At 49.6% G+C, this 56,513-nt stretch carries 56 protein-coding genes, 2 tRNA genes and 1 pseudogene (1 of these 59 running past the window's edge); 35 read left to right on the top strand and 24 right to left on the bottom strand.

Annotation, left to right across the window (positions count from 1 at the left end; translation table 11 throughout):
- On the top strand, nt 1-418 hold the end of the coding sequence (locus BUB59_RS10485) for a hypothetical protein (RefSeq protein ID WP_073229665.1). Its footprint begins 956 nt before the window's first position; the window shows 418 of its 1,374 coding nt (coding positions 957-1,374); its start codon lies beyond the left edge, outside the window; its stop codon occupies nt 416-418.
- Nucleotides 419-540: 122 nt separating this feature from the next.
- On the opposite strand, the gene purM is transcribed toward BUB59_RS10485, so the two are convergent.
- From purM to BUB59_RS10470, 3 genes are read right to left on the bottom strand one after another with little or no spacing between them, the layout of a single operon-like run.
- A complete protein-coding gene (gene purM, locus BUB59_RS10480) occupies nt 541-1,566 on the bottom strand; it encodes a phosphoribosylformylglycinamidine cyclo-ligase (protein ID WP_073229663.1) in 1,026 nt (341 codons plus the stop codon).
- A 44-nt stretch (nt 1,567-1,610) separates the two neighbouring features.
- Entirely contained in the window at nt 1,611-2,411 is an 801-nt protein-coding gene (locus tag BUB59_RS10475) for a cyclic nucleotide-binding domain-containing protein (protein WP_073229661.1), read from the bottom strand.
- 10 nt (nt 2,412-2,421) lie between these two features.
- Nucleotides 2,422-3,618, bottom strand: a complete 1,197-nt coding sequence (locus BUB59_RS10470) for an ABC transporter substrate-binding protein (protein WP_073229659.1) — start codon at nt 3,616-3,618, stop codon at nt 2,422-2,424.
- 128 nt (nt 3,619-3,746) lie between these two features.
- Here BUB59_RS10470 and BUB59_RS10465 point away from each other — a divergent pair, with 128 nt between their 5' ends.
- The gene (locus BUB59_RS10465; RefSeq protein WP_073229657.1) at nt 3,747-4,658 is read left to right on the top strand and encodes a hypothetical protein; all 912 of its coding nucleotides are present in this window, start codon (nt 3,747-3,749) and stop codon (nt 4,656-4,658) included.
- 76 nt (nt 4,659-4,734) lie between these two features.
- Here the strand turns inward: BUB59_RS10465 and BUB59_RS10460 are convergent, their stop codons facing one another.
- A complete protein-coding gene (locus BUB59_RS10460; protein ID WP_073229655.1) occupies nt 4,735-5,448 on the bottom strand; it encodes an NYN domain-containing protein in 714 nt (237 codons plus the stop codon).
- 99 nt (nt 5,449-5,547) lie between these two features.
- Nucleotides 5,548-6,486, bottom strand: coding sequence for a tetratricopeptide repeat protein (locus BUB59_RS10455; RefSeq protein WP_234980024.1), 939 nt, complete (start codon nt 6,484-6,486; stop codon nt 5,548-5,550).
- A gap of 773 nt (nt 6,487-7,259) precedes the next feature.
- Between BUB59_RS10455 and BUB59_RS10450 the strand changes: the two genes are divergently transcribed.
- Nucleotides 7,260-7,472 (top strand): hypothetical protein, encoded by a 213-nt coding sequence (locus BUB59_RS10450; protein WP_073229653.1) that lies wholly within the window; start codon nt 7,260-7,262, stop codon nt 7,470-7,472.
- 83 nt (nt 7,473-7,555) lie between these two features.
- Here BUB59_RS10450 and BUB59_RS10445 read toward each other — a convergent pair whose 3' ends face one another.
- The 4 genes and pseudogenes from BUB59_RS10445 to BUB59_RS10430 all read right to left on the bottom strand — a co-directional run bounded on the left by BUB59_RS10445 (nt 7,556) and on the right by BUB59_RS10430 (nt 11,018).
- Nucleotides 7,556-9,343 (bottom strand): penicillin-binding protein activator, encoded by a 1,788-nt coding sequence (locus tag BUB59_RS10445; protein ID WP_073229651.1) that lies wholly within the window; start codon nt 9,341-9,343, stop codon nt 7,556-7,558.
- A 4-nt stretch (nt 9,344-9,347) separates the two neighbouring features.
- Entirely contained in the window at nt 9,348-9,662 is a 315-nt protein-coding gene (locus tag BUB59_RS10440) for a DNA polymerase III subunit beta (protein WP_073229649.1), read from the bottom strand.
- 435 nt (nt 9,663-10,097) lie between these two features.
- Nucleotides 10,098-10,652: pseudogene (locus tag BUB59_RS15830) on the bottom strand (patatin-like phospholipase family protein); the annotation flags it as partial.
- Nucleotides 10,653-10,730: 78 nt separating this feature from the next.
- Nucleotides 10,731-11,018 carry a hypothetical protein gene (locus BUB59_RS10430; protein ID WP_143160342.1) on the bottom strand — a complete coding sequence of 96 codons (288 nt, stop codon included), beginning with the start codon at nt 11,016-11,018 and terminating at the stop codon, nt 10,731-10,733.
- A gap of 65 nt (nt 11,019-11,083) precedes the next feature.
- Here BUB59_RS10430 and BUB59_RS10425 point away from each other — a divergent pair, with 65 nt between their 5' ends.
- The 3 genes from BUB59_RS10425 to BUB59_RS10415 are packed head-to-tail and all read left to right on the top strand — an operon-like array spanning nt 11,084 to nt 13,151.
- Nucleotides 11,084-11,623: a ribonuclease domain-containing protein gene (locus tag BUB59_RS10425; protein WP_083540282.1), complete on the top strand. Its 540-nt coding sequence runs from the start codon at nt 11,084-11,086 to the stop codon at nt 11,621-11,623.
- Nucleotides 11,624-11,641: 18 nt separating this feature from the next.
- Nucleotides 11,642-12,565 (top strand): lysophospholipid acyltransferase family protein, encoded by a 924-nt coding sequence (locus tag BUB59_RS10420; protein ID WP_234980023.1) that lies wholly within the window; start codon nt 11,642-11,644, stop codon nt 12,563-12,565.
- Entirely contained in the window at nt 12,558-13,151 is a 594-nt protein-coding gene (locus tag BUB59_RS10415) for a hypothetical protein (RefSeq protein WP_073229642.1), read from the top strand. The genes BUB59_RS10420 and BUB59_RS10415 overlap by 8 nt, the downstream gene beginning before the upstream one ends.
- On the opposite strand, the gene BUB59_RS10410 is transcribed toward BUB59_RS10415, so the two are convergent.
- Both BUB59_RS10410 and BUB59_RS10405 read right to left on the bottom strand, forming a co-directional pair.
- A complete protein-coding gene (locus BUB59_RS10410) occupies nt 13,123-13,803 on the bottom strand; it encodes a hypothetical protein (protein ID WP_073229639.1) in 681 nt (226 codons plus the stop codon). The genes BUB59_RS10415 and BUB59_RS10410 overlap by 29 nt on opposite strands.
- Before the next feature lie 404 nt (nt 13,804-14,207).
- On the bottom strand, nt 14,208-14,606 hold the full coding sequence (locus BUB59_RS10405; protein WP_073229637.1) for a pyridoxamine 5'-phosphate oxidase family protein: 399 nt from the start codon (nt 14,604-14,606) through the stop codon (nt 14,208-14,210).
- 290 nt (nt 14,607-14,896) lie between these two features.
- On the opposite strand from BUB59_RS10405, the gene BUB59_RS10400 reads away from it, so the two are divergent.
- From BUB59_RS10400 to BUB59_RS10370, 7 genes are all read left to right on the top strand, one after another.
- A complete protein-coding gene (locus BUB59_RS10400) occupies nt 14,897-15,388 on the top strand; it encodes a GNAT family N-acetyltransferase (protein ID WP_073229634.1) in 492 nt (163 codons plus the stop codon).
- Between the two features lie 46 nt (nt 15,389-15,434).
- Complete coding sequence (locus BUB59_RS10395) at nt 15,435-16,025, top strand: hypothetical protein (RefSeq protein ID WP_073229631.1); 591 nt, start codon at nt 15,435-15,437, stop codon at nt 16,023-16,025.
- Between the two features lie 130 nt (nt 16,026-16,155).
- A complete protein-coding gene (locus BUB59_RS10390; protein ID WP_073229628.1) occupies nt 16,156-16,980 on the top strand; it encodes a MerR family transcriptional regulator in 825 nt (274 codons plus the stop codon).
- Nucleotides 16,981-17,063: 83 nt separating this feature from the next.
- Nucleotides 17,064-18,098 carry a hypothetical protein gene (locus tag BUB59_RS10385; protein WP_073229625.1) on the top strand — a complete coding sequence of 345 codons (1,035 nt, stop codon included), beginning with the start codon at nt 17,064-17,066 and terminating at the stop codon, nt 18,096-18,098.
- Nucleotides 18,099-18,219: 121 nt separating this feature from the next.
- Entirely contained in the window at nt 18,220-18,552 is a 333-nt protein-coding gene (gene queD, locus BUB59_RS10380) for a 6-carboxytetrahydropterin synthase QueD (protein WP_073229623.1), read from the top strand.
- Nucleotides 18,553-18,619: 67 nt separating this feature from the next.
- Nucleotides 18,620-19,291, top strand: coding sequence for a 7-carboxy-7-deazaguanine synthase QueE (locus BUB59_RS10375; protein ID WP_073229714.1), 672 nt, complete (start codon nt 18,620-18,622; stop codon nt 19,289-19,291).
- Nucleotides 19,292-19,393: 102 nt separating this feature from the next.
- The gene (locus BUB59_RS10370; RefSeq protein WP_073229620.1) at nt 19,394-19,777 is read left to right on the top strand and encodes a VOC family protein; all 384 of its coding nucleotides are present in this window, start codon (nt 19,394-19,396) and stop codon (nt 19,775-19,777) included.
- A gap of 177 nt (nt 19,778-19,954) precedes the next feature.
- On the opposite strand, the gene BUB59_RS10365 is transcribed toward BUB59_RS10370, so the two are convergent.
- The 4 genes from BUB59_RS10365 to BUB59_RS10350 form a co-directional block, all read right to left on the bottom strand.
- Nucleotides 19,955-20,644: a YkgJ family cysteine cluster protein gene (locus tag BUB59_RS10365; RefSeq protein ID WP_073229618.1), complete on the bottom strand. Its 690-nt coding sequence runs from the start codon at nt 20,642-20,644 to the stop codon at nt 19,955-19,957.
- Between the two features lie 292 nt (nt 20,645-20,936).
- Nucleotides 20,937-21,581: a hypothetical protein gene (locus BUB59_RS10360; RefSeq protein ID WP_073229616.1), complete on the bottom strand. Its 645-nt coding sequence runs from the start codon at nt 21,579-21,581 to the stop codon at nt 20,937-20,939.
- A 17-nt stretch (nt 21,582-21,598) separates the two neighbouring features.
- Entirely contained in the window at nt 21,599-22,102 is a 504-nt protein-coding gene (locus BUB59_RS10355) for an O-acetyl-ADP-ribose deacetylase (protein WP_073229613.1), read from the bottom strand.
- A 10-nt stretch (nt 22,103-22,112) separates the two neighbouring features.
- Nucleotides 22,113-22,697, bottom strand: a complete 585-nt coding sequence (locus BUB59_RS10350; protein WP_143160341.1) for a hypothetical protein — start codon at nt 22,695-22,697, stop codon at nt 22,113-22,115.
- A gap of 156 nt (nt 22,698-22,853) precedes the next feature.
- On the opposite strand from BUB59_RS10350, the gene BUB59_RS10345 reads away from it, so the two are divergent.
- From BUB59_RS10345 to BUB59_RS10305, 9 genes are all read left to right on the top strand, one after another.
- Entirely contained in the window at nt 22,854-23,501 is a 648-nt protein-coding gene (locus tag BUB59_RS10345; RefSeq protein WP_083540281.1) for a 16S rRNA (guanine(527)-N(7))-methyltransferase RsmG, read from the top strand.
- Nucleotides 23,498-24,283, top strand: coding sequence for a ParA family protein (locus BUB59_RS10340; RefSeq protein WP_073229608.1), 786 nt, complete (start codon nt 23,498-23,500; stop codon nt 24,281-24,283). Before BUB59_RS10345 ends, BUB59_RS10340 begins: the two co-directional genes overlap by 4 nt.
- A 168-nt stretch (nt 24,284-24,451) precedes the next feature.
- The gene (locus BUB59_RS10335) at nt 24,452-25,462 is read left to right on the top strand and encodes a ParB/RepB/Spo0J family partition protein (RefSeq protein WP_073229606.1); all 1,011 of its coding nucleotides are present in this window, start codon (nt 24,452-24,454) and stop codon (nt 25,460-25,462) included.
- A gap of 15 nt (nt 25,463-25,477) precedes the next feature.
- Nucleotides 25,478-26,278: a M23 family metallopeptidase gene (locus BUB59_RS10330; protein WP_073229605.1), complete on the top strand. Its 801-nt coding sequence runs from the start codon at nt 25,478-25,480 to the stop codon at nt 26,276-26,278.
- A 13-nt stretch (nt 26,279-26,291) separates the two neighbouring features.
- Entirely contained in the window at nt 26,292-26,693 is a 402-nt protein-coding gene (locus BUB59_RS10325; RefSeq protein ID WP_073229603.1) for a bactofilin family protein, read from the top strand.
- A gap of 354 nt (nt 26,694-27,047) precedes the next feature.
- The gene (locus tag BUB59_RS10320) at nt 27,048-27,791 is read left to right on the top strand and encodes a metallophosphoesterase family protein (RefSeq protein ID WP_073229602.1); all 744 of its coding nucleotides are present in this window, start codon (nt 27,048-27,050) and stop codon (nt 27,789-27,791) included.
- A 45-nt stretch (nt 27,792-27,836) separates the two neighbouring features.
- Nucleotides 27,837-27,909: transfer RNA gene (locus BUB59_RS10315), tRNA-Met, on the top strand.
- 20 nt (nt 27,910-27,929) lie between these two features.
- Nucleotides 27,930-28,388 (top strand): hypothetical protein, encoded by a 459-nt coding sequence (locus tag BUB59_RS10310; RefSeq protein WP_073229599.1) that lies wholly within the window; start codon nt 27,930-27,932, stop codon nt 28,386-28,388.
- Between the two features lie 92 nt (nt 28,389-28,480).
- Entirely contained in the window at nt 28,481-30,070 is a 1,590-nt protein-coding gene (locus tag BUB59_RS10305) for a DUF3943 domain-containing protein (RefSeq protein WP_073229597.1), read from the top strand.
- Here BUB59_RS10305 and BUB59_RS10300 read toward each other — a convergent pair.
- Nucleotides 30,042-31,589, bottom strand: a complete 1,548-nt coding sequence (locus BUB59_RS10300; protein WP_073229595.1) for a histidine-type phosphatase — start codon at nt 31,587-31,589, stop codon at nt 30,042-30,044. The two genes, BUB59_RS10305 and BUB59_RS10300, sit on opposite strands and share 29 nt — an antisense overlap.
- 57 nt (nt 31,590-31,646) lie before the next feature.
- Here BUB59_RS10300 and BUB59_RS10295 point away from each other — a divergent pair, with 57 nt between their 5' ends.
- Nucleotides 31,647-32,552 (top strand): DUF4421 family protein, encoded by a 906-nt coding sequence (locus BUB59_RS10295; RefSeq protein ID WP_073229592.1) that lies wholly within the window; start codon nt 31,647-31,649, stop codon nt 32,550-32,552.
- On the opposite strand, the gene BUB59_RS10290 is transcribed toward BUB59_RS10295, so the two are convergent.
- The gene (locus BUB59_RS10290) at nt 32,549-33,925 is read right to left on the bottom strand and encodes an ATP-binding protein (RefSeq protein WP_073229589.1); all 1,377 of its coding nucleotides are present in this window, start codon (nt 33,923-33,925) and stop codon (nt 32,549-32,551) included. The genes BUB59_RS10295 and BUB59_RS10290 overlap by 4 nt on opposite strands.
- Before the next feature lie 217 nt (nt 33,926-34,142).
- Between BUB59_RS10290 and secA the strand changes: the two genes are divergently transcribed.
- The 3 genes from secA to BUB59_RS10275 all read left to right on the top strand — a co-directional run bounded on the left by secA (nt 34,143) and on the right by BUB59_RS10275 (nt 39,164).
- On the top strand, nt 34,143-37,097 hold the full coding sequence (secA, locus tag BUB59_RS10285; RefSeq protein ID WP_073229586.1) for a preprotein translocase subunit SecA: 2,955 nt from the start codon (nt 34,143-34,145) through the stop codon (nt 37,095-37,097).
- A gap of 3 nt (nt 37,098-37,100) precedes the next feature.
- Nucleotides 37,101-37,733, top strand: a complete 633-nt coding sequence (gene tmk / locus BUB59_RS10280; RefSeq protein ID WP_073229584.1) for a dTMP kinase — start codon at nt 37,101-37,103, stop codon at nt 37,731-37,733.
- Nucleotides 37,734-37,847: 114 nt separating this feature from the next.
- Nucleotides 37,848-39,164: a fibrobacter succinogenes major paralogous domain-containing protein gene (locus tag BUB59_RS10275; protein WP_143160340.1), complete on the top strand. Its 1,317-nt coding sequence runs from the start codon at nt 37,848-37,850 to the stop codon at nt 39,162-39,164.
- Between the two features lie 3 nt (nt 39,165-39,167).
- On the opposite strand, the gene BUB59_RS10270 is transcribed toward BUB59_RS10275, so the two are convergent.
- Nucleotides 39,168-39,914: an NYN domain-containing protein gene (locus BUB59_RS10270; protein ID WP_073229712.1), complete on the bottom strand. Its 747-nt coding sequence runs from the start codon at nt 39,912-39,914 to the stop codon at nt 39,168-39,170.
- A 30-nt stretch (nt 39,915-39,944) separates the two neighbouring features.
- Nucleotides 39,945-40,880, bottom strand: a complete 936-nt coding sequence (locus BUB59_RS10265; protein WP_073229577.1) for a DMT family transporter — start codon at nt 40,878-40,880, stop codon at nt 39,945-39,947.
- Nucleotides 40,881-40,937: 57 nt separating this feature from the next.
- Here BUB59_RS10265 and BUB59_RS15015 point away from each other — a divergent pair, with 57 nt between their 5' ends.
- Both BUB59_RS15015 and BUB59_RS10255 read left to right on the top strand, forming a co-directional pair.
- The gene (locus BUB59_RS15015) at nt 40,938-41,591 is read left to right on the top strand and encodes a flavodoxin family protein (RefSeq protein WP_143160339.1); all 654 of its coding nucleotides are present in this window, start codon (nt 40,938-40,940) and stop codon (nt 41,589-41,591) included.
- Between the two features lie 87 nt (nt 41,592-41,678).
- Entirely contained in the window at nt 41,679-42,755 is a 1,077-nt protein-coding gene (locus tag BUB59_RS10255) for a macro domain-containing protein (protein ID WP_073229574.1), read from the top strand.
- Nucleotides 42,756-42,902: 147 nt separating this feature from the next.
- Here BUB59_RS10255 and BUB59_RS10250 read toward each other — a convergent pair.
- A tRNA-Leu gene (locus BUB59_RS10250) sits at nt 42,903-42,982 on the bottom strand.
- Nucleotides 42,983-43,061: 79 nt separating this feature from the next.
- Between BUB59_RS10250 and BUB59_RS10245 the strand changes: the two genes are divergently transcribed.
- Nucleotides 43,062-43,964, top strand: a complete 903-nt coding sequence (locus BUB59_RS10245) for an SGNH/GDSL hydrolase family protein (protein WP_143160338.1) — start codon at nt 43,062-43,064, stop codon at nt 43,962-43,964.
- Nucleotides 43,965-43,971: 7 nt separating this feature from the next.
- Here BUB59_RS10245 and BUB59_RS10240 read toward each other — a convergent pair whose 3' ends face one another.
- Both BUB59_RS10240 and BUB59_RS10235 read right to left on the bottom strand, forming a co-directional pair.
- Nucleotides 43,972-44,217: a TIGR03905 family TSCPD domain-containing protein gene (locus BUB59_RS10240; RefSeq protein ID WP_073229569.1), complete on the bottom strand. Its 246-nt coding sequence runs from the start codon at nt 44,215-44,217 to the stop codon at nt 43,972-43,974.
- Between the two features lies 1 nt (nt 44,218).
- Nucleotides 44,219-47,254, bottom strand: coding sequence for an ATP-binding protein (locus BUB59_RS10235; protein WP_073229566.1), 3,036 nt, complete (start codon nt 47,252-47,254; stop codon nt 44,219-44,221).
- A 370-nt stretch (nt 47,255-47,624) separates the two neighbouring features.
- Here BUB59_RS10235 and BUB59_RS10230 point away from each other — a divergent pair, with 370 nt between their 5' ends.
- Complete coding sequence (locus BUB59_RS10230) at nt 47,625-48,344, top strand: GNAT family N-acetyltransferase (protein ID WP_073229564.1); 720 nt, start codon at nt 47,625-47,627, stop codon at nt 48,342-48,344.
- A gap of 323 nt (nt 48,345-48,667) precedes the next feature.
- On the opposite strand, the gene pepT is transcribed toward BUB59_RS10230, so the two are convergent.
- Nucleotides 48,668-49,942 carry a peptidase T gene (pepT, locus tag BUB59_RS10225; protein ID WP_073229561.1) on the bottom strand — a complete coding sequence of 425 codons (1,275 nt, stop codon included), beginning with the start codon at nt 49,940-49,942 and terminating at the stop codon, nt 48,668-48,670.
- A gap of 137 nt (nt 49,943-50,079) precedes the next feature.
- Here pepT and BUB59_RS10220 point away from each other — a divergent pair, with 137 nt between their 5' ends.
- The 3 genes from BUB59_RS10220 to BUB59_RS10210 all read left to right on the top strand — a co-directional run bounded on the left by BUB59_RS10220 (nt 50,080) and on the right by BUB59_RS10210 (nt 52,671).
- On the top strand, nt 50,080-51,552 hold the full coding sequence (locus tag BUB59_RS10220) for a glucuronyl esterase domain-containing protein (RefSeq protein ID WP_143160337.1): 1,473 nt from the start codon (nt 50,080-50,082) through the stop codon (nt 51,550-51,552).
- Nucleotides 51,553-51,639: 87 nt separating this feature from the next.
- Nucleotides 51,640-52,104, top strand: coding sequence for a very short patch repair endonuclease (locus BUB59_RS10215; protein ID WP_073229554.1), 465 nt, complete (start codon nt 51,640-51,642; stop codon nt 52,102-52,104).
- A 27-nt stretch (nt 52,105-52,131) separates the two neighbouring features.
- On the top strand, nt 52,132-52,671 hold the full coding sequence (locus BUB59_RS10210; protein ID WP_073229551.1) for a low molecular weight protein-tyrosine-phosphatase: 540 nt from the start codon (nt 52,132-52,134) through the stop codon (nt 52,669-52,671).
- Here BUB59_RS10210 and BUB59_RS10205 read toward each other — a convergent pair.
- Nucleotides 52,657-53,910, bottom strand: a complete 1,254-nt coding sequence (locus tag BUB59_RS10205) for a Na+/H+ antiporter NhaC family protein (protein ID WP_073229549.1) — start codon at nt 53,908-53,910, stop codon at nt 52,657-52,659. The genes BUB59_RS10210 and BUB59_RS10205 overlap by 15 nt on opposite strands.
- 59 nt (nt 53,911-53,969) lie before the next feature.
- Between BUB59_RS10205 and BUB59_RS10200 the strand changes: the two genes are divergently transcribed.
- Nucleotides 53,970-55,349, top strand: coding sequence for a metallophosphoesterase (locus BUB59_RS10200; RefSeq protein WP_073229548.1), 1,380 nt, complete (start codon nt 53,970-53,972; stop codon nt 55,347-55,349).
- A gap of 108 nt (nt 55,350-55,457) precedes the next feature.
- Nucleotides 55,458-56,195 (top strand): sigma-70 family RNA polymerase sigma factor, encoded by a 738-nt coding sequence (locus BUB59_RS10195; protein WP_073229546.1) that lies wholly within the window; start codon nt 55,458-55,460, stop codon nt 56,193-56,195.
- The last annotated feature ends 318 nt before the right edge of the window (nt 56,196-56,513 follow it).

Genomic DNA, 56,513 nt, shown 5'->3' with positions numbered 1-56,513 from the left:
GGAAACATCCAAGCTCGCCGCAACGAACAAGTACGGCATGGCTCTGGGCGAATGCAAGGATGTTGACATCGGCGGCCTTGCAAAGAGAAACTCCATCGCCGATATGGCCATCACCGACTCCGCAGACACGTTGAACTACGCCGAGGAGCTGAAAGATCCCACCGCAACCTTGATTACAGAAGGCGCCACCACCCAGGTCATGATTCCCAATGTAATGGATGCCTGCGATGTCGTAGCCACCATCAATGTTTCAATGAACAAAAACACCATTCTCATTGAATACGGAGAAATCCTGGCCACGGCCAACTGCGTTTGCGTCAAGGATCACTGGTTTGACATCAGTTCCCTCGGAGCAGACAATCTCGCCCAGGCACACTACGTCAAGTTCCAAAATCAAACCTACGTTCTGACCCGCTAAACCAGCGTTCACATCAACAAGAACTCTCTCTTACAAACAAAATAAGGACTGCCTTAACAAAGGTAGTCCTTAATTTTATTATCCGCCGAGTGGCGGGGAACAGCCCCGCCCTTTGCAACTCATTAGTCCTTGAACTTGACGGTCTTGGAGCCGGCGACGACTTCGCCAACCTGCACCCACTTTTCGCCCTTGGCTTCCAGGTGAGCAACGACTTCAGCCTTGTCAGCCGGATCGATGAAGATCAACATACCCATGCCCATGTTGAAGGTAGAGTACATTTCGTCCTTCTCGACCTGGCCTTCCTTCTGGATGAGCTTGAAGATCGGGGACGGATCCCAGGAGGTACGGTCGATGACAACGTCAACATTGTCCGGGAGGATACGAGGAATGTTGCCCTGGTAGCCAGAACCGGTAATGTGAGCCAGGCCCTGAATGATCTTCTTGTTGCAGAGATCGATGAGGCTGGGGTAGTAGCTACGATGCGGCATGGTGAGAGCTTCGCCGATGGTCATGTTGGTGCCTTCCAGCGGAGTGTCGACCTTGTAGCCGGCAACGTCGAAGAGAACCTTACGAGCGAGAGAGTAGCCGTTGGTGTGCAGACCGGTAGAAGGCAGGCCCAGGATGATGGTACCCGGCTTGATCTTCTTGCCGTCGATGATGTTTTCGCGTTCCACAACACCCACGATGGTGCCGGAAATATCGTAGTCGCCCGGACCGTAGAAGCCCGGCATTTCTGCAGTTTCACCGCCGATGAGGACGAGACCGTTTTCGCGGCAAGCCTTAGCCATACCTGCGACCAGCTGGTCCATGACACCCGGTTCCAGACGGCCGGTAGCCACGTAGTCCAGGAAGAACAGCGGACGAGCACCCTGTACGAGAATATCGTCGCAGCAGTGGTTCACGATGTCCTGACCAGGCAGGGTGTGGGTACCCATTTCGATATCGACCTTCAGCTTGGTGCCAACGCCGTCAACGGAGCTGACCAGCACGGGGTCCTTCATGCCCAGGTGGTTCAGAGTGAACAGGCCACCGAAGTTGCCAACGTCACCGAGAACGCCTTCGTTGAAAGTGGTACGTACGGACTTCTTGACACCGACCATTGCTTCGTCGGCGCGAGCCAGGGATACACCTGCGTCTGCGTAGTTCATCGTTTTATCCTTTGCCCTAGGTTCGGGCAGGGTTATTGCCCAGCTTAGTGCTGAGCGCTTTGTTTTTCATCAATATTTCTGAGCGCATCCAGAATGAGGCTGGTAGTATCAGTCATCTGGTTGATATTCACGATTTCAGGCATCAAGTGAGTATCAAGCTTGTAAAGTGTTTCGTCACCCCAGGAGAGCATCTTCTCGAAAGCGTCCGGACCTGCCAGTTTGCCACACTTGGCGCAGCAGATACGACCATCCTGGAAGGCAATGAAGCCCTTCTCGCCGTTGCATTCGAAAATGACGGTGCCAGTGACGCGGCTCTTTTCCATGGTCTGAGCAAAATCGATAAAGGGAAGCACCTTTCCGGAAGCCAGCAGGGACAGACGTTCGAATTCATCGAAGGCCTTGTTCTTGGCGCGGAGACGGTCAGCCACCACCTTGTACAGGTAAACCATGATGTTGGGGTTCTTGTCCAGGAACTTCACGAATTCATCGCGAGGGATGACAAGCACGGTACAGCCATCTTCGGCAGCAATCACCGTATTGCTGGTCTCCTCGTTACAGATGATGGACATTTCACCAAAGCAGGCGCCGGCTTCAACTGCAGCCAGCGTGTTGTAATGCCCATCAGGCAGAATCTGACCGCAAATGAAGGCGCGGCCACTCTGAAGCACGCAGAAGGAATCACCAATGCTTCCGCCATTGATGATTACGTCCCCAGCATCGTATTCACGAATCTGGGCGTTCAAAAGCAAATAGTCAGCACAATCACGGGGCACCTGCTGTAAGAACGGGGTACCCAGCTCGTAATTCGCTGCAATCCAGTCACCAATACCTGTATGTGGTTTCATATCGTAAATATTAGAAAATGTTGTGGTACCATGTGTAGGGCAAATATTCGCTTTGAGCCTTATTCGGCCCCTTCTCGGAAGGGGACTGGACTGGAGGTGTTAGTCCAGGCAAACTTTTTACATCCCCGCCGGAGCTATCCGCCAGTAATTGAAAATCCGCAAGGAATAAATCCCTCAAATTCCAGATCAATTCCATAGGTCTCGCCACGGCGCTTTCAAAGAAATCGTTTCCACCGCCGGGTCCCTTACGTCCATCGTTCTGGAACACCTTCTTGTTCTTGAAAGCCTTGATATGGGCGGCACGAGGTTCTGCCGCCAGAATTTCCTCGGGAGTGCCGAACATTCCAGGATTAACCCACATGTCCGCGGAGTCTGCGAGAGCGATTACATCCTCGATGGTCAGGCGGAGCTCGCGGGTAGTGTCTGAAGCCCACAGGTAGCAGCCACCGGCTTTCTTGATAAGGTCCGCGGTATAGCTGCGGCCACCGGGAGCATACCACACGCCACCGTAGCTCATCCCCGCAAGAACTTTACGACCTTCGCAAGGTGAAGCTGCGAGCGAGTCATACTTAAACTCTCTCTCAATGGAATCCGACAGCGCTTCCTTGCCGAACAGATCGCCATAAAGACTCAACCAGCTGGCCTTATCAGCCACGGAAGTTTCCTGCCATTCGGAGGTAAGCATCACGGGGATGCCCAGCTTTTCCATGCGGTCGTAATCGTCCTGAGAGCCGCCTGTAGCAAAAGTCATGACTAGGTCCGGCTTTAAAGCGATTAGCTTCTCGTAATCTACGTTCATTCCGTCGGGGCTCACCTCCACCAGCTGGCCTGCGGTGGCCTTCGCGTAAAGTGAGGAGTCCGCAATGTACTTGCCGGCGCCTACAGCCACGATGCGGTCCTCTACACCAAGGCGCAGCATGTAGCCGATCTGTGCCGACGACAGTACCGCCACCCTCTTAAGCGGAGTGCGTAAAACCATGGCACCGGAAAGTTCGGCCGGCAAATTTTTCCCTGCGTTAAATGCAGCGGAATCCCGCAGCACGAAAAGTTTCTTCAGGGTGTCCGCCCCGACAATGGAACGAATTCCCGCCACACGTTCCCCGCCGGCGGAATCCACCCAGAACAGCTGGCTATGGGTATCCCATACGTTCTCCTTTATTACAGGCTTTTCTTCCCTGCAGGCCGTAAAAAGGAGGGCAAGAGCCAAAAGAGCCCCAATTTTTCCACAAATACTCAACACCTGGATGCCTCGAAACACTCGTAAATCGTTGATTTTTAACGTGTTATGAAAAAAATTCCCTACACAAGTCCAAAACTTAATGTATTTTTTTCACTATGAAAACAAAGATAACCTCTTTTTTGAAAGCTGCCGTCCTCAGTGTACTGGCACTTTCCACTGTTTCCCTCGCCGAGGAAGACAACGGTTTTTATGAAAAGGACCACGTCCGTGGTTTCCTTTCCTTTGGCGCTGACTACCGCCTGATGACAGACGAGTTCGCTTCCTACGTGAACAAGACCGCCTTCTACGAAGGTACCCGTCAGTTCGCCGAAGCAGGCAGCGAAGAAGCCCAGACTTACCAGGCTGACAAATCCATCTCAAAGGGTTACAGCAAGTTTGATGACTACTACCTGGGTCTCCACGTAAACATCGGTGCCCAGTACAAGCAGTTCCTCACCTGGATGGACATCAACTTCATGCCCACACAGGTTTCCGAACGTCCCGGCAAGACCTATAACTCAAGCCCCGTGGCAGCAGCTGATGCGGACGAAGACGCCGCCAGCAGTACCGTCATGAAGTTCCCCCTCTACGACGTGAAGTGGTTCTCCTACGGCGCAGACTGGATGTTCGGCTGGAAGCTCTTTGGCGAACATACCTTCATTAACGTCATTCCCGCTGCTGGTATCGGTTTCAACCTGATCAACTTCCACCTGGCAGCTGACTACACTGTCAGCGACGGCTCCAACTCTGCAGATACTCGCGACCGCTACTACAGCACCTTCGCCAGCACCTTTGCAGCAGAAGTCGAAGTCCGCCTGGAACTGGATCCCATTGCAATCGGCCTTTATGCAGGTTACCGCTACATCCGTTACAACGAACTGGATGTGGAAGGCGTTCTGCTTGCTGATGACCTCAATGGCAGCCGCACCTACGATACCGATAACGACGGCGACACCTTCTGCATCGGTCTCCGCGTTACCTGGATTTTCCAGAGCGACTGGCAGAAGAAGCAGCACGATAAGCTTTAATCGAAGTTTAAAGTACGTTTGAAGATCCCGCCTTATGAGGCGGGATTTTTTTTACGCCTGGTTTTATACAAGACGATTACGCCTGCTGGGCCCTGGGCACAAACTGACTGCGGATCTTGGAAACGGTCTCCCGCCACATAGGGTCCCGCCTACGATCGAAGGCACGGCCCTTCTGGAAGAAGAATCCACGGGGAGGCAAGTCCGACTTGGGGTCCATATCCATCACCTTCTCCATGGCCACATAGTGGGCGCAGGTATCCCGCAGGCCAGAATCCGTCTTCCAGCGGACAGCATTCTTCCCCTTGGTGTAGACGAAGTCCCAGCCCAGAAGAACCGTAGGCACACCCATCATGCGAAGCCTATCGGGAAGGGGAGCGTACTGGCCCTGGGTACTGAGAAGCACCACAATGTCCATCTTGTGATAGGAGGCGATCAGGAGGGCATCTTCCATCAGGCCCAGGTTGGGGCCCATCATGCCGTTGTCCTCGGTCATGTTGCTGTAGTGGACCTGGAAGCCGGCAGTGCAAAGCTCGTGTTCCAGCTTAAGCACCCCGCTTACGGCGCTGCCATAAATGTGGGGATTGCGATGGGGATGGTAATAATGACACTCCATCTCCACGCGCCTGTTACCATCGGAAAAGACCTTGCACAGGTGCATCTCCAGCCAGTTCTTGAGTCCCCTGAAATCCACGTTAGAGTGGTATCTGTGATGAACCTTGTAATATTCGTTGACTTTCTTTAGCGTGTAGCCGTCCAGAAAGAATCCAATCCGTAATGCTTTTTGAAGCATACATCCTCCGTGTTGAGTGTATACCTATAACACGTTGTGATGTACCCGTTTGTACGAACTTTTTTTGATAAATTATTTTAACAGAGGACCTGGACGCCTTTAAATAAGGTCGCGCTTGTTCAAGTCATCCATGAGGGAACCGGGCATCCACTTTTCAAGGGCCCTGTAGGAAGGATCGTCCAGTTTGTTTTTCCAGGCGCTGGATTTTTCCTGGTTGCCTGCGTCGTGATAAATGCGGATCAAGTTCAGCACCGCACACCAGTAGCGAATAGACTTGCCAGTGCGTTTCTCGTAGCTTGCAGCGCTGGATTCATAGAGGGATGCGGCATCATTGTAACGCTTCATGCGGTAGAGCATGTCGGCCTTCATCTGGAGAAGGACCGGATGGCTGGGGGCCTTGGACAGCCCGCGGTCGCAAAGCTTGACGCCCATGGCATAATCTTCCTTGTCGTAATACATCCATACAAGCGGTGTCAGGAACAGCGGCCAGAAGCGGGTGGATTTCTGGGAGGCTTCGTCCAGAGTCTTGAGGTATGCGGCACGATTGTCGGACTTGAAAGGAACCCAGCTGAAACTCTGGTCGATGTAATAGGCGTAAATGGCGTAGAAGGCCTTGGCGTCCAGCTCGTCGGATTCCTCGAACATCTTGGCGGCAGAGCGTGTCGTCATGGCGCCTTTGACAGAGTGGCCCGTTTCCGTCTGGACGTAGCCGAATTCAAACTTGCGGAGGGCTTCCCACAGGCCTTCCGCCTTGCAGGATTCCAGCTGCTTCCCGGCCTTGATGAGAGCGGTAGTATCACCCTTGTCGTCGTACATGCTGATGCGAACCACGTTTTCCAGCACACAGCCTGCACCGTCATTTGCCTTGCGGAACTCCTTGGCGGCCTCCATAGCCTCGCCATACTTCAGGGACATAGTCAGGGAGGTGACCTTGTTCCACAGAGCCATCTGGCTGTCGGACAAGGCCAGAGTCGCCTTCACGTCATCAGCAAAAGCAAAAGTCAAGGTCATGAGGAGGAGGGCAAGAGCTCTTTTCATGGCACGCAATTTAGAAAATTTCCACCCTTTCAGTAGACGTGAATTGTCCAGGCCGATTGTTGATAAGTTGTGTTTAAAATTACTTTTAAACAGTTTATTCACAAACGACGGCTTTTTTCAGTGAATAACAGCACCCTCCCAAATGCCTGTTTTTTATTCCAAAATAGAATAGATCCTGCATACATGCGCGGTAGGGAAGGGCGCAGTCTTTCGAAAAGGATAACTTATTGTATTTCAAAGGGTTAAAAGGACATTTTATTTCGTTTGTACTAAAAAATCACGAAATTTTTCAATCTGCAGGACATATACACTTTTCTTACTTTTCTGATTATTCCGGAGCGGCGGAGCCGCCAGTCCGGAAAAATGGGAGCCATCATTCCGGACCTGTGGAGCCACCTGTTTATAGCTCATTTGTTTGGTCAAATACAGTATGTTGGGACCGCGCGGGATTTTATAAGCCTATTCGCGCGAGCCGCCTGCCTACAATCAGTTTAAAGGCACACGCAATGCTTTGAATGACCAACATCTAGTTTTATCCTGCCATAAGCTTTCCTTGCTAATAGCTATGGCTCTCTTTCTCCGGAACACTGGCTCTCTGACACCGGACTGATGGCTCAAAGTATTCCGGAATAATCACTTTTCCATTATTTTCGGGAAATTAGGCTTAAAAAATCTATACTATCATCAAGGATTTAACAACGTATCAACAATTCACACACCATTGTGTTTAGTTTTGTTGACATTCGGGCAACAGAATTCTAAACGGAGGTCTTATGAAACTGCTCCATAGAACATCCGCACTATCGTTCTACATGATCCACACCGGTTTCCAGAATTTCAAGACCAGGATCGCAGAAGAACTGAGCGCCACCAGCGGCGTAAACCTGGACGACATTGTGGACGACGATACGCTCCACGTACTGTACAGAAACGGCGAGTCCCCGGAATTTGTCGCCGCCTCCATCGGCTGCGGCTACGAAGACTAGCCCATAGAGATTCCTAGAAACAAAGAGCCCCGCGACGTACTAGCCGCGGGGTCTCTTCTATACTCAAGCCTGCAAAATGCAGATTACTTCTTGTCGGTCTTTTCCGGGCAGCCGTCCAGAACTTCGAACTTGCCCTTGGTGACAGTCACGATCTTGGTGTTCACGTTGGCGCCACGCTTGAACTTGATGTCGCCGTACACACCCTTGAACTGGTCGGAGTTGTTCAAGGTCTTGGTCAGGCTCATGTCAGAGTTCATGGACTTGAAGATGATGTTTGCCGCATCGTAGCTCAGGCCGCTAACCTTGTCATCAGCAGGTTCTGCGCCCCAGCGTTCCTTGAAGCTCTTGGAGAATGCCTTGAATGTATCCTTGTCACCCATGTCCAGAGCAGGCACACTGAAGTAGGCGCCTTCCACCAGGTTCTTACCAGTTACCAGCAGGTCGCGACCGTACCAGCCGGAGGTTCCCAGAAGGGTACCGGAGATCTGGTAGAATGCGGACTGGCTAGCCATGAGGCCAGCTTCGCTGGGATTCGTGGAGGCAATCAGGAGGCCCGGGAATTCCACGTCGCTTTCCTTCTTGTTGAACTTGGAGTTGGGAGCGTTCAAGTCGGAAGCGCCACGCTTCATGTTCAGGCGGCGGTTCAGCTGCTTAAAGCGAACGTCGCGAAGCATTTCAAATTCGGTCTTGTAATCCGGATGGCCTTCTTCGTAGTTGCGGAAAGCAACCACGTCGCCGCCACGGCGGTTCACAGCCTGAGTAAAGCTGCGGGACACGGAAGCACCGTAGTCACCCAAAGGGCTCATGATGCCGAACTCACGAATGTTCAGGCACTTGGTTGCAAAGTCCGCGATGCTCTGGGCCAGGTAGTCCATGGTCACGTTGACCTGGAAGATATTGGGACCCATCTTGGCGATACCGTCATCGGTAGCGGTGGGAGTGAGCATGGGGATATACTGATGGTTGGTGCCAAGCCAGGCAGCGACAGCGGCAGCAGGACCACTCATGATGGGACCCACGATTGCAATCACGCTATCCTGGTGGATCGCCTGCTGGGTACGAAGCAGTGCCTGGGAAGCGTCGGCGCGGGAGTCAGCAGTACGGATGTTGACCTTGCCCTTGAGACCGGACTGTTCGTATGCCAGGAGAACGCCCTGAATAGCTTCGGCACCGAATTCGGCGAAGTCGCCAGAAAGGGGAGCGAGAACCAGGATGGTAGGAGTGCCAGCACTCATGCCTTCCAGAGATTCAAGACCGCGCTTTGCGGTTTCTGCCAGTTCGGAAGATTCGTTGCTAGCCACCTTCTTGTACCAGTAGCGAGCGCCACGGAAACGCTTGGCGTTCTGGCATTCGCGGCCAATCTGCAGCTGAATCCAGCCAATGACTTCCTTGTCCACCGGATACTTCTCGATGAGGGACTGGAGCTGGTCTGCATTCAGAAGAGATGCAGCCAGGACCTTGATCACCACATCCTTGGTGCGGGAACGGGCGGCAGGATTCTTGGAGTAAGCCAGGATGCGCAGCATGGCTTCCACGCCATCATAGGGAGCACCCTGCTCTACAGTAACGATGGCGTTAGCCAGTTCCATACGTTCGCGATAGTCGGAAGCGACGTAGTATTCCAGGAACTTGGAGGTAATCTGCTTGGCTTCGTCGCGCTTGTGGTCGCGGAGATAGCATTCGGTAAGCATCACGGCGGCCTTTTCGCCAGCGGACTTGCTGAAGCTGGACTTGTAGACCTTCTGCAGGACGTTCACCGCTTCGCTGCAGTCACCATTCTTGATGAATTCCTTTGCCTTGGATACTTCGTCCTGGGCAAAAATTGAAGTTGCCAGGGAGGCAACGAGAATCAGGGGAAAGAGAATTTTCATATGACTACTGTTCCGCCGCAGCCTGGACCACGACGTGTTCTTTCTTGATTTGCTTCTGGAGGGATTCGGGCAGCTTAGCCCAGTCCATAATGTCGACGCGGAAGGGAAGTCCGCTATCCACGAATGCCTTTTCCACCGCGGTCATGACCTCGAAGGAGAGGGGACGTTCGGAAATCGCCACCAGTTCCAGTTCCGTTTCAGGCGTAAGATCCACGCCTGTGACACGGGAACCGTGAGCCCAGACTTCCATACCTTCAAAATGAAGGTTCAGAATACGCTGGACCGCTTCTAGATGATTATCTTCTATGCATAAAGCCATGGGCGCAAATATAGTTAATTCTAGACAAAGCAAGAAAATCCCCCGCCAAAGCGAGGGATTCACGAAGATTCCAGGGGAAAAAGCCGATTAGAGGGTAGATTTGACGAACTTGATCACGTCTGCCTTCACGGTTTCGTAATAGGCATCCCAAATATCGGAAACGGTGTCCAGCTTCTTCAGGTCGTCCATGGGGTAGGACTTGTCCACCTTCGGTTCGCAGCGGAAGATGTTTTCCTTGCCCAGGTTGGCGCGGGCTTCGAACAAGTTGGCATTGCCGGTACGGGCAACCCAGTTGTCCATGATGTAGGAGAGCCAACCTACGGCGGTGAAGTTCTTGGGCTTGGTGTTGGGAACAAGCATACCGGTATTGAAGGAGAGAATCTTGAAGTTTTCCACTTCGCCGGACTTCTTCATACCTGCTTCCAGAGCCATGATGGGGTCGTTTGCCCACATGCCGCCATCGCAGTAATAGCAAGTCTTGGAGCCCTGCTTGATTTCCAGAGTGTCGAAGTAAGTGGGAGCGGAGCAGCTGGACATGATAGCGAATGCCTGGTCCATCCAGGAGTCGTTACGATCCCAGACCTTTTCCACGCTTTCGCCGTTCATGAAGGTAGTGGGAATGAAGATGGGCTTGGGGAATTCGTTCATCTTCTGCTTACCGAAGATTTCGTACAGGGATTCCTTCAGGCCAGCATTTTCGTACTTCACGTAGTCGCTGGAGAGCACGCCCAAGTTCTTCTTCTTCTTGAAAATCTTGGGAAGCTTTTCGCGGTAGAGTTCATAAACCTTTTCGGCATCCAGACCGCGGCAGAGAGCGCCAGCGATAATGGAACCAGTAGAAGTACCAGCAAATGCAACGGAGATGTCACCCAGCTTCTTGCCCAGGTCTGCTTCCAGGCGCTTCATGAACTGCAGAGGGCCGATGCCCAGGGCGCCGCCACCAGAAACAGCGATCACAAGTTTTGCCTTAGGTTTTGTAGATGTAGCCATTCTTTTTCTCCTTTCCTAGCTATCAAAAGTACTGTTTGAAGATAAATTAATCATTTTAAACTGATGTTAAAATTTGTGCTAAATAATAGTAACAAACTTACACAAAAAGCGAAAACACCCTAAAAAAAGAGGATATAAAAAAGAGGATATAAAAAAGAGAAAGTCCCCCGCATCAGCGAAGGACTTCTTGTGCTTAAAGTTTCGGTTGTAGAGTTTCTTGTTCTTGATGACTCTGGTACGGAGGGTCGCCCCGTTGCAGGAGCCATCGATTCGAAGGGATCGCATCGCCGTCGATTCCAGCGCGGAACTGTTCGCGGATCCCTTGGCAGTGCCGGCGGAAATCGCCAGCTTTTCTTTCTTTGCCATAATGATCTCCTTGATGTGAAATATAGAAAGGGCCAGCGAGGATTTCAAATGCTATATTCATACGTATGAAATCCGCCTTCCACTCTATCGTACTTTTGACACTCGTTGTCAACGCATTTTTGTGCGGATGTAGCACCCCTACCACAGGCAATAGTGCAGAATCCAGCCAGGAACAGGATACTACTAGCAAACCCGTCACAGAAGCAAAATCTATCGTGGTTGAAGAATCCGGTATCTACACCAGCAAGGATTCCGTGGCGGCATACCTCTGCAAGTTCGACAAGCTTCCGCAAAATTACGTAGACAAAAGCGAAGGACAGAAACTTTACGAAAGTTCCACAGGGAACACTTTCAGCAAGTGGAATTTTAATCCGTGGAAAACCATCGGAGTCATGATTGGCGGGGACAATTTCGACAACTACGCCTCCGATCCCGATTACTATCACAGCAGCTTACCCGAAGGCAAATACCACGAAGCCGACGTTGACTACGGCAATGTCCAGAGCCGCGGCACCAAGCGACTGGTCTACCAGACCGGCTGCATTATATATTATACCGCGGATCATTACGAAACATTTAAGCTGTTGAATCCGGGCAACCGCTAAATTGTATCTTTATTTTCCGTGATACAGTTCCGTCAAATTCTCGCCAAAATATTTGCAGGTGCCGCCTACGCGGTGCTTGATTTTGCGGGCTGGAAAAAGAAGACGGTGGAAGCCAACTTGATGCATGTTTCACAGGGAACGTGGGGAAGGGGCGTCGCAGGATTGGAACCGCGCGAACTCTACAAAAAGATGCTGAAAAACTTGACCCGCCATGTGGGGGAGTTGCTATTCTGTTTCGACACCTACAAGAACCTGCCGGAGAACTGCGCCGCCTATCCCTGCGAAAGGGACGGCTTTATTTTTGACACCGCCGAAAAGTCTAAGCCTGTAATTGAAAAGATGCGCAGGGGCGGAATCTTCCTGACGGCACATTACGGAAACTACGAAGCTAGTGGCGCCTGGCTGTGCGCCCTCGGCGTCCCGCTGAAGGCCAGTTTCATCCCACTGAAGCCGGATGCATTAAACCGGTTCGTGTACGAAAAAGTCCGATGCGTCCGTGGGAGGCCTTATTCCATAAACGCCCGGACGCCGCGAGAATTTTTTGCCCTGCTGGACGGAACGGCTCCAGACTGCAACGGGCAAAAACAGCTGTTCTGTCTGCTGGCAGATCAGGACAGCAGAATCAATAGCGCTATGGACGGAACCTTTTTGGGATGCCCCGCAAAAATAAACCCGCTACCGGATTTCCTCCTGAAGCACCGTCCCAACACTCCCGTTTTTTTCTGCTGGATCGAGGAGCGGGGGAGTCGCAAAACTTTGCACGCGGTAGAAGCTGTAGCATATCAAAAGCTAGATTCTCGCCTCCGCGAGAATGACAGTCATTCAATTGTGGATGGCGCATACCGCAACTGGCTGGAAGAACGCATCCAGGAAAATCCCGCCTTGTGGTACGGCTGGACCCATCGTCGCTTCAAGAGCAAGAATCCAGAAATCTATGGCTGATTTCTCCCTCCTTCAAAAAGTTGGGGCGATCATAGCCCTCGCCGTCATGATGGCAACCGCCCAACAGCAGATTGTTAAAGGTGACACCGTCGAAGGCTATTTCAATTCCGGAACCTTGCAATACCGCTTCGTCAATAAAATTTCCTATCACAGTTTTTATGAAAACGGGAACCCAAAGGTGGAGGAGTTCGCCATCAGCGACAAGTTCCGAATCATCCGTCATTTTCGGGAAGACAGCTTTCACGATTACGATGCCGTGCTTGGAAATCTGAAGGGGCCGCAATTCAAGCGGACGTACTTCGAGACCGGGGGAGTCCAGGAGGAGCACAGCTGTTTCCGACAGAAAACTTTTTATCCCTCGGGAAACCTGAAAATGCAGGTGGAGTATTCCGACACAAACGCCGTCTACACCACCTATCGGGACCAGGCGCCTAGTCCGCAAAATCCAGGCGCCAACGTGAAGGAAAGAATCGTGAAGAAGGGCAACTCCTTCGTCCCGAAAGAGTTCGAGGGAAACTGCCGAAATCTGGACACCCTGATGGACACCTCCACCGTGGTTAAGAAATACCTGCTTCCCGCTTTTTGATTTCCTCATCCACCTTCCGGCGGAAGATTTCTTCCTGGCCGGCAGTGAGCAACAACTTTTCCTGCTTCACATAAACGGACAACGCGATGATGTAGCAAATCATGGCCACCGCACCTGCAACACCAGAAATAGCCATGGTAATCTGGCCATCGTTCACCAACGGTCCCACCACACTCATGATGATCAGGAGGCAGAAGGCGCTAAGCTGGCTCATGGAAACCTGGGGATGTTCCACATTCAATTCCTTGAGCTTGGCCTCCATCTTGGTCACCATCTCGCGGAATACGAAAAAGTGCGCAATCATACCCAAGTAGGGAATGATGCTGAGGATTACCGCCAGCAAGGGAGAAATTTTTGTGGAACCCAGAATTCGAAGGTTGGTCACGGAGCGGTACATCCAGGCAACCCAGTAACAACCCTGGATGGCGAGGGACAGCAGGAAAAGTCCGCAGGCGACGAAAAATCCCAACAGGAGGTAAAGGACGGTGGAAGCCTGAGACGCTGTGGCCTCGTTCAAATTTTTGGGAAGGCCGCCCATGACAGAGCCCATGGCCATAAGCACTCCAAACAACACCACGGCCATCACCAGCATGACCTTCATCCAGAAAACAGCACGATTCCCGCGAACCGAATTATCCAATAATTTTTCCATATCTCAAATATACTAATAAACAGGCGGATTTAGGGAGATGTGAATAGAGTGTTTACAAGATTTATCTATCACCGTCTTTTAACAACAAGTTAAACAATCTATCAACACATTAGTTTTTGAGCAAATTTCACTGTCCTTCTTGACTATCAACAAATCAACAACAACCCAGAAGAAATGTTCCACGTGAAACACTGTGCTAACTTTTTGATTTTCAACGAGTTTTCCCATAGGGTCAGTAGGTAACTCCACATTTTTCAAAAAACTATTCACAATCTAGCTTGTTCTATGGAAATTACAAATTCTGTTGTGAATTCACTTTTTGTGAATAAAAATATCCACATTCATCTCTGAACGTGGATAAAAACAACAAAATTGTTAATTAGCGGTTGATATTCTATCAACACCTAGAACTTGACAATTTTCGGTGCACCGGCGAAACTGCAGAAAACAGCCTCGGCATCCTTGAAGTAAAGAACCTGAGTATTGGGATCTTCAGCCTTGTACATAGCCTTCAGTTCCGGATAGTTTTCCAGCATGTGAACCTTGGGTTCCAGGCGGTCATCATTGACCAGGGTGCCGCTCAGGCGAAGCCATTCATTGCCAGCCTTGTTCATGGCGCAAATCTGGACCTTGGGGTTTGCTGCAATCTGCTTGGACACATTCTTGGCCTTGGCGGTCTGGATGTAGAGCTTGCCTTCGAAGATTTCGGCAGTGCCGAAGGGACGAACCTTGGGCTGGTCACCATCTACGGTTGCCAAGAAATAGGCGCCAGCTTCCTTGAGAAATTTTACGACTTCTTCCATAATATTTAGGGGTTAGGGGCTAGGTTCTAGGGGCTAGGGCAGATGGATGTAAGAGCATGCTGTTTTAAGAATATTTCATTCTGACGCATACCCTGCACCCTATACCTTAATCTCTAGTCTCTTGTTTAGTGGTTTGAGGTTTTTAAGGTTCCTCGACTTTCGTGTCATTCTGAGCGAAGCGAAGAATCTAGACTGCACTAATATATATATGTATGCGGATTTTGACCAATATTTTTCGTTTATCACAGAACGAACATTCCCGCGGACCCACCTCTTACTATATTATATATATGCAAATCCGCAAAGCAACTCCAGATGATTTTCCCCAGATGCTTCCCATTTTCCGCGAAGTGATCCAAGGGGGCGATACCTACGATTTCGAAGAAACCGCCAGCGACCAGGACGCCTACGACTATTGGTTCGGAAAGGGCGTCACCAGTTTCGTCATGGAAGATGACGCCGCAGGTTCCAAGATTCTAGGATATTATAAGATCATCCAGAACCATCGTGGGCGAGGTAGCCATGTGGCAAACGCCTCCTTCATGGTCGGGAGCGCCGCCCGGGGGAAGGGCATCGGCCGCAAGATGGGCGAAGACTGTATCCGCCAGGCTAGGGAAATGGGCTTCAAGGCGATCCAGTTCAACTTCGTCATCAGCACCAACGAGCCCGCCATGCACCTGTGGAAAAGTCTAGGCTTCAAGGAACTTTGCCGCCTTCCGGGCGCTTTCAACCACAAAAAGCTGGGTTATGTGGATGCGGTAATCTTCTTTATGGAACTTTAACTTTCAATACTCGACATTCATCTATAAACAATATAACGGGGGTTATATGAGAAAATTCGTCCTTTTGTTAATAAGTTTGGCACTTTTTGCGCCTGTACTCGCTCAGGAGACCAACTGGGAAGCGTCTCCCATCAGCGAGGGTTCTTCAAATTCTGTTGCCGTAGAGTCAAATGACCTGCACCAAGAATCTCGTACACCCAGGAGCGATCACAATATCAGCGTAGAGTACGGTTTTCTCAACTTTACCGATTTTATCTGGGCACTCAGCACAGGAATCGGCAGCGCATTCTCTCACGAAGAACCAGAAGATGCATTCTTTATTGGGGATATTTCCATCAACTACGGCTATGAAGTGAGCGATTTTTTCGAGACCGGCGTAATCTTTAATTTCGCAATGCCCGATAATGATATCGCTTTTTTCACCTTGATGCCCAGGGCGAAACTGAATTTTAACAAATATGGTTTTATCAATCCTTACATGGAACTTGACGCTGGCATAATTGTAGCAACCACTGGGGGCGCAATGCCCATGCTTCACTACACATTGTTCGGTCTTGAAATTGGATATTTCTACATTCAACTTCTGGGATGGGGTCAGCGTGGCCTCATCTATGCCGGCTTGAAATTCCCGCTCTGATCATTTTTTTCAAAAAAGTTCATTTTTCCTATTGACTCGTCCCTTGGGGACGGGTCTATATTTATATTGTCGCCTGACGAGGTGGCAGAAAAGTGATCACAAGGGGCGGGTCGCGAACCGCAATTTCTATATGAACAAAGTCAAATTAAAGATAGGTGAGTTCTCTCAGATGATGCAGGTGACCGTAAAGACCTTACGTCACTACGAGCAGATGGGGATCCTGAAACCCTGCGAGGTGGACCAGTGGACAGGTTACCGCTACTATAAGCTGGAGCAGATGCAGCGCCTGGGCGCCATCCGCCGGCTGAAGGATATCGGTTTCTCCCTGGACGAAATCCGCGAACTCTTCGAGGAAGGTTCCCACGAACCCAACGAGGCACAGCTTGAAGAAAAGATCAAGGCCTGCGAAGAGGAGCTGAAGGTTCTCCTGAAGCGTCGTGAAAATCTGCACCAGATGATAGACTCCCAAAGGAAGTTTAAGAGTATGGAAAAGTTCTCCATCCAGTCCCTCCCCGAAATCATGGTGGCCAGCCACCGCGAAGTCATCAAGAATTACCAGGCCATCGGCGACATGTGCTGCAACGTGATTGGACCCGAAATGCAGCGCCTGGGTTGCAAGTGTTCTGCCACCGGTTACTGCTTTACCATCGAACACAACAAGGAATACAAGCCCGAAGATGTGGATATCGAGTATTGCGAACAGGTGGAAGAAATGCTTAAGGATTCCGAAATCATCCAGTTCAAGAAGATGCCCGCAGTGAAAACCGCCCTCTGCCTGAAGCACATCGGACCCTATGATCGCTTCTACCAGTCCTACACCGAGATGTTCAAGTACATCGAGGAGCAGGGTTACAAGATTGTGGGTGACCTCCGCTGCGTCTATGTGGACGGCATCTGGAATCAGGACGACCCCGAAAAGTGGCTGTCCATCATCCAGGTTCCGGTGGAAAAGTAGTTCATCTACCTTTTTCGTAGGTCTATCTTAAAAAGACGGCCTTCAACTGCGTTACGCAACCACTCTTAGCTAGTTTTTTCTCTATGAAGAAAAAAGTCTATGCAGTGCTGATTGTCGTAACGCTTTTTTTAAATATCCTCTTCCATAAGCTGGACGACTATTTTTTCGACGATCAAGTTATCCTCCCGAAAAATGAACCGGAGATTATTCTACCTCACGAAAGTGTTGTACCGACAGGGTTCGTGCAAGCGGGGGAGCTGATTTCCGAAAGCGAATGGGGCAAAATTGACGTTACGGAAATACAGGGGATAGCGCAGAGCGAGACCCACTGGTATATCACAAACCAATGGGAAATCTTCAAGATACCCAAGGACTCCCTTAACGTAATCAAGGCCCGTGTCCATCTGGTTTCCCTGCAAAAGGAGCTGAGGAAAGGATGGTATCGTCATTTCGGTGGAATTGTCTACCATAATGGATTCATCTACATCGCAACCACAGGGAGGGTCCATGCTCTTACTACAGAAAAGGCTACACCGATCATCATAGTCTTAAATGCAAACCTAGAATTTGTGAAGTACGGCTTTCTTCCTTCGGATGCTCAAAAAAATGCTGCATGGGTTGGCTTTAATCCTGTTACTCAAAATATCTACTCGTCAAACGGAGCAAGAGAGCTTCTAGAGTATAACCCCACATTTGAAAATGGGGAAACAATACAACTAATTCAGCAACATAAATTACACTATGCTAATGTCAACTTACCTGAGAACGAGTGGAAAAAGATGGCTAGTCAGGGAGGGACCTTTGACTCTTCTGGCACCTTCTATTATGTTCTAGACAAAAAGGACGCAAACAATGAAAACTATACCGGAATCCATGGTTTTGTGCAAAAGCAGGACGGATACCATGAAATCATTTTGACAGGCGTAAACAACAAAGGCGAAGATACTGACTTCATTAACATCAAGTATATAGGAAGTCAGAAAAATGATAGACTCTGGGAACTAGAAGATATAACCATCACCAAAGAAGGCGACCATCAGTTTCTATACAGTCTTCAGCTCCATAACGGGAAAATGGATCACGCCCGTATTGTTCGATACCGTTTAAACTATAATTAAGTTTTTCTATATTTTCCCTGTTCGCAAGGCGAACTTTCAACATCTATTCACAGCGGTGTTCATAATCGACCGCGGGACAGTTCGAAAAACCATCCTGTCCTTAAACAAAACTAGGTACCTCATGTACAGAATCATGAAGCGCTTCGAAATCTCGGGCGCACACAAGCTGGCACTGAACTACGAAAGCAAGTGCCAAAATCTTCACGGACATAACTGGATCATTACCGTCTATTGCCAATCCAAGACCCTGGACGCCAATGGCATGGTTATCGATTTCAAGACGGCAAAGGAAGTTATTTCCCAGCAGCTGGACCACAAGTACATCAATGAGGTGGTGGACTTCAACCCAACCGCCGAGAATCTGGCCAAGTGGATCTGTGACAAGATTCCTCACTGCTATAAGGTGACCGTCCAGGAAAGCGAAAACAACATCGCCGAATTTGAAAAAGATTAACGAGCCCACCAACAATCATTCTGAGCGAAATGCCGCAGGCATAGAGTCGAAGAATCTAGATACACATATGAAAGTTTCAGAAATTTTCCTCAGTATCGAGGGCGAGGGTATCCGCACAGGCGCCCCCGCAGTATTCGTCCGTCTGTTCGGATGCAACCTCCGCTGCTCTTATTGCGACTCCATGTATGCGGTGGAAGGGTCTGACTTTCAGGAGCTGTCCCCTGTGGAGGTCTTCGAGAAGGTCAAGTCTTTCAACACCCAGTTCGTCACCTTGACGGGAGGGGAACCTCTTATCCACAAGGATGTGGAAGTTCTATTGAAAATGTTGGACGATTATGGCCTCGAGGTGAATATCGAGACAAACGGAACTCAGCCCAAACCCTCCGGCTATAGACATATGTTCTGCACCATGGACTGGAAGAGTATCTCCAGCGGGATGCAACCCAAGATGAAATTGGAAAACATGATGACCCTCTCCGGAAGGGACGTCCTAAAGTTCGTTGTGGGTACGGAAGAGGACCTTCAGGATGCCGCCCGAGTCATCGGGGCCATGGAAGCTGAATATGCCAGAAGGGGAATGAAGCTCCCTACATTCTATGTTTCTCCCATCTTCGGGACAATGAAGTACGAGGACATGGTGGACTGGATTCTCCATAACGCCACCATGAAAAGGAACAATGTCCGATTCCAGGTGCAGCTCCATAAAGTCATCTGGGACCCGGAGGCTAGGGGAGTTTAAAACCTAAGCCGTATATGACGAAGAAAGGAATGCTGGGAAATACCACCAGCATTCTTTTTTGTATATTGGTTTATGGAAAAAGTATAATGGAGATTAGTCCCTATGTTTCACGTGGAACATATCGCAATTTGGGTCAGAGATATCGAGAAGGTTTGTGCCTTCTATGAAAAGTATCTAGGCGCCACGGTTCATCCAGAATATCATAACCCGGCCAAGGGTTTTACCAGCAGGTTCCTGACATTTGATGGGGGAACTCGCATCGAAGTGATGCACCGGACCAACATTGAATCTTCAATATCCAATCCACATTTCGGGTGGTGCCATGTGGCAATGTCCCTAGGGTCCAAGGAAATGGTGGACAAGTTGACCGCCCAAATGGAAGATGACGGCATCACTATCGTAGGGCAGCCTCGAACAACGGGAGACGGATACTACGAAAGCGTGGTCCAGGACCCCGAAGGCAATCTGGTGGAACTAACAGTTTAAAGGATGTTTCACGTGTAACCTTCGCAAGTACCAACAAAGAATCCCCGAGGCTTTCGCCCCGGGGATCTTTTCAACCATCTAACAAAGGAGAACCGTATGACTAGTACGGGAGGGTAACCAGCCCTCGTATATTATATCGGTTCTCATCTTAAAATTGTCAAAAGAAATTCCACTTTTTTATATAGGGTCCTTCCCGGAGTTCAAATCCATAATCCAAAGGAGGCGCTGGATGTACTTGGGCAGGATGTCGTGAATTAGGGTGGAGGAGTCATCGTCAGGAGTAAAACATTCTTCCTGCTCCATCATGTCACTCATGACCGGAGGGAGACAACCGAACAGATTCTGGACTTCGTCGGCAGTATATTGTCGATGGAGGATGGGTTCTCCGGACAGAGTTTTGACGGCAGCAAGTTCTTCCGCAGGGTAAAACTTGCAAGGTTTCCATACCTCCTGACCATGCTTGTCCCGAGATCCGGCAGCACCAAATAGACGGCAGATAGATGCCCGCCCACCATAAATAGAACAGTGGCCTGGATACTTTCCACCCTCAAGATCAGAACGATAAAAGGGGCAATGTTGGGATTCTTCGTTCGCCCCAAAATGTTCCACGTGGAACATTTTGGTTATCGTTTCTGGTTGATTACTTATCAGCCAGGCGGCCATGTACAGTGCTTCGCTTTCTAGTAGATCCGGCTCGAAATGTTCACAGCAGGTGCCGCATCCTTTAGGGCAGGTGAACTTGGACTTTTCAAACCATTCCCGTTGTTTCGTTTCAATCCGGGAGTAAACAGCATCCATCTCGACGAGGATGTCGTATTCTTCAGTACCCCTCAACTTTTCAAGTACAGGGGCAATTTCAGAAATCATAAATGCCTTCTTGTTGAAGGCAAATCTAGCAAAGGACCTTGGGAATGGCTAGACCCTTCGACAAGCTCAACTGTGTTGGCATGCTACACCCTGCGGTTTGCAAATGTTGGCGTACTTCGTACGCTACATGCTCATGCTCGGTCATGTCCAAGCAAGCTTGGCCGCTGCTCTCGGTCTGCATGTTGGTATTAAAACTTCGTTTTAATACTACACTCTTCGCCTCAGTCATGTCAGTGAGCAAGCTCCCTGCCGCGACATTCGGCTCGATCGTGTTTCACGTGAAACAATTAGACTATTCGTCAGGTAGTTCAATTCCGTATGGATTATCCCTTTCAGGAGGAATTTCCTCTACTTTCGGTTTAGGCGGCTTCTTCCTTTCAGGAGGTCTGGTATCCCTGAAAAAGTTATAAGGATCCCCATCACCTTCATATTTATAATCCCTTCCGATAACAAGAGCAAGCTTTGAATTGTCCCACAAATTTGAATTACGTATGACAAGTCCATCATCATCTACGGGTAATGGGATATCTTTTTCAAAAACTAGACGCACTCTCCCGTTGAGCAAAGTATAGGGAACCACCACATAATCAAAGTAAAGGTCATAATCTTTAAACCCCTTGCGCAAGGATGACCTGCTAAACTCCAATTCTTCCTGTGCAACAAGATGTTTGATTAATCCTGTTCTGACTTCATAGAAGCCATCCGGCAATTTTGTAATACTGCGGGGATAAGCATAAAAGAACATGCGCAATGCAAAAGCCACCCAGGCAGTCATAAATGCCGCACCCAAAACATACATGCTAGGGTCTATTGGTACTGACTTGTCTGACTTGATATAATCCCACGCTACGTTTCCCAAAACAAAAAGAATAAAACCACCAAAGACAAACAAGCCCGTCTTGTAGTTCGTAGTCTTTACCAGAACAAGTCTTTCCATTCCTAACCTATTGCTCCCTATAATTCTTTCAGAACATCCTGGTAGATCTTCAACATTTCATCCCCAAAGCAACAGAAGATTACTTTCTTAACAGACTTGCAGGGAAAATTATTCACAGTCTGAATAGCGATCTGGGTAGCGGCTTCCCAGGGATATCCGTACACTCCGGTGGAGATAGCGGGGAAGGCCACGGTCTCGCAACCATTTTCCTCAGCCAACTTCATGGAGTTCTCGTAGCAGGATTTCAACAATTCCGGCTCCCCATGTTGACCATCCCTATAGATGGGACCGGGAGTATGGATGACGAACTTTGCGGGCAACTTGAACCCGGGAGTGATTCGGGCTTCGCCTGTCTGGCAACTGCCAAACTTCATGCAAGCCATCAACAATTCACGACCGGCAGCACGATGGATAGCGCCATCCACACCGCCACCTCCCAGCAAGGAACAGTTGGCAGCGTTTACAATGGCATCCACTTTTAGCTTGGTAATATCACCAGAGACAATTTCAATTTCCAGCATATTCAAGTTCCTATTCTTCCGGCAATTCAATTCCGTAAGGGTTATCCCTCTCAGGAGGGATTTCCTCTATTTCTGGTTCAGGAGGTTTCTTTTCTTTAGGCTTACGTCTATCCGCAAAAAAGTCCTGAGGATCACCATCGCCTACATATATATAGTCACGCCCCACTAAATAAGTATAGGTAGAACCATAGGACAATCCAAACATCTGAAGTATTATTCTAATGTAAGAAATCTTGTGTTCCTGGATTTTTTCCTCATCGAAAAAGAATCCGAACTTGTCCATTTTTCTACCAAAATACATGTAGACACCGCTGCCATCTTCCTCAAATGTCAAGTCATCCTGGCTAATATAGTGGTCAATGAAAAGGAACTTTATCTTGTAATAGCCTTCCTCATCTTTCTCAATTCTTCTCGGGGAAAGAACCATCACCCCATAGAGTTCCGGCAAACAACAAATCGCCAGAGTTCCAAAAAGGACAAAAAGCAACGGGTCTTCCAGCAGGTAATTACAACTCAAATAGATGGCCCATATAGCAGCAATAAAAGCTGCTACCTTCCAGATTGTTCCGCTATTGACTCGAACTAATTTTTCCACGACTCAAATATATAAACAAAAACCTAACACAAATTAAAAATTTATCCACAACTATTTTAAATAAATGCGCTCGTAAACAAACCTTTTGTTGATTTCCTTTTTGAGTATATCTAAATTTTTCCTTGCTTGAAATGTTCCACGTGGAACATTTCAAAAATGACACTTATGCATTATTCTGAAAACGAAGAACAGAAGAATCTTTTGAACCACTTCCTGGCCTCCAATGGGGTGGAACTGTCTGCAGAGACCTTAGACAAGCTTTATAAGTTTGCCGACCTGGTTGTGGATACCAAGGAGTATGGCAACCTGATATCCGAAAAGGATTCTCAAAAATTCTTGTCTAGACATATCGCGGACTCTCTGGTGCCTTATATATATATAGGTAAAGATTTGAAGGGTAAGCGTTGGGCCGATATGGGTGCGGGCGCAGGTTGTCCCAGTTTCCCGCTGGCCATCGCCATGCCGGAAGTCCAGTTCTATGCAGTGGAACCTCGCAACAAGCGAGTGCAGTTCATGAACTTCGTCAAAGACCAGCTGCACCTGGATAACATGACTGTCGTTGGCAAGCGTTTCGAAACTTCCGGTCTTGCCTATCTGGATTTTGTCAGCTGCCGCGCCCTCTCCACTTTTGAAAATGACTGGGAACGCGCCCAGCCGGGTCTGGCCCGCGGTGGCCAATTTGTGACCCTGAAGAGTTTCAATAATATCGTTCACCTGGAAAACGATCCGGCAGTACACATATATAAATATGCACTGCCCCAGGAAGAACAGGAATATGCCCTTGTTACAAGAGGTAACGAATGAGTAAAGTGATCGCTATATGCAACCAGAAGGGTGGCGTGGGTAAGACCACTACCGCCGTGAACCTGGCTGCCAGTTTTGCCGCCCTCGAAAAGAAGACTCTTCTGATCGACATGGACCCCCAGGGTAACGCATCCCAGGGTCTGGGCTTCAACGAAAGCCAGGAAGTGGACGCCCACGAAATCCTGGACTTGGCCGTCAACCCGGACAACATTACTTACGAAAACTTGAAGCCTGCCATCCTGGACACCACCCTGGATTTCCTGAAGGTCATCACTTCCGGACCGGACCTGGCTGTCATGGAAATTGAACTGGTGAACGCCATGAGCCGCGAACACCGTCTGGAACGAGTGATCAACATCCTGAAGCAGTCCTTCGAGTACATCATCATCGATGCACCTCCCAGCCTGAACTTATTAACATTGAACGTCCTGACCGCAGCAACTAGCGTGCTGATTCCGGTGCAGTGTGAATATTATGCACTGCAGGGTATGACCGAACTCTTCAAGACCATCCGCGAAGTCCAGAAAAATTTGAACGCCGGCCTGAAGATCGAAGGCGCCCTCCTGACCATGTACGACTCCCGCCTCAGCCTCTCCAAGCAGGTTGCGGAAGAAGTCCGCGAAAACCTGAGCGACACCGTGTTCCAGGCAATGATTCCGCGCAACGTGAAACTGAGCGAAGCACCCTCCCACGGCAAGCCCGCCATCCTTTACGATGTACAGAGCAGCGGTGCCCAGGCATACATGAAGCTGGCCGAGGAAATCCTGAACAAGGACAAGTAGTACTTGTTCTGGATCTTCAATCCAACACAAGGACAAGTAAGTCCGCAGGATCTTTCCGCACGTATTAAAAAGAAGTAGAGAATAATAAATCGCTAGTTTCTTCGCTTCGCTCGGAATGACGTTACATATGAAACTTAAGTGAGCGCAGGAAGAATAAGGAAAAATTTTATGGGTAAGAAATCTTTTTCTCTGGGACGTAGTCTCGCTGACATCTTGAAGGACCACTCCGCAGAAACTCCTGTAAACCAGGAACAGCCCGCAGCAGAAAACGGATCTATCAACAATGCAGCCGCCGAAAGCGACAATCAGCAGAAGATTGTTGAAATCGACGTGAACCTGGTGGACCCCAACCCTTTCCAGCCCCGCAAGACTTTCAACGACGACGAACTGGTTGAACTTGCCGAAACTATCGAGAAGCATGGCCTGATCCAGCCCATCGCCGTTCGCAAGGTGGGCGACCGCTACCAGATTATCAGCGGTGAACGTCGTACCCGCGCTACCAAGCTGGCCGGACTTTCCACCATCAAGGCACAGGTCTACGAAAACCTGGATGACAAGATCATGGGCGAATGGGCCCTCATCGAAAATATCCAGCGTGTGGACTTGAATCCTGTGGAAGTTGCACAATCCTATCAACAGTTGATTGATCTTCACGACTATACTCACGATGATTTGGCCAAGACTGTTGGTAAGTCCCGCTCCGCCATTACCAACGCACTTCGCCTGTTGAAGCTGCCTGCCCAGGTTCTTTCCTGGATTCAGGAAGGCAAGATTTCTTCCGGTGCAGCCCGCGTGCTCTGCTCCGACAAGATTGACAATCCGGAAGAGATTGCCCGTCGCGCTATCGAAGAAGGTCTGAACGTCCGCCAGCTGGAAGCAATTTCCCGCGGCGAAGATATCAACACTCCGACTTCTGCAGAGATCGAAGTTCACACTGGCAGTGAACAAGGTGAACAGAATATTGAAAATCCGAGCGAATCCCAGCCGGCAGCCCAGCCCGCTCCCAAGAAGGAACTGAGCGCCGACCTGAAGCAGTTCGAAAATCGTCTTGAAACTTTCTTCGGCACCAAGGTCCAGCTGAACCCCAGTGCCGCATCCGAGTCCAAGGGTACCATCGTCATCAACTACTACAGCATGGATGACCTGACCCGCATTCAGGAACTGATGGAAAACCGTTAATCCGGGGAACAAATCTTGAAAGGTAAGTATTACACAATCCAGATCATTCCGGAAGACTCCCAGGGAATCAGAAAATACCGTCTGCATGCCCTGTGGTTCACTCTGGCAAAGATTTTTGCCGTAGTTTTCCTCGTTGGAGTGATTGCAGGTATCTTCGTAGTGAAGAAAGGTACCAGCGTTCTTACTAATTACGAGCGATTGAAAATTGCAAACGCTCAGCTTTCAAAGAAAAACGCAAACTACGAAGAACTTTTCTCTCGAATTGACTCACTTTGGGTCCTGGAAGAACGTCTTCAGAACATCTTTGAAACGTTCGTAGAGAATGATTCCAATAAAATCAATAGTTTGATTGAAAAGGACAAGTTCGCACACTCTCCTTCCGAGAAAAATGAGATTGATTTTGAAGGAATTCATGGTTGGAAATCCCCTGCAGAACACTTGAAGCAGGAAAGAATGCCAAACGTAGTACCTGTAGTGGGTGTCGTCAGCAAAAAGTTCTCCCCAGAAACAAATCATATGGGTGTAGACCTGGCAGCAACCTCCGGAAATCCGGTCTTTGCGGCAGGCAGCGGCACAGTTGAATTTGCAGGCAAGAAGGATGACCTTGGAAACATGGTCATCATCAACCACCAGAATGGTTATATTACTACCTACTCTCACATGAAGGACATCCGCACTTCCAAGGGACGCAATGTCTCCAAGGGCGATGTCATCGGTACAGTAGGTGCCACAGGAAACTCTACCGGTCCCCATCTCCACTATACCATCTCTAGAAATGGTGAAGAGCTGGATCCGGAATTATTCTTTAACTTCTAATAGCGAGGAAAACATGGCAACTAAAGGTGAACAGGAAATCACCCAGATCGGCAACAGCGTCACTCTCAAGGGCGACGTCAGTGGTAAGAGCGACGTCCGCGTTGCTGGCAACATCATCGGTAGCGTAAATATCGAAGGTGAAATCATCGTGGAACGCCAGGGCTACGTTGAAGGTGAAGTCAAGTCCCTGACTGCTGTTATTGCAGGTACCATCAAGGGTAACATTGAATGCGCTGAAAAGCTCATTCTCGAAAGCACCTCCAAGTTCATTGGCAACATCAAGACCAAGCAGCTGATCATTCAGGAAGGCGCTCAGTTCCAGGGTAACTGCCAGATGGGCGTAAACCTCCAGCAGAACTCTCAGCAGCAGGCTCCTAAGTCTCAGCCTCAGCCCGAAAAGAAGCTCGACCTCTAACTTTTCACACACTTACTAATTATTATTAGATATTTATATAAATAGTAATGGTAATTGGTTTAGTGAATAGTGGACAAGTTTTCGGTTGTGAAAGTGTAACTTATTGAGCATCAAAAAGTTCTACACTTAACACTGGAGCTTCCGAATGTTGAAAATCGAGAATTTATTCACTTTTTTCAACGTTGACAGATGTTGAAGTCTAGTTTTCAATACCAATTCACATGTGTTTCACAAAACGATGTTGAAGATGGTGTTGAAAATCGGATTTCGTTCATGACATATGTCACAAAAAGTACTTTATTTGGAATATTTTTCGCTTTGTGAGATATTTTTAAGCTATATTAAACCTACCTTATGAAATCAACTTTTCTAAAAATTGGCCAGATTTCCGATCTCCACATCGGCGATGACGAAAGTCTGGTTCAGGGCATTGATGTACGTGCCAATTTCATGGACGCACTCCATTCGGAGTCCATGAAGGATTTGGATTTGTTGGTTCTCTCTGGTGACCTTGCAAACGAAGATGCCGAACCGGGCGCTTATAAGTACGTAGCCGAAGTAGTCAAGAGCTTGCCTATTCCCTGCTGCGTCATTCCGGGTAACCATGACCGTATTGAGGTTATGGAAAAGTACTTCGACCTCAAGGGCAAAGTCCACAATGGCAGATGCTACTACCGCTATGATATTGCGGGTAGGACTATCTTCTTCCTGGACAGTGCCGTAGGTGATATCTCCCGCGACCAGCTGGATTGGCTCAAGGCGGAAGCTGCCAAGGTCAAGGACGAAGTCATCGTCTTCATGCATCATCCCCCTTGCTTCTGCAACCACCGCTTTATGGATCTCCGCTTCTTCATGCGTAACATGCTTGAAGTGCAGGAAGTCCTGGCAGGCATCCCTAATCTGACCCACATCTTCACTGGTCACTATCACGATCACTTCGAAGTGTCCCTCGGCCGTCAGAAGGTTCACGTTTCACCTGCAAGCCAGATGCAAATTGACCCCAGCACTCCCTATTTCAGCCTCAAGAGCTCTAATCCCGGATGGCAGGTCATTAAATGGGGTAAAGATTTTGTAGAATCTGAAGTTTATTTCAAATAACCCCTTGAAATTATTCAGATAATTAACTAAGTTTGTTCAACCTTTGGCGGCTTAGCTCAGTTGGTAGAGCGTCGGAATCATAATCCGCAGGTCTGTGGTTCGAGCCCACAAGCCGCTAGTAAATAAAAAGAGGCAGATATGTCGAAACGAGTTCTTGGAAAGAAAATCCTTGGAATCACGTTCTTGGCGGTCGCCTCTTTTTTTGTGTCTGCAAATCTCGTAGCTTGCGGTGAAGAAAACGAAGCTGTTCCCGAGATGCAGTCTCAGTCTCAGGCACCTCGCAGCGTTCCCATTGTAGATGTTGGCGTTTTCAACGCTCCTGCAAGTAGCGTCATCACTGCGGAAAAGGCTAAGCTTTATGCAAAGGCAAGCGCTACCCTGGTGGAACTGGGCTTCCGCTGGTCCGAACGTATCGACAAGGCACCCAACGACGAAAAGGTCCAGATTCTCAATGCATACAATGTGGCTCGCGACCAGGCATGCGCCCGTGTGGGTCTCAATGGTATTGCAGAATACAACTGGATTACTTCCGTAGCGATTCCTGACCCGAAGAACAAGGCCGTCTTTGAATCCGTCGGCGTAAAGACTGCAAATTAGCGCTCTTTATATTCATCCTGAATTTATAACATTCGTCTAGAACTTTGGAATGCTCAATCCAAAGTTTCTTTTTTATAACTAGCTTTTAGTACATGAAGAGAGAAAATATTTTCATTTTTGTGGTTCTTGCATTTTGCGTAATGTCCTGGTCTCAGTTGACTCATCAGGAGATTGCCAAGATTCGTAATGTTTCCATGGAGCGTGATTCGGTTATCAGCATCCAGGAAGCAATGCAGAGGCGAAGGGATATCATTGCGGCTGACTCCATCCGTGTGGCGGACTCTCTCCGTCAGGCTGGCGTCATCATGGACGAAGTGGATCATCAGCACATGCTTCCGGAAGATAGTATTGCGCAGAAGGTGGTATCTCCCTTCGTGACGGCTTCCGAAGTTTTAGGTCTTAATGTATTCGTGTGGTCTTGGGACTATTACGTGCTGGACAAGCATTACGCCCATACGGGTCCTGACTATTGGAAACGTAACATCAGGGAAGGCTGGAAGTGGGACCATAACCATTGGGCTATCAACTTCTACGGACATCCCTATCAGGGATCCATGTATTATGCTTCCGCCCGCGCAGGTGGTAACGGTTTCTACCGCAGTATGGTGTGGACAGCTCTGGGAAGCTTCACCTGGGAGATGTTCGCGGAGACGGAATATCCCGCACCCAACGATTTGCTCACTACCACTATTGGCGGCTCCATGTACGGTGAAGTGCTGTACAGGCTTTCACGTTTGGCTTATAACAAGAGCGATGTTCCCTGGTACCGCCAGCTGGCTGCCTTCGTGCTGGAACCTGCTGGATATCTACAGCGAAAGGCTTTTGGTAACCGGGATTTCTATACGGGCTGGGTCCCGGTGGAACTTGTGATTGCTGCGGGTGCAGGCTCCCGATTTGGAAGTGACTATCGCATTGGTGGCCAGAACGCAGACGAACTGGATGAGGAATGGCGTGATCGTCACGGCATGATGGCGCTGCATCTGGAATACGGCAAGCCCTATACAAAAGTGAAGCAGCCCTTTGATTATTTCACTGTGGATGTATTTGGCGAAGGTGGCCTCGAAGGGAACGTACTTCAGCTGGACATTATGGGCAAGCTGAAGAACATCGGTGTTCATGGTCGCGGTCACTGGATTGATTTTTCCATCAACCTGGACTACGATAGTTTCTATGGGGAACTGGCAACCGTCAGTACCATTGCTCTAGGTGGCGCCTTGGATCTTGCCCTATGGGTAACGCCCAAGTTGCGTTTCCGAGTCGAGAATGAATTGTACTGGATTTTGCTTGGAACAGCGGACATGGGCTATGATGACTTGATCAAGGAAGTTCATCCGGAGTACTCTTCCGACATGAATAACTATCAGTACAATCTCGGTCTGAAGTACAGCCTGATGGTGGAATTCCTCTACAAGGACAAGTGGCGCCTTTATAACATGGCTACGCTGGATGCCATGCGCACCATCCCCAGTTCACTGCCGCATTATGGCGCAGTAGGTTGGGACTTCCTCCTGCTGAACCATACGGCGCTGGAATACAAACTGACGGACCGCATCGATGTGGGTAACCGCCTGGATACCTATCTCAAGATGGCCGCCTATTCATCGGAAATTTTCGAGCCCATGAGCCGAAGGATTTTCACCTTCTCACTGTACTTTAATTTCCACTTGATGACGGGGAAGTAAGGATTTTCTTGTAGAAGTCCTTCACGTCGTCCCAGCGGTAGTATGGAGCGGCGGGACACTTGGAAGCCTGCTTTTTAGCAGGCTTTTTTGCTTGCTTCGGATTGGCGGTTTCTTTCGAGTTAGCTGCCGCGACGTTCTCGGTTGTTGCGACGTTCTCGCCGGCTACCGTTTCGATGTCAGCGCTGCAGGGAATAGGTGCGGTGACTTCACGTTCGTTGTACAGGAACTTCACCAGGATATCGTCGGACTTTTTCGGATTCTTGTAGAAGACCATCTGCAGGTTTGCAGCCATGGGAATGACCTTAAAGTCAGTCCACTGTTCGTGAAGAGTGGAGAGGTCGCTTACCTTTGCGTTGGAAACAGAGAGCTGCATCAAGCCGGCGAGAGGCAGCAGGCCTGCGTCATGACCGAAGCGTAGGGTGGCTACCGTATGTTCCGTGAGGGATTTTGCAGCATCCAGGGCGATGGCGTGGTTGGCTTCGCTGATGATATTTTCCAGGGTACCCTTGGCGTAGTCGATTCCCTTGGTGGTATTCTGGAGGGGGCTTGTACCCAGCAGGCTGTACCACCAAGAATTTTGAGCCTTCCAGCGTGTGATGGATTCCTCTACGGTAAAGAGGCTGTCCAGAATGTCGTTGCATTTGCCGGTCTTTACGTCACAGAGATTGGCGTGGATGACATCCTTCAGGGGAGCGTCCATCCCCTGCATGCTGGCGACGATTTCGAACAACTTATTATAGAAATTGTTGGCGTCCAGATTGGCGGCCACGTAGGCGCTGTCGCTGAACAGTTTATTCATGAGGGGCTTGGAATCAATGGCGTTCCATAGCTTGTCACTTTCAGTAATGTAGGCTTCCGGACGTGTGTAGTCCATATTGCCCCAGTCAAAGGTGCAGATGAAACTCATCAGGTCCTTACCCGATTCCATGCGGATATCTACGTCGGGAGCCACACTGGAAAGACCTGCGGTGAACGCTGACATGCTGACGATGCAACGGCCGGAAGTGCTTGCGTAGGCATCCACATGGGGCTGGATCTTTTTACCCTTCACCTTCTTAACCTTGAAAAGTTCGGGGAAGTTTTTTGCCATACGCTTGGCGATTCCTTCGTGCTGCTTTGCGCCTACCTGAGTCAAGTCACCGGCTCGGGGCGCTGCCTTCTTTGCAAGAATCTGGCTGGCGATGAGAAGTCTCTTGCCGTCTAGTGTCAGAGCCTTGGCGGCGTCTGCCTTCTGGAGAGTTTCAAACAAGTAGTTGTATTCGTCGGCGCTGTGATGGTAGCGGCTACCGTGGCGTCCGTAGTGACTGATATAGAAAGGCTTGTAACCCTTGGGTGCCTTGGTATACTTGACGTTTCTGTCCGGCTCCGGATAAGCAAGGTAATTACTGGAAGTGTATGCTGGATGTGCCTTCAGTTCCTCCAGGGTGGTCTGTGCCTGGGCGCCTGTGGCAAGGAATAAACCTAGGGCGGTAACAAAAAATACGTGCTTCGGTGTTATAGAATTAAAAGTTTTAAACATCAGAAAAATCTCTTTTTTTATAAAGATAGTTTTTTTGAATTTTTTATCTTTGGCCCCGTGTTTTATCGTCTCTTACTAGCCCTTGTTTTCCTGCTGCCCTGTAGCGCAGCTTTTGCCTATGATGGCAACGATGAAAGCGAGGAAGAATTTGTGGATGACGAGATCGACGGCATTACGGAATTTAAGAATAAATTCTTAATCCGATTCCTCTGTAACTATAATTTCGTGAGTTTTTGGAGCAGCGAAAATCATCAGCGCACCCTGCTTTCCAACCGCCCTGTGGATGTGGGTCTGGGTTTTGGCTACAAGGATTTTTACTGGGATTTTCTATACGCCCTGCCTTTTACTACCGGTACTGCGTCAAAGTCGGTGGCTTTCGAGATAGGTTTTGATTTTTTCCCTGGAAACTGGTGGATCGAGGGGGAGTATCGCCGTTATAGCGGATTCAATATGAACGACACTCTCACTACCTATGTGGATTTCAGGGAGTCGGATGCCTATGTTTCCGCCTTGTGGATGGCTACAGCGGAAGGGAGGTTTAGCCCTAGGGTAGCTTACTTCTTGGACCGTAAGCAGAACGAGTCTGCAGGCAGCGCTATCGTAGGAGGGCGTATCCAGAATACTCGCGCGGTGGACCATAGCGAGACCTTGGATTATTACGAGGATGTCAGGAATATTCGAAGCATCTGGCTGGATGGCGGCTATTCCTATACCTGGATTTACGACAATGACATGTTCCTGAACTTGTGGGGCGTAGCGGGTCTTGCTGTTTTCAGGTGGGACGACGCAGAGGATGTTTCCTTTATGCCCGATGTAGTGGGCAAGATGGCCTGGGGCTACATTGGGGAAACCTGGTCCTGGAACTGCGTGATGGAAGCGGAATACCTTCCTATGGTATTTGACGACCATAGCGAACAGAAGTGGATTTCCGCATTCAAAATCCTTGTGGTCCGTAGATTCTAGACATCTACTTTCATCATTTTCAGTACGTCGGCTGGCTGGTATACCAAATCCTTTTCACTCTTGTCTACACGCCGCTTCAGGAATAGTACGGGAATGATTCTTTCATATCTGGAAGCGAAGGGGAGCTTGCCTGCTTTCTCCATGAGACCTGCAAAAAGCTTTTCGGCATTTTCACTCTTGGTCCATTTGCATTCGCCTACGAGAAGGACTTTCTTGTCAAGGCTTTCTGCAACTACATCTAATTCCATACTTTCATTCTTTGAGACTTTTCCCCACCAGCGGGAAGCCAAGCCGAAAGGAACACCCTCGATGATCTGGCCACTAATGGCTTGGCGGCACATCTTTTCCCAATGGTAGCTGATGATGTTGGGAAGCCTTTCCTTTACGATGTTATAAACAAATTCAGAACGGCCCAGTTCCAGCAGGGACCTATAAGTGTTCACGAACTTGTAATGGAAATCCATGAAGGGATCTGCAATGTGGTACACGCCGTGCTTGCTGATTTTCTCAGATTCCCCAAAGGGAATTTCCCTTTCAATCAGGTGCATCTTGACAAGCTTTTGCAAGGGTGCGCTTAGAGTGGATGCTTCCTTTTCGGCACGGGCTGCAATCTCGGAAATCTTGTTGGCGCCGTTACCGATAATGTGGAGTAGGGTAGACGCCTGGACAATATCTCGCATGTCATCACGGAGGATATGGGTAGGTTCATCGTAAAGAACCCCGTAAGGAGACAATGCAAGATTTTTAATGGCGCTCTCCAGGTTGCGTTCCCTTTCCCTCAATTCCCAATAGCGAGGCACGCCGCCCCAGATTGCATATTCGGCAACGGTTTCTTCCGGATTAAGGTGTAGTGCGTCGGCCATATAGGCGGGAGAAATGGGTGGCAGTCTCAGGATTTCGTGGGCTCGACCATAGAGTGGTGCGTTCTCGTTCAGGATGCTGTCGAACATCATCTGCTGAGAGGATCCGCAGAGAATAAGATGAAAATTGAGGGTCTTTTCGTCCAGGATTTTTTGCAGAACGGAGGGGAGAGTTTCGTCTGCTTTTACCAGATAGGGAAATTCGTCCAGGCAGAGGGCCGAGCCTTTTTCGCAACGCAGGTTAAATGCCTTAAAAAGAGCTTCCCAGGTAGGGTAGGAAACCCCATCGAAATCGGGATAGACTTGTGCGATTGAAATACTGAGAAGTCTACGCTGATTTGCCTGTTCGGATCTGTCCGCCATGAAATAGATGTCGTTCTCTCTTAGAACACGCTTGATGAGAGTCGACTTTCCAAGTCGGCGTCTCCCGTATATGGCGATAAAACTGGATTCACTTTCCTGTAGGCGAATTCCAATACGGTCCATTTCTGCATGTCTGTTGGTGTACTTCATTGATATTAATATAGAATTATTTAGTAGAAAAATTATTTTTCTACTAAATAATATTGACTTGGGTTGAATATCGGTATTCTGTTGAAAAAACTAAGTCATTATAGCCCCTGTTTCACTTTGCAACCTTTTGGCCTTGGCATACAAATTGCTATCTTACCCCGCGTAAAAATTTAACAGAGACCGCGGGTATTGCCTTCGGCCGTAAAAAGGAAACAAAATGAGTATTATTGATACCGTCTTGCATAAGGTGTTCGGTACACCTCATGAACGTAAGGTGAAGCAGCTCCGTCCGGTGATTGCACAGATTAACAAAGTTCGCGAATCCCTGGAATCCCTGGATGACGCCGATCTGGCTGCAAAGAGTGCCGAACTTCGCGAAAAGCTGAAGAATGGTTCCTCTCTGGACGATATCAAGGTGGAAGCATTCGCTGTCTGTAAGGAAGCTTGCGACCGCCGTCTGGGTATCTTCAATATCTTCAAGCCGGAAAACAATTTCGATTTCAGCAAGCTGGGCGACCTGCAGAAGTATACGGACGCTGCCAAGGCTGAACTGGAATCTGGCAAGAACGAATGGGAAGTCTACATGCCTGCCGCAGTCTATGCCAAGGTTCGTGAACTTTATCCCAACTCCGTCAAGCCTTTCCGCATGATGCCTTTCGACGTTCAGATGATCGGCGGCCTGGTTCTTCACGAAGGTGCAATTTCTGAAATGGCTACTGGTGAAGGTAAGACCCTGGCTGCAGCACTGCCTGTCTACCTGAACGCTCTTTCCGGTAAGGGCGTCCATGTGGTGACCGTGAACGACTACCTGGCTGGCCGTGACGCCAAGCAGATGGGTATGGTCTATAAGTTCCTGGGCCTCACTGTGGGTCTTATCGTGAACGGCCTGGATTCCGAACAGCGTCGTATCAGTTATAACTCTGACGTGACTTACGGTACCAACAACGAATTCGGCTTTGACTACCTCCGTGACAACATGGCAGTGGACCCGAGCCAGCTGGTGCAGCGCGAATTGAATTTCTGTATCGTGGACGAAGTGGACTCCATCTTGATCGATGAAGCTCGTACTCCGCTCATCATTTCCGGTCCTGCCGAAGACGCTACCGACAAGTACGCCAAGGCAAACGAAATCGCCAAGAAGCTTGTGAAGAACAAGGACTTCGGCGTGGACGAAAAGGACAAGGTTATCCAGCTCACCTCCAAGGGTGTGACCCACATTGAAGAATTGCTCCAGGTGACCAACCTGTACGGCGAACATGCTGACTGGGTTCACTTCATTGACCAGGCCCTGAAGGCATGGCACATCTATACTCGCGACGTGGACTACATCGTACGTGATGGCGAAATCATCATCGTGGACGAAAACACTGGCCGTCTCATGGAAGGTCGTCGTTACTCTAACGGTATGCACCAGGCTATCGAAGCTAAGGAAAATGTGCAGATCCGTCGTGAAAACCAGACCCTTGCTACCATTACCTTCCAGAACTACTTCCGCATGTACAATAAGCTGTCCGGTATGACCGGTACTGCCGAAACGGAAGCTACTGAATTCATCAAGATCTACAACATGAACACCTGGGTGATTCCCACCAACAAGCCTTGCGTTCGTCAGGACCTGCAGGATCTGGTGTACAAGACCGAAGATGAAAAGTGGAAGGCTATCGTTAACGAAATTAAGGAACGCCACGCCAAGGGTCAGCCCCTGCTGGTGGGTACCGCTTCCATTGAAAAGTCTGAACACCTCCACGGCCTCCTGGAAAAGGAAGGCATTCCTCACGAAGTGCTGAATGCAAAGAACCATGGTCGTGAAGCTGAAATCATCCAGTTCGCTGGTCACAAGGGCAAGGTTACCATTGCTACCAACATGGCTGGTCGTGGTACTGACATTGCTTTGGGTGAAGGCGTTACCGAACTGGGCGGCTTGCATGTGCTGGGTACCGAACGTCACGAATCTCGCCGTATCGATAACCAGCTCCGCGGTCGTTCTGGCCGTCAGGGTGATAACGGTTCCAGCCAGTACTTCTTGTCTCTGGATGACAACCTGATGCGTATCTTCGGTGGCAACAACGTGAAGTCCCTCATGACCCGTTTCGGCGTGAAGGATGACGAAGTGATTACCCATCCTATCGTGTCCCGCTCTATCCGTAGCGCACAGCGCCGCGTGGAAGGCCAGAGCTTCGATATCCGTAAGCACTTGCTGGACTACGATAACGTGATGAACGAACAGCGTAAGGTGATTTACGGTCTGCGCCGTCGTATCCTGAATGGCGAAGACATTCGCGAAGAAATCATGAACCGCATCGAAGACGCTTGCGATATCAAGGTTTCCCAGTACATCGCTGCCAAGAGCTTCCCGGAAGAATGGAAGCTGGAAGACCTGCACACGGATTTGCAGCGCTCCATGAACATGGAATACACTCTGTCTAACGAAGACGCCGTGACCAAGACTCCGGAAGTGATCCTTCAGGAAATCATCGACATGTGCAAGGCTCGTTACGACAAGCTGACCAAGATCATTCCGGATGCTGACTTCCGTCAGATCGAACGTCGCTTCCTCCTCATGACCATCGACCAGGTATGGAAGGAACATCTGTACGCCATGGACCAGCTGAAGGACGCTATCCGCTTCCACGGTTACGCCCAGAAGGATCCTCTGATGGTGTACAAGAGCGAAGGCTTCAAGATGTTCGAAGGCTGCATGGAAAAGATTGCAACCCTCACCGCTCTGCGCATCCTGAACATCCGCATTACTCTGCCCAACGGCATGACTGTTTCTCCGGACCAGATCAAGCTTCCCACTCCGGAAGAAATCGAAGCCGCAAAGGCTGCCCAGGCAGCTCGTGAAGCAGCTGGCGAACAGGCTCCTGCAGAAGAAGGCGCTAAGGCCGCCGGTCTCGCAGGCCAGGCTGCTTCCTCTGAATCTAACGCTATTAGCGAAGAACAGCAGGCTCAGCAGGCACAGGCAGAAAGTTCCGCAGAAGCTTCTGAAGGTGCAAGCGAAGAAGGCGCACCTCGCGTACGCCGTACTTTTACGGATCCTAAGGTTCTTGCAGCACGCCGCGCTATCCAGCAGTCCGCTCCTAAGATTGGTCGCAATGACATGTGCTGGTGCGGTTCCGGCCTCAAGTACAAGAAGTGCCACGGTAAGGGCGAAGGCGACGCAGAAGATTAATCCATGAAGACTGCAAAGCGTTTCTTTAGCCTGGAAGGCATTGATGGTTCCGGCAAGTCAACTCAAATTGACATGCTGATCAAGGAACTTGAATCTGAAGGATACGAAGTGGTGAAGCTTCGTGAACCGGGTGGTGCCAAGATCTCTGAGCAGATTCGCGGCATCCTTCTGGATCCTGCCTTCAAGGGCATTATGGGAGATGATACCGAGCTGTTGCTGTATAACGCAGCCCGCGCTCAGGTCATTGCGGAAATCATCCGCCCTGCTCTTGCTGCCGGAAAGGTGGTCATCGCCGATCGCTTTGCCTGGAGTACCTTTGCCTACCAGGGATACGCCCGCGGTCTTGGTGCCGACAAGGTTCAGCGCCTGACGGAATTGACCTGCGGTGATTGCTTCCCGGAATTGACGGTGGTCCTGGACATTACGGTAGAACGTAGTCGTGCACGCACCGCCAAACGTGGCGAGGCACCCGACCGCCTGGAAAGCGAGAAGGCTGAATTCTTCGAGAAGGTGCGCCAGGGCTACTTGGCTGCCGCCCGCGATTACAGCGATTGCGTACAAGCTATCGATGGCGATCGCGCTCCCGAGGATGTCTTTGCCGACCTCGTCAAGCTGGTCAAGGCGAAGTTGGTCTAAAAGCTCCTAGGTTCTTTTTATTGCCTGCTAGTACCTCTAGCGGGCTTTTATCATTTATGAGATATTTTCTATCGTTGTGTACATGACTTTCAGAGAGAACGTTAGGAGGTTCTTGTGAAATTACGTGATTGTTTTTGGGTTGCTGTTGTAGCTATGATGTTTGCCGCTTGTAGTGGTGGCGATGGCACGAGCGCAAGTCCCGATGAGACTGAAAGCAGTTCTTCCTCTGATGCTGTTCTCAGTTCTTCTCAAGGGCAGAAGTCCAGTTCTTCGACAAGGAGCTCATCCTCCTCTCGAGAAGAGAGTGCAAAATCCAGCAGTTCCGAGAATTCCAGTAGTTCCGTGAATCATCAATCCGACAGCGATAAAAATTCTTCCAGCAGTGCAAAGGAACAGAAGTCCAGTAGCAGTCAAAATCCCGGTTTCGAAATCAAGGAAACCTGCACGGAGACAGGGGCCTGTGATGCGATGGACAGGAAGGATGTAAGTACCTGGAACTTCACGATCAAGGATTCCTTTGGAAAGGATGTGAAGTACATCTATTCTGTGGAAGGTGAAACGCTGGTGCTAACTACCATCGAGGCAGATGGTACCAAGAAAGAGGACAGGACTTCCTATTCCTTCTATAACATGACTAAGGAATCCAGCCAGGAAATGGCTTTCATGGCTGCCCGATCCACCTGTAGAAATGGCGGTGGCGACGATGTGATTATTAAGGATTGCGTCCAGGATACCATCTTCTATTCCAGCAGCAGCGAAGAAGTCATCGAGGAAAGTAGTAGCAGCAGTATGCCCATTGTTTATGGAAAGCTTGTGGATGATCGCGACGGTCAGGTTTATAGGACCTTGGAATTTGGGGATCAAACTTGGATGGCGGAAAATTTGAACTTCGCCTATAACTATCCCACTGCAAAGGAAGATTCTTCCAGTTTCTGCTATGACAACGATCCGTCCAATTGCGAAAAGTATGGACGTCTGTACCTGTGGAGTGCCGCTATGGATAGCTCCGCCATCTTTTCAAAGACCTGTATGGAATGCGGATACTACGCAACCTACGAAGGTGACACCGCGGTTACTTTCAGAGGTGTATGTCCTAAAGGTTGGCATCTACCCCGTACAACGGAATGGCAACAGTTATACGTTGCTATCGAAGATAGTGTCGCATTCGGTTCCAAGATGAAGACCACTACTGGCTGGACAAATACGAATGGAACTGATGAATACGGATTCAGTATTTTGCCTGTGGGCTACCGCAGGGACATAGACGGCAAATACACCCTTTTGTCGGAAGGAGCCTTTTACTGGACATCATCCGAATACGATATGAGATCCGCTTTCGCAATATTTTTTGGCAACAATACCGACGAATATAGGCAATATCATGATTATAAGTATACGTCGGCCTCTGTCCGTTGCGTAAAGGACAAATAGCTTCTACTTGCTGGCCTTGACTTTCAGCTTGAATTCCTGATGGCCCTTGGCGTTCTTGCGCTCCTCGAAGGATTCGGTAGCGTGAATGAGCTTGGGCCAGGTGGAATAACCAAAGTTCTTGGGAGACATGGAAGTGCGGCGGCTGATCTGCTGGGAAACCTTGGAAGCCAAAGCCCAGTCATCATCATCCTTGGATTCAGAAATTGCCTGACGAATGGCGTTCATCAGCTTCGTATCGCTACGGAGCTTTTTCTTATCCTTGCGTTCATCCTTCGGTTCCACCATTTCGGGCATGTCTTCCATGCCGCCCATTTCATCTAGCTTGTCTGTAAAGACAAAAAGATTACAGGAGTGAATGAAGGGGCTGGGTGTCTTTTCTTCACCGAAACCGATGACCATCTTGGACTTTGCGCGAAGCTTCATAGCGAGCGGCGTGAAGTCGGAATCGCTACTGACGATGGCGAAAATGTCGATGTCCTCGGAATAGAGAATGTCCATCACGTCGATAGCCATAGCCATGTCCGTGGCGTTCTTGCCCTTGGTGTAGGGGAACTGCTGGAAAGGCTGGATGGCGTAATCATGGAGAACCTCTTCCCAGGGGTTCTTTTCGGTCCAGTTGCCGTAGGCGCGGCGGATGCCGGTTTCACCATACTTGGCCAGTTCTTCCATGATGCCGTAAATGGCCTTGACGCTTGCGTTGTCGCAGTCGATAAAAAGAGCGATTCTCTGTTCCAGCTGTTCGTTTTCCATAGCCATAAAATTAAAAAATTCCGCAGGGGATCAAGGTTTAGTTTTTGCGCTGTTCACCGTGTACACACCCGCCACAATCAGCAGGATGGCAAGGGCGTGAGTAAATCCGAACAAGGCGAGCCCTGCCAGCACGGATACAACCGCAGAGGTCACCGGCTGGACATAGTTATACATGGCAACTACCGTGGGGCGCAAGACCTTCTGTGCCTTCGCCATCAGCAGATAGGAAAGGAAGGTCCCGCCAAAAACTACAAAGCTGGATTCCGCCCAGGTGACGGGCGCAATTTCCGCGAAGGGAATGGACGTCACGTCCCCTAGGGTAATGGGCATTACCATCAGGGTGGAAAAAGTGAACATCCACTTCATGCAGGTCACTACATCATACTTGCTGATTAAATTCTTGAAGAGTCCCAGATAAATGGCGAAGCTGCACTGGGATGCCATGCAAAGTAAGTCCCCCGCAATGTTACCCGCCTTGGCGTTGCCTGCAGAGGCGCTCCCCAGCACCAGCATGAGGGCGCCGGAAAGTCCAAGTCCGATGCCCAGAATTTTCTTCAGGGTGATTTTTTCCCTCAGGAAGATGGCCGACGAAATCAGCGCGAAAATAGGCAGGCTGGTCGCCACGATGGAAGCGTTGATGGGGGAGGTGATGGACAGCCCCACCGTGAAGCAGCACTGATTGCATACGATAGCGAATAGGCCCGCTCCCGCAAACTTCAGGATGTCCCTTTTGGGTGGCTTCACCCTGGGTTCTTGAAATTTTTCCTGGGGCTTATTGCGAGTCAGGAGGGCTCGCATTAGGGAGGCGGTCCAGAAGCTGATGGCGGCTCCTGCCACCCGGAAGAATACCATGTCCAGCCCCGTAATGCCATGCATCATGGCATCTTTACCGATGGGCGCCATGAGCCCCCATATGGCTGCTGCAAGGAATATGCAGAAATGTGCTGGAATATTGCTGGAATTCACGGCGCAAATTTAAAAATCCCAGTTGTTTTCGAAAAGGATATTACTACAATTATTTTTATGGTAAAATGGTGTGTGGTATATTCTTCTGCCACGGGTAATACCCGTAGGCTGGCCGAGGCTGCAGCCCAAACGCTGGGCGCAGACCTCATGAACGTCAACGATATTCTAGGTTTCCTGCCGGGTAGTCCTGACGCCGATAGCGATCTTTCCGATATGGAGGATTCCTACGAGAATCTCGCGGTCATTGAAGCCAATCGCAAGAGCCTCCTGATTTCTGCGGAAGCCAACTTAAGCGAAGTGGCGGCCAAGCTTTCCAAGTATGATTGCGTCATGGTGGGCTATTGGCTTCGTCGCGGCGGACCCGACCAGAGAACTGCAGTTCTTCTCTCTAAAATGAGCGGCAAGCGTGTGGCACTGTTCCAGACCCATGGCGCCTACGAAGGGAGTGAACACGCGGTAACGGCATTTGCCCGCGCTGGCTCTCTCCTGGGTTCCGACAACACGATCCTTGGAACCTTCAGCTGCCAATGTGCGGTGAACCCTGCCCTCATCAAGCGTCGCCTGGAAGGAAAAGTTCCTGGCCATAAAGGGGAAGACCTTGAAGCCTGCAAGAAGCGCTGGGCTGACGCGGAAAAGCATCCCGACGAGAACGATCTTGAAAGGATGAGAACCTTCGCGAAAAAAATGCTTGTGATTTCCGAGAAAGCATAAGCCGCAAAGGGCCCCGAGTAAAAAATAAAAGAATGTCACCTTTTGACATTCTTTTATTGTATATTATAGTGGCATCAGGAGGTTTCCGTGGCATTTAGAATTATCAGAAATGACATTACGAAGGTGGCTGCAGATGTAATCGTGAACTCGGCCAATCCGCGCCCTATTTGCGGTGGCAGTACCGAAGCTCATATCTATGATGTCGCCGGTTATGATGATCTCCTTGAGGCCCGTCAGAAAATCGGTCATCTTGAAATTGGCCAGCTGGGCGTTACTTCCGCCTTTAATCTTCCTGCCAAGAAAGTCATCCATATTTCCTGCCCCTGGTGGAACGAGTCCAATCCAGATGATTCCATCCGGATGCTGTCTTCCTGCTATATCTCTGTCATCGACAAGGCCAAGGAACTGGGTGCAAAATCCATCGCATTCCCGCTATTGTCCAGTGGGGTCTATCGCTTCCCTAAGGCTCTCGCACTTGACATAGCAGCAACCGCTTTCGAGTTGTACAATCAGGACGATATTGAAATCATCCTGGTAGTTTATGATGCGGAAGCGTTTGATGCAGCCAAGCAGTACTCTCCCGTGGACATGCTGGCGCAGGATGTGGCAAAATCTGCGCCCAGGCGTGCGCCGAGGCGTAACAGTTTAAATCGTAACTGTCCTTCACGTCCTGCTGCTCCCGCAGCAATCAGCGATTATGCCGTTGTTAAAGAACCTGCCATTTCGGGAAATCCTTACGAACAGGAAATGAAGGAAATCAATCGCATCATCTCCGCTTGCGAGGCGACCTTCCACGATTTCTTTATAGAAAAGGTGACGCAATTCAAATGTGGATCCACGGATTCAAAGAAACGTAATGCAGAGATTTATCAGGCTGCCAACATTGATCGCAAACTCTTCTCCAAAGTCTATAGCAAGGATAATTACACTCCCAAAAAGTATACGGTCATCGCTCTTGGTATTGGACTTCGTCTGGATCTGGAAAACATGGAACAAATGCTGGAAGCGGCAGGATGTTCCTTTAATTCCAGCAAGCGGGATTTGGTGATCAAGTATTTTTTGCGCCAGCGTGATTTTTACAAGAAACACGGGCGTTTTGCGATTCATGTCATTAACGATGTCCTGCAGATCTATCACGAAGATATATTGGGACAAAACGATTAGGACATTTTTAGAAGGTCTGGTTTTCCAGGCCTTTTTTCATGTCGCTTTTCAAGCGACCACGGGAGACTTTCAAAAACATAAATTGTCTTCGTAACATAATGGGGAGCAATAAAAAAGGCTTCTCGGGGTAACCCGGGAAGCCTTTTATGCGAGGGGTGGGAGTCGAACCCACACACCGAGGTACCAGATCCTAAGTCTGGCGCGTCTGCCAATTCCGCCACTCTCGCGTTTCTTGGAGAGTTTAAATATACAAAATTTTTCAATGTTCTTGGGCAATTCGAGATTAGATTAATAGATGGGTGGAAAATGAGTGTAAAACACAAGAGAACATTGTTCGGTATTTTTTTGTTGCTGTTGGTGGCCTGTGCCGATGATACGTCCAACAGCCAGGTGGTCTTGCATACTTCCAAAGCGTGTGCCGATCGCGTTATTGACCGCAATCATCCTCCCTCCAATGTGGTTGTGCTTGGAAACTCCCTTCTTTTAGGAAATGGGGGCTTTGGTCTGGCCGCCAGCGATTCCTCCAAGGATTATTTTTCCAGAGTGGATTCTGTATTCCGTGGTCTAAATCCCGATTGTGTAGGCAAGCGTGTGATGGCGAAGCATACGGAAAACTCCCTGAACAATGCAGATCTTTATTCTTCCATTACAGATAATATTTCTCCCTCGCTTTCTGATTCCAATGATTTAGTCATAATTCAGTTGGGGGATAATATTGATACTGGCGAGGAAGTGGACCGCATGAAGATTACGGTGGCCGCCATTATGGATACGGTCTGTAGCAAGGCTCCCAATGCAAAGGTGGTGTGGGTCGGGGAGTGGTACTCCAACGAGCGCAAACAGAAAATCCTCCGTCAGATGACAGAAGCCTATGGCATCCAGTTCATTGATATTTCGGACTTGAACGTGGAGGAAAATCAGGCAAGGGTAGGCGACATCATCGAGTATCCGGATGTCCGCCAGCAGAGTATCAAATACGAAGAATATCACGTTTACGGAGAAGACACTCTGTTTGTCGCCTTTAAGGAAGATGGGAAACTTTATCAGACGGTCATCTTCATCTTAGATCACTTTGACATTCCTGAATGGAAACAGCTGGACTACGTGGGGAACATGGGAATCATAACGGATTCCTTTGCAGCCACCCATCCCAACGATCAGGGCTTCAAGCTTATTGCGGACCGCATTCTAGACGGTCTTGGATTCTAGATATTTCCTACAGGACTTCCTTGATGGCGCGGGCCAGCTGGTCTGCGCAGGAGGTAGACTTTCCGTTGCAGGTGTTTCCTTCCAGGATGGCTGCAATTTCTTTCATGTCCTTGCCTTCACAAAGCTTGCCGATGGCCTTCAGGTTGCCGTTACAGCCACCCAAGAAGCTCAGGTTGTACATCTTACCGTCTTCGTAATCGAAGGTAATCAACTGGGCGCAAACGCCGCTGGTTCTAAATTCTTTCTTCTGCATTTTATTCCATATTCCTGTTAAGTTCTTTTACCAGCTCTGAGACATTGATGGGTTTTGACAAGTGTCCGTTCATGCCTGCTTCCAGGGCGGCCTTCTTGTCCTCGTCAAAAGCGTTGGCGGTCATGGCCACGATGGGAATGTTGGCCTTCTGCTTATCATCCATCTCGCGAATCAAGCGGGTGGCTTCGTAGCCGTTCATATTAGGCATCTGAATGTCCATTAGGATCATGTCATAATAACCGGCGCTTGCATTGTTCAGCATATCAACACAGATGATGCCGTCTGCGGCTCGTTCCGTCTCGATACCCACGTTCTTGAGGATGGTCATGGCGATTTCGGCATTCAGCTCGTTATCTTCGGCCATGAGGATGCGCTTGCCCTTCAGGCTGGCGATGCTTATGTTTTCGGGCTTTCGCTTCACTAGGTACTTTTCGGGATCGTCCACAAATTTATGTTCCATGGTTACCGTGAAGGTGGTACCCTTGCCCAGTTCGCTTTCCACCGTGATGGTTCCGCCCAGGAAGTCCACCAGTTTTTTTACGATGGACATGCCAAGACCTGTTCCGGCGACTTTGCTTTCGGTGGAGTTTCTCTCGCGGGTGAAAGATTCGAAGATGTGTTCCTTGAATTCATCACTCATACCGATGCCAGTGTCCTTGACAATCATGATGTAGGTGCCGTAGCCTTCTCGTGGGCTAGGCTCTTCCCGCATTTCCACGGTGATGGAACCGCCTTCCGGTGTGTACTTGATGGCGTTACTCAGGAGGTTGGTGGCGATTTCCTTTGTCTTGGTAATGTCCAGCATGACGCAGGGATGCGTAAAGTTGGAAATCACGTTGAACTTGATGTTCTTCTTCTTGGCATCCTGTTCAAAAATGGCGATCGCGGTCTTATTCGACTCCCTCAAGTCCATGAAGTCTTCGTCCAGCGTCATCTTGCCGCTTTCGATGCGAGCCATGTCCAGCACGTTGTTGATGATGGTCAGCAGGTATTCGCCGGCGCTCTGCATCTTGGCCAGATAGTCGGAAACTATCTGGGGATTGTCCTTCTCCTTTTCCATGAGCTGGGTGAATCCGAGAATGGCATTCATGGGAGTACGGATGTCATGGCTCATGTTGTTCAGGAAGGTGGTCTTGGCATTGTTTGCGGATTCCGCCAGGGACAATGCGTTCTGTAGTTCCTTCTTGTGCTGTTCGTCCTTTTCCTTTTCACCCTGGATACTGCGGATACTCCAGAGAACGTGGGTACATTCGCCGTTTTCGTTGCGGTTCACTACAATGAACTCGCCGACGCACCAGCCGATGTGTGCCCCCTGGAAAGAGAACTGGATAGAGTTCTGTTCCTTTAGCCTTTCTGCCAGAGTGGATAGTTCTGTAAATTCCAAGGTAGTCTGGCACATTTCCGGGATGACCAGATACTTGCTCATTTCCAGGAACTTGGCGCGGGCGTTACCTCCGGTACCGATATGGGCGGAAACTTCCTTCAGGGAGCTGGCGCTGACTTCGAAGAATGTTTCGGACTTGATGTCTACGTAGTAAACCGCAATGTATGCCTTGGACAAGGTGGAGAGGATATCCAGGTCTCTTTGCTGTGCCTCGATAATGTCAGAAAGATTTTTTTCGTATTTCAGTTCCTTCTGCTTGATCTCGTTTACATTTCGGGTACACCAGACCACATGGGAGCAATCACCGTTTTCGTCACGGTTTACCACGATGAAGGTGCCTTCGGACCATCCGGTAAGCCTGCTGTTGAACTGCTGGGTCATCCAGGTCTTGTTCCTCAGGCGGTCATTGAGTGTAGTCAGGTCGCAGAATTCCTGCATGGGTTCTTTAGTTTCTGCAGTGCATATCTTTTCGAACATGAGATTGAACTTCTCACGAGCATCTCCTGTTTCGCCAATGATTTCATGAACGCCTTTGGTCAACGAGGAAATCTCGTCAAAATGATAATTGCTCATATCGATGAGATATAGGGAGCTGAACTGCTGGGCTAGGGAATTCACGATGTTGCGCTGTTCCATTTCGGCGCGTATTTCGTTATCCACGTTGGCGACCGTAAAAAGTGCCTTCGAGATATCACCGTTGGCTTTTCTATTCAGCACAAACCAGCTGGCACGGCACCATCCGTTTCTCGCTAGGCTAACGTAATCAATGAAGGTGCTGGTCTTGTCCTTCAGTTTATCGGAGAGCGTATCCAGGTCAGTGAAATCACGCATGGCGACTTTGAATGGACTTGCCACATTCTGGGCAACGAAGGCGTCAAAGGCGTCGCGGGCCATGCCCCTGATGTTGACCATGTCTCGAATATCGCGGACGGTTTCCAGTTCCCTGAAGGTTCCGTTCTCCAGGTTGACTTCGTGGATGGAAAAGTAGGAGCTGCTGAGCGCCTGGACCACGTCGTACTGGGCTTGCAGTTTCTGGAACTGGAGTTGCTGCTCTTCGTTGGATTTCTTCAAGGCCAGGTTGATGTTTTCCAGGTGTTCCAGTCTTTCCGATTCGTGAACTTCATTCAAGTACATGTTCAAGTAAATCAGAATCATACCGACGCTAATTCCAATCTGGGTTAATCCGGCATCGATGTTGAAAACGAATCGAATGATTACTCCAATGACGGAGGGGATGACAATCAACATCAGGTAGTTAAATGCCTTGGAAACATCCTGGCCTTTGTTCTTGTGACGGGCCACGGCAATGACGATGATGGCATTTAGTATGTAGATATAAGGACAGAGGATCAACAGCGCAAACAGGGGACCCCTTTGGTAGACAAGGCTAGAATCCACATAGTAAATCCAATGAGTCCAGTAGGAGATGAGTCCCAGTACCAGGATAATGGAGATGGGTAGAATAGAGAGGGTTATTTGGCGTCCAGTCAGTTCTCCCTTTCCCGGAATGGTAAGGCGGGTGTAGCCAAACCAGAAGCAGGCTGCAGTCGTCATTAGGGAGAACTGGATGGTGTAAACCCCATGCTGGATAAACGGGTGAGGTGCGAGTAGGCCATAACAGAATGCCAAGGTGCCAGCTGTAGCCAGTTGCATCGCGAAGCATGTTATTGCAAGTTTGCCAAATACCTTTTGAGCACGGGTGCTGATGCTCGTATTTCGCACTTTTAAGTAAACTGCTAGATTCAAGGCTGCGAAAATCAGCGCCTGACATACAGATATAATGCCCGTTTCCATATACACATCACCTTGCCTGCTGAGTACTGCAGGCGTCCTTCTTATGAAATAAATATAACCTTATAAAAAAAGATGGTTGCGGTTTGGCCTTTAAAGGAATATATTATGGGGGAACCTTTTATACGGAGTTGGATGTTCTTTATCCATAACTTCGGCTACGGCCGAAATCAAAATCTGGACATTGTGTAAAAGCCCTCTGGTATTAAACACACAAAAAAAGGATTATACAATGTCTAAAAATTCTGAATATACGATCCGACAGGAATGTCCTGCCGATTTTTCCGCTGTCGAAAACTTGACCCGTGAAGCATTCTGGAACGTTTACCGCCCGGGATGCCTGGAGCATTACGTTCTGCATTGCTACAGGAATCACCCGGATTTCATTCCTGAGTTGAGCTTGGTGCTGGAAGGGCCCGCTGACTGCGGGACCGCTGCGGAAGAAGAACCGCGCCGGGAAATTCTCGCTCATGTCATGTTCGCCTGGAGCGAAATCCTGGTGGACCCTGCTTCGGGTGGGTCGCCCGCGGGGGCAGAACCGCGTCGGTGCGTGTCGGGCGAAGTTCCGCGTCGCCTTCGCATGATGACCTTCGGGCCTATTAGCGTCCGTCCGGACATGCAGCGGAAAGGCTTGGGAAAACTCCTGCTGGACTATGCGCTGGAAAAGGCCCGCCTGATGGGCGCCGGATGTATCGCCATGTGCGGTAACGTCCAATTCTACGGCAAGTGCGGCTTTGTGGTCGCCACCTCCCGAGGAATCCGTTATGCGGATGATCCCGATGGAGACGCTCCCTACTTCTTGATTCGGGAATTGACGCCTGGTTTCCTTGATGGAATCCGCGGTTCCTATCGGGATCCTGCACCTTATTTCGTTGACGAAAATGAGGCGGAGGAATTCGATAAGCAGTTCCCGCCCAAGGAAAAGAAGGTCCTGCCCGGCCAACTCTGCTAACCATATATCAAAAAACTAGCCTAATTCGAGAAATCCTAGTGCGAACTTGGGTAAATCCAAGTATTTGCACTAGGATTTTCTTTTAATTTAGGATAAATTAATATTTGTGCTAGTGCGAATAGTCGTAATAAAAGATTTTTGCACTAGTACAGTAGTGCAAAAAAATGACAATACCCATTATCCACACTACGATAGCCCAAAAGATTTCCGTAGCAAGGGGTAAACCCTAGTGCAATTTGATTCCTTATGCAGAGTTTGCACTACGATTTAGCAAAAAGGGGCCTCGCAGCCCCTTTTCATGATGCGTCAGGCACCATTCATTATTATTCGCAGGCGATTTTCTTGATAATCTTCACCACGGCTTCCAGGGCTTCGACGGACACATGTTCGAAGGGGCCGTGGTAGCCGTATCCGCCAGTACCCAGGTTGGGGCAGGGCAGTCCCATGAAGCTGAGTTTTGCGCCATCGGTTCCACCACGAACGGGCTCGCTGACGGGCTTCACGCCTACAGCCTCAATAGCGTTCTTTGCCCGCTCCAAAACTTCGGGGCACTTTTCAATGACCTGCAGCATATTGCTGTAGGAGTGCTTCAGCTGCAGCTCCACCACGGGTGCAGTTTCTGTACCGCCGAACTTTTCGTTAAAGCGGGTAGCGATTCCTCGCAAAAATTCCTGACGCTGTTCGAAGCGGGTCTGGTCGTGATCTCGCACGATGTAACAGAGGGTGGCTTCGGTTACGTCTCCACTCATGTCTGTCAGGTGATAAAAACCCTGGTGGCCTTCGGTAGTTGCAGGCGTTTCATCCGCGGGCAATGCCATGGCGATTTCTGCTGCCATCAGGCTTGCGTTCTTCATAATGTCTTTGGCTTCGCCGGGATGGACTCCCTTCCCGTGGATCGTGAACTTCGCGCTGGCCGCATTGAAATTCTCGTAGGCAATGTCACCTTCATAGCCGCCGTCAACGGTGTAAGCATACTTTGCCTTCATGTAATCCAGATTCACCAAGTCAGCTCCACGTCCGATTTCTTCGTCGGGAGTGAAGCAAACCCAAATGTCCCCGTGGCCCGCCAAGTTCTCGTAACCGCGACTTTCGGCATGGCGATCAGTGGCTGCCAATTCTTCCATGGCGGTCATGATTTCTGCAATGCCTGCCTTGTCGTCGGCGCCTAGCAAAGTGGTGCCATCGGTAGTAATCAGAGTGCGTCCCTTCAGGCTTTTGAGTGTGGGGAAGTCCGCTACCTTCAAGACTGCGATAGGCCCGCCGTTGGGCCCGCGACCTGCTCCCAGCATCACGTCGCCGCCGTCATAATTTTCAATAATCTGGGGTTTCACATTTACACCGCTAAAGTCCGGCGATGTATCCATATGGCTAATGAATGCGATGGCGTCGTCGTTTTCATGTCCCGGCGTTGCGGGAAGCAGGCCGTACACATAGCAGTGTTCGTCGATCATGACCTGCTCAAGGCCAATCTCCACCAGCTCTTCTGCCAAATACTTGCCTAGATCAAACTGCTGTTTGGTACTAGGGCAGGCTTCGGAATTTTCATCGCTGGTGGTGGTAAAACTCACGTACTTTAAAAAACGATCTTGAACTTTCATTTGAATATCTCGCCAACTATCGCTCGTTATTTATTACAACACTTTTTACAAAAGTGGGGGTGATTATTCTCACAAAATAGATTATTTTGGTAACAGCCCCGAAAAGGATGGAATTAAATCGGGGCGATTGGGTAATTATGAAGAGAGCGAGTGTGTTGACCGTGGCATCCACGGCTGTTTTTGGGTTGTTCATGTTGAACGCCTGTGGCGATGATGGTAATCCCTCATCAAACAATAATCCTTCATCGGAACCGGTTCTAGAATCGTCGAGTAGCGACGTGCTTTACAGTAGTGAAGCGCTTTCCAGCTCCGTGCCTAGCCCCGTGTCTAGCGCTGGTCCTGTGGCATCTTCCTCATCGGCGGAATCCCGGGATCCCGTTCCAGAAGTTTCCTCTTCCTCAGTGGAATCTCAGGAGCCTGTTCCAGTTTCTTCATCCTCTCAGGAAATTTCCAGTTCCAGCGAAGCCCCCGCTGTTGCAAATACTTTCAAGGAAGACTTCAGCGATGAATGTCCCGAAGTGAAAGTTCCTTCGGGTACAAGCAACAAGCTGCTTCCGGATCCCTTCAAGAAGATTGATGGTTCCAAGGTTTCCTCCCAGTCCGACTGGAAGTGCCGTCGCGAAGAAATCAGCACTATGTTCCAGGAAACGGAATTCGGCGTCAAGCCGAACCATCCGGAAAAAGTGAGCGGCAAGTATTCCGCCGGAACACTCACCGTGAGCGTTACAGATAAAGGAAAGACTGTTTCCTTTGACGTGACCATCAAGGGGAATGGCACCGCCGACAAGCCTGTTCCCGCCATTATCGGATTTGGTGGCGGTAGCCTGGGCTCCTCTTACGATGGCATGGGCGTTGCCACCATTAGCTTCGATCCCGATAAAGTTGCTCCCGAAAAGAATCGCGGCACAGGTCCCTTCTATGACTTGTATGGCAGTAGCCATTCCGCTGGTGCGCTGATTGCCTGGGCTTGGGGCATGAGCCGTGTCATCGACGCTCTGGAAGTTACTCCCGAGGCAGGTATTGATGTACACCACATGGGTGTAACAGGTTGCTCTCGCTGGGGCAAGGGCGCTCTGGTCGCAGGTGCATTTGATGCACGTTTTGCTCTGGTCATTCCGCAGGAATCAGGTTCCGGTGGTGCCTCCAACTGGCGTAGCGTTCTCAAGGATAGCAAGGCACAGCCTTTGAGCAGCGCCTGCACTGAGGCCGCCTGGTTCAAGAGCAGTTTCTGCAATTACAAGGACAATAACACCTATAACCTTCCTACCGATCATCATATGTTGACAGGCATGGTGGCTCCCCGTGGCCTTCTGGTTTTAGACAATCAGGGCTGGGACTGGCTGGGCGAAAATCCCTCCTATCACAATGCCATGAGTACCAAGGAAATCTTTGTGGCACTCGGTGCAGAAGATGCCTTTACCTTTAGCAAGATGGGCGATCACATGCATTGCACCTTGCCCAACTCGCAGTATGACGAAGTGAAGGACTTCGTGAATAAATACTTGCTGGAAAAACCTGCTACCACAGGTAAAATCGATAAGGGCAATTACTCGGTGAACTTTACCAAGGCGGATTGGATTGACTGGGAAACGCCTACGCTTGCTCCCTAAAATACTTTTACCCCTCCCGAAACCAAAGACGGGTTACCTCGTGTAGCCCGTTCTTTTTGTATTCATTTTCTACTATTTTGAATACCCATGAGTAAACGTAAAACACGAAAGCGCAAGCCTATGACTCGCTCCCAGATGATGGGGGCGGTTCATTCCGAAGATACGAAGCCGGAGGTGATTGTACGTAAGGCTCTGTTTCGTGCTGGATTAAGGTACCGCCTCCACAGGCGAGATCTGCCCGGCACCCCGGATATTTTCGTGCAGAAATATGGTGTAGCCATTTTCGTCAACGGTTGCTTCTGGCATCAGCATGGCTGCAAGCTCACCACCAGACCAAAATCCAATGCGGCTTTCTGGAATGAAAAGTTCGACAACAACATCGTACGTGACATCAAGACCCAACATCAGCTTTCGCTGCAAGGCATTCGCGTTGCCGTCGTATGGGAATGTTCCTTACGCTCCCAGATGGTGGCGGGCTCCATGGGCGCAGACCTCACTTTGGAACGCCTCGTGAATTTTATCAAGAGCGACGAAGAAACGATCGAATTGTAGACCCCGCAAAAAATTAAATTTGGTATTATGATCAAGATTCTTTTTGTGTGTCACGGAAACATTTGCAGAAGCCCTATGGCGGAATTCGTCATGAAGCATAAGGTGGCGGAACTTACCCGCGAAGGCGTTGCATCCGGTAGAGATTGCGGTTTGACCGCCGCGGATTTCGAAATCGCTTCTGCAGCCACCTCCACAGAAGAAATTGGCAATCCGGTTTATCCTCCCGCTCGTCGCCTGCTGAACTCCAAGGGCATTGACTGCAGTGGCCATGCGGCCCGCCAGATGAACCAGCGGGATTACGACTATTACGATTACATCATCCTGATGGATCGTAACAACCTGCGAAATCTCCGCTGGAATATTAACAGGGAAAGTTATGCCTTTGAGACTGGCGACGCACCGGCCAGCGATTCACAGAAACGCAAAAAAGTTTCCCTCATGATGGATTGGACGAGCCGTCCCGGCGATGTGGCGGATCCGTGGTACACGGGAAATTTTGACGCCACCTGGCGCGATGTGAATGAAGGCTGCGACGGCCTTCTAGAGCATATCCTATCCAGGAAGTAAATGGCGACTTTTCAAACCAGCCGCCATTTGAATCACTGGCGTTAAAATCAGGAAGAATGCAAAAAGGATGCTGGAGGTGGGTGCGCCTATGGTTCCTAGGGGTACTAGGCTTGCCACAGTCCAGGGGACCAGCGGCGCAATGATTACGGCGGTATTTTCAATGGCGATGGCGCGCTGTTTCTCGTTGGGCATGACACCCTCGCAAATTTCGTTGGTCAGCACAATGGCCAAGGTCTGGTTACAGGCGACTGCGCTGGTAAAGATTGCTGTTAAGGTGGTACACCCAAAGGGAGAAATTCTGCCTGAGATTTTTGAAATGAGCTGATGAATTCTGGTGAGGATACCTAAGCCTCGGAACAGTCCCGCAAAGGTCAGCGAGATCAGAACCACCAGAATCAATTTCATCATGCCGAGCATTCCAAGGAACGTGATTTTCCCAAGTTCCACAAAGCTATGTCCCAACATGGACATATTGCCGGCGTCTCCGCCGCACAGGAATAAACTTGCAGAAATCGCAATGCTGATCAGCATATTGATTTTCACATCCACGCGGAAGATTGCCAAAACCAGAATGGAAATGGCGGGCAATGCAAGATACCATTTTGCGGAAAAAGCTTCCGCTGTTCCTGACTTGAGGATTTCCGCAGTGCCACTATCAGCGCTCCCGCCGTTCATCAAAAATCCAAGAGTGCCATAAATTGCAAGGGCCAAAACAGTGGGAATCCATCCGGTGCGAATCATCCCGCGGATATTATCGTAAAGATTGGTCTTTGTCACCTGTGCCACCAGGAGGGCGCTGGTAGAAACCGGTGAACAGCGGTCCCCATAATAGGCTCCCGAGAGAATAGCCCCGCCACAAATTGCAGGATTAATCCCTAGGGACATTCCCACGTTCATGCAGATTACGCCCATGGTCGCCGCCGTCCCGATGGAAGTTCCCGTCAGGACAGAAATTGCGGAATTCAGCAGGAAGGCCGCCGGCAGGAACAGCCCGGGGCTCAACGCGCCGGATGCAAGGTCCACGATGTAGCTAATGGTCCCGCAGGACCTCCACAGGGCGGTGAGCGCCCCCACCAGAAGCATCACGATGGCGATGTTTTTTGCCGTACGAACACCCGACCATGCCCAGCCCGCAAGCTCCCGCAGGCTCAATCCGCGGGTGATTCCGTAAACAAACAAGGCAATCAATATGGCTGTGAGTACGTATAACATCTTATGTAGTACATTCCACCGCGTCATCCTGAGCGAAGCGAAGGATCTAAAAAACTTTTCGTATAAAATTTTAGTAATTTAAGGAAATGATCGCTTTTTTAATTCTTCCCTTTGTAGCCGTTCTAGTTCTGTACCTCAACCTCCGTAAGGTTGCCGACGGTAGCAGGGGTGTCCTCATGGCAGGACTTCCCATCATTTTGACTTTCGGCAGTTTCTTCCTTGCCCGTCAGAATTCTGCATTCTTCAGCTGGATCCAGTGCATCATGGTTATCTGGCTTTGTCAGGCTCTCTGGATGTTTCTCCTGTGGGATCTGGTTTGCGTCGTCCGATGGATTGTACGTAGGGCCAAAAGGAAAAAAGGTCACATCCAGTACAAGACAGACTTTGTTCGTAATGGCGTCCGCGCGGTCCTTGCAATCACAATCCTGCTGACCTTCTGGTTACTGGCCTATGGTATTCCCAACAATGACGATTACAAGACCCGCACTCTGGATGTTCCCGTAACCGTTTATGAAAGTTCTGCGGAATCTCGCGATTTCAAGGCCGTGTTCTTCAGTGACCTTCATATTGATCCCATCTTCCAAAAGGAAAAGCTGGAGCGTCTTATTGCCCAGTGCGATTCCATCAAGCCTAGCTTCATTCTCTTTGGTGGCGATCTGGCGGACGTCCATGATGCCGTCCTGACTGAAGAAGGTTACGACAAGTTGCTGCAGCGTCTGGCAGCCACTGCAAGAATCGCTGCCGTGGCCATCAACGGTAATCACGAAGCCTTCATGGAACGCTCCGGTTCCGATCCCGAAGGTTTCCTCCGCAAAAATGGCTGGCTTGTTCTGGATGATTCTTCCGCTTGTGTTCCTACCGCCTGCTTTACCGGGCGTAGGGATTACCAGAAGGCTCGCGTCTTTGATGAACCTCGAAAGAGTCTAAAGGAATTGGCCGAAGCCCATCCCATGGCTGCCCAGCTTATTAAGGATAAGCATTTTGTCCCCTGGATTATCATGGACCATCAGCCCAAGGGCGTAGAGGAAGACCTGGGTGAATTCCGCCCGGATCTCGCTCTCTCCGGTCACACTCATGACGGTCAGTTCTTCCCGGGCAATATCCTCATTAATTGGATCTGGCCTTTGGCCTATGGCGAGGGTTTCCTCAATGACATCCACTGGCTGGTCAGTTCCGGTGTGGATTCCTGGGGTCCGCCGGTCCGCGCAGGCAGCGACACCGAAATCTGGGTTCTCAACTTCAAGTTGAAAGTGGTTAGGTTGAGGCTTGAGCAATACATCTTGGATTCCTCGCCCTCCGCAGAATTTTTAGCCGAAGTTGATTCGCTGAATAAGGAAGCCATGCAAAAGATTCGCGAAGAAGATCGGAAACGTTTGCAAGCCCTCATAGGTGGTAACGCTCGGTTTTCGAACACTCCCGAACAGAAAAGTGAAATAGCTGCCGACAGCTCCACGAACGACTTATAATGGAATTAAGGGAAGCGAGTGGCCCCCTGAGGGTAGAACGATAGTCCTGTCGAAAAATCAAAAAATTTCCTCTTGCCACCCGCCCCGGGATTTTGCCATATTTAGGGCATGGGGCGAAATATTTCTTTCAATCGGCTGGCTAGCCTCCGGAACGAAATCCTTGATTTAGGTGCGGTCTTCTGTGGCAGCTCTCTGCCCGACTCGTCTTGCCATCAGCCTTCTTTTCAATCCAATCGCCAAATGCTGGATTTCCTCTGGAACGTCCGGAGCCTCACTTACGAAGCCTGCGTTCGCCACGGTCTCAGTCGAGGCTGGTGGACTCACCTCCAGAAAATTTATGGCGAGTGGGAGTTTGTTCGTAACGCCCTGGCAATCCGCTACATGCCTCTGGTGAAATCCATGGCCAAGAAGTACAGCCACCCCACTCAGGAATCATCCGATCTCATCCAGGAAGGAGCCAAGGGAATGCTGCGCGCCATGGATAGCTTTCTGCCGGAATACGGTGTGCCCTTCGAAGCCTATGCCCGCCCGTGGATCCAGAAGTATCTGAGCCTGTGCATCAGCAAAAGCTGTACGCCCACTTTCGTATTGGACCTGGACATTCCTGACAAAGCGGAAAATCCCGAACAACGTTTTACACACCAGGAAACCATCACCTTCCTGAACCAATGCGTCCAAACTTTGGACGTAAACGCCCAGAAAGTTCTTCGCCTCCACTATGGTCCCGAAAAACGCCCCTCCCTGGAGGAAATTGGTGCCAAGTGCGGCTTCTCCCGTGAGAAAACCCGAAAGATCGAGCAAAAAGCCATCAAAAACCTGGCGAAAAGGATGAAAACCCGAGTCTAAAACACTTTTTGGCTCCTGTTGAAGGCAATTTTTCAGAATTTTTGACCCCGCAGAAGAAAATCCGCAAGGATTTTTGAAAAAGATTCCGGAAAAAATCGGGCCATCGGCGGAAATTATCGCCAGGCATAGAAAGAAAGTTGTGAATAGAATGTGAATAAGTCGTGCTGAAGTGTGGGTAGATTTCGTTGCTAGCGAAAAAAGTGAAAAAAAGTGAATTTTTTTCGAGAATTTCCCTTGACATTCCTCCCGAAAATTCTATAATTGGCCTCACCTCCGAACGAGAGAGCCGAAACGAAAGAAACGAAAGCTAGACCGGTC

This window comes from Fibrobacter sp. UWEL (genome assembly GCF_900142535.1).
In the GTDB taxonomy this organism is placed as follows: domain Bacteria; phylum Fibrobacterota; class Fibrobacteria; order Fibrobacterales; family Fibrobacteraceae; genus Fibrobacter.
Note: the sequence above shows the minus strand (reverse complement) of the source record. Positions and strands in the feature narration are given on the sequence as shown.

Excerpts from the sequence above, each read along its gene's own strand:
- BUB59_RS10340 (WP_073229608.1), top strand. The coding sequence starts at position 23,498 with ATGAGTAAAGTGATCGCTATATGCAACCAGAAGGGTGGCGTGGGTAAG.
- BUB59_RS10200 (WP_073229548.1), top strand. The coding sequence starts at position 53,970 with ATGATCGCTTTTTTAATTCTTCCCTTTGTAGCCGTTCTAGTTCTGTAC.
- BUB59_RS10290 (WP_073229589.1), bottom strand. The coding sequence starts at position 33,925 with ATGAAGTACACCAACAGACATGCAGAAATGGACCGTATTGGAATTCGC.
- BUB59_RS10205 (WP_073229549.1), bottom strand. The coding sequence starts at position 53,910 with ATGACGCGGTGGAATGTACTACATAAGATGTTATACGTACTCACAGCC.
- BUB59_RS10425 (WP_083540282.1), top strand. The coding sequence starts at position 11,084 with ATGAAATCCGCCTTCCACTCTATCGTACTTTTGACACTCGTTGTCAAC.
- BUB59_RS10385 (WP_073229625.1), top strand. The coding sequence starts at position 17,064 with ATGAAGAAAAAAGTCTATGCAGTGCTGATTGTCGTAACGCTTTTTTTA.
- BUB59_RS10335 (WP_073229606.1), top strand. The coding sequence starts at position 24,452 with ATGGGTAAGAAATCTTTTTCTCTGGGACGTAGTCTCGCTGACATCTTG.
- BUB59_RS10455 (WP_234980024.1), bottom strand. The coding sequence starts at position 6,486 with ATGAAAAGAGCTCTTGCCCTCCTCCTCATGACCTTGACTTTTGCTTTT.
- BUB59_RS10465 (WP_073229657.1), top strand. The coding sequence starts at position 3,747 with ATGAAAACAAAGATAACCTCTTTTTTGAAAGCTGCCGTCCTCAGTGTA.
- BUB59_RS10215 (WP_073229554.1), top strand. The coding sequence starts at position 51,640 with ATGAGTAAACGTAAAACACGAAAGCGCAAGCCTATGACTCGCTCCCAG.
- BUB59_RS10375 (WP_073229714.1), top strand. The coding sequence starts at position 18,620 with ATGAAAGTTTCAGAAATTTTCCTCAGTATCGAGGGCGAGGGTATCCGC.
- BUB59_RS10450 (WP_073229653.1), top strand. The coding sequence starts at position 7,260 with ATGAAACTGCTCCATAGAACATCCGCACTATCGTTCTACATGATCCAC.
- BUB59_RS10370 (WP_073229620.1), top strand. The coding sequence starts at position 19,394 with ATGTTTCACGTGGAACATATCGCAATTTGGGTCAGAGATATCGAGAAG.
- purM (WP_073229663.1), bottom strand. The coding sequence starts at position 1,566 with ATGAACTACGCAGACGCAGGTGTATCCCTGGCTCGCGCCGACGAAGCA.
- BUB59_RS10410 (WP_073229639.1), bottom strand. The coding sequence starts at position 13,803 with ATGGAAAAATTATTGGATAATTCGGTTCGCGGGAATCGTGCTGTTTTC.
- BUB59_RS10325 (WP_073229603.1), top strand. The coding sequence starts at position 26,292 with ATGGCAACTAAAGGTGAACAGGAAATCACCCAGATCGGCAACAGCGTC.
- tmk (WP_073229584.1), top strand. The coding sequence starts at position 37,101 with ATGAAGACTGCAAAGCGTTTCTTTAGCCTGGAAGGCATTGATGGTTCC.
- secA (WP_073229586.1), top strand. The coding sequence starts at position 34,143 with ATGAGTATTATTGATACCGTCTTGCATAAGGTGTTCGGTACACCTCAT.
- queD (WP_073229623.1), top strand. The coding sequence starts at position 18,220 with ATGTACAGAATCATGAAGCGCTTCGAAATCTCGGGCGCACACAAGCTG.
- BUB59_RS10430 (WP_143160342.1), bottom strand. The coding sequence starts at position 11,018 with ATGGCAAAGAAAGAAAAGCTGGCGATTTCCGCCGGCACTGCCAAGGGA.
- BUB59_RS10300 (WP_073229595.1), bottom strand. The coding sequence starts at position 31,589 with ATGTTTAAAACTTTTAATTCTATAACACCGAAGCACGTATTTTTTGTT.
- BUB59_RS10355 (WP_073229613.1), bottom strand. The coding sequence starts at position 22,102 with ATGCTGGAAATTGAAATTGTCTCTGGTGATATTACCAAGCTAAAAGTG.
- BUB59_RS10320 (WP_073229602.1), top strand. The coding sequence starts at position 27,048 with ATGAAATCAACTTTTCTAAAAATTGGCCAGATTTCCGATCTCCACATC.
- BUB59_RS10235 (WP_073229566.1), bottom strand. The coding sequence starts at position 47,254 with ATGCAACTGGCTACAGCTGGCACCTTGGCATTCTGTTATGGCCTACTC.
- BUB59_RS10360 (WP_073229616.1), bottom strand. The coding sequence starts at position 21,581 with ATGGAAAGACTTGTTCTGGTAAAGACTACGAACTACAAGACGGGCTTG.
- BUB59_RS10310 (WP_073229599.1), top strand. The coding sequence starts at position 27,930 with ATGTCGAAACGAGTTCTTGGAAAGAAAATCCTTGGAATCACGTTCTTG.
- BUB59_RS10270 (WP_073229712.1), bottom strand. The coding sequence starts at position 39,914 with ATGGAAAACGAACAGCTGGAACAGAGAATCGCTCTTTTTATCGACTGC.
- BUB59_RS10305 (WP_073229597.1), top strand. The coding sequence starts at position 28,481 with ATGAAGAGAGAAAATATTTTCATTTTTGTGGTTCTTGCATTTTGCGTA.
- BUB59_RS15015 (WP_143160339.1), top strand. The coding sequence starts at position 40,938 with ATGGTAAAATGGTGTGTGGTATATTCTTCTGCCACGGGTAATACCCGT.
- BUB59_RS10345 (WP_083540281.1), top strand. The coding sequence starts at position 22,854 with ATGACACTTATGCATTATTCTGAAAACGAAGAACAGAAGAATCTTTTG.
- pepT (WP_073229561.1), bottom strand. The coding sequence starts at position 49,942 with ATGAAAGTTCAAGATCGTTTTTTAAAGTACGTGAGTTTTACCACCACC.
- BUB59_RS10440 (WP_073229649.1), bottom strand. The coding sequence starts at position 9,662 with ATGGCTTTATGCATAGAAGATAATCATCTAGAAGCGGTCCAGCGTATT.
- BUB59_RS10400 (WP_073229634.1), top strand. The coding sequence starts at position 14,897 with ATGCAAATCCGCAAAGCAACTCCAGATGATTTTCCCCAGATGCTTCCC.
- BUB59_RS10240 (WP_073229569.1), bottom strand. The coding sequence starts at position 44,217 with ATGCAGAAGAAAGAATTTAGAACCAGCGGCGTTTGCGCCCAGTTGATT.
- BUB59_RS10210 (WP_073229551.1), top strand. The coding sequence starts at position 52,132 with ATGATCAAGATTCTTTTTGTGTGTCACGGAAACATTTGCAGAAGCCCT.
- BUB59_RS10220 (WP_143160337.1), top strand. The coding sequence starts at position 50,080 with ATGAAGAGAGCGAGTGTGTTGACCGTGGCATCCACGGCTGTTTTTGGG.
- BUB59_RS10390 (WP_073229628.1), top strand. The coding sequence starts at position 16,156 with ATGAACAAAGTCAAATTAAAGATAGGTGAGTTCTCTCAGATGATGCAG.
- BUB59_RS10245 (WP_143160338.1), top strand. The coding sequence starts at position 43,062 with ATGAGTGTAAAACACAAGAGAACATTGTTCGGTATTTTTTTGTTGCTG.
- BUB59_RS10195 (WP_073229546.1), top strand. The coding sequence starts at position 55,458 with ATGGGGCGAAATATTTCTTTCAATCGGCTGGCTAGCCTCCGGAACGAA.
- BUB59_RS10460 (WP_073229655.1), bottom strand. The coding sequence starts at position 5,448 with ATGCTTCAAAAAGCATTACGGATTGGATTCTTTCTGGACGGCTACACG.
- BUB59_RS10405 (WP_073229637.1), bottom strand. The coding sequence starts at position 14,606 with ATGGAAGAAGTCGTAAAATTTCTCAAGGAAGCTGGCGCCTATTTCTTG.
- BUB59_RS10365 (WP_073229618.1), bottom strand. The coding sequence starts at position 20,644 with ATGATTTCTGAAATTGCCCCTGTACTTGAAAAGTTGAGGGGTACTGAA.
- BUB59_RS10445 (WP_073229651.1), bottom strand. The coding sequence starts at position 9,343 with ATGAAAATTCTCTTTCCCCTGATTCTCGTTGCCTCCCTGGCAACTTCA.
- BUB59_RS10230 (WP_073229564.1), top strand. The coding sequence starts at position 47,625 with ATGTCTAAAAATTCTGAATATACGATCCGACAGGAATGTCCTGCCGAT.
- BUB59_RS10415 (WP_073229642.1), top strand. The coding sequence starts at position 12,558 with ATGGCTGATTTCTCCCTCCTTCAAAAAGTTGGGGCGATCATAGCCCTC.
- BUB59_RS10395 (WP_073229631.1), top strand. The coding sequence starts at position 15,435 with ATGAGAAAATTCGTCCTTTTGTTAATAAGTTTGGCACTTTTTGCGCCT.
- BUB59_RS10475 (WP_073229661.1), bottom strand. The coding sequence starts at position 2,411 with ATGAAACCACATACAGGTATTGGTGACTGGATTGCAGCGAATTACGAG.